This is a genomic window from Wolbachia endosymbiont of Laodelphax striatellus, assembly GCF_007115015.1.
Classification (GTDB): Bacteria; Pseudomonadota; Alphaproteobacteria; order Rickettsiales; family Anaplasmataceae; genus Wolbachia.
The window spans coordinates 1476290-1533960 of record NZ_MUIX01000001.1 but is presented as its reverse complement, the minus strand read 5'-3'; the positions used below and the strand labels follow the sequence as shown (position 1 = coordinate 1533960).

At 34.1% G+C, this 57671-nt stretch carries 48 protein-coding genes, 1 tRNA gene and 4 pseudogenes (1 of these 53 cut by a window edge); 30 read left to right on the top strand and 23 right to left on the bottom strand.

Features of this window, described 5'->3' with window-relative positions:
• Nucleotides 1-113, bottom strand: partial view of a co-chaperone GroES gene (locus BVG17_RS07435; protein ID WP_007302813.1) — the beginning only. 178 nt of this gene lie to the left of the window's left edge; 113 of the gene's 291 nt are visible here — the first part of the coding sequence; it begins with the start codon at nt 111-113; the stop codon falls past the left edge of the window.
• A gap of 113 nt (nt 114-226) precedes the next feature.
• Here BVG17_RS07435 and ygfZ point away from each other — a divergent pair, with 113 nt between their 5' ends.
• The 4 genes and pseudogenes from ygfZ to BVG17_RS07405 all read left to right on the top strand — a co-directional run bounded on the left by ygfZ (nt 227) and on the right by BVG17_RS07405 (nt 5139).
• Nucleotides 227-1024, top strand: a complete 798-nt coding sequence (ygfZ, locus tag BVG17_RS07430) for a CAF17-like 4Fe-4S cluster assembly/insertion protein YgfZ (protein ID WP_063630471.1) — start codon at nt 227-229, stop codon at nt 1022-1024.
• A 181-nt stretch (nt 1025-1205) separates the two neighbouring features.
• Entirely contained in the window at nt 1206-1628 is a 423-nt protein-coding gene (locus tag BVG17_RS07425) for a hypothetical protein (RefSeq protein WP_241654208.1), read from the top strand.
• A 29-nt stretch (nt 1629-1657) separates the two neighbouring features.
• Nucleotides 1658-2803: pseudogene (locus BVG17_RS07415) on the top strand (IS3 family transposase).
• A gap of 1559 nt (nt 2804-4362) precedes the next feature.
• Entirely contained in the window at nt 4363-5139 is a 777-nt protein-coding gene (locus BVG17_RS07405) for an enoyl-ACP reductase FabI (RefSeq protein WP_063630452.1), read from the top strand.
• A gap of 397 nt (nt 5140-5536) precedes the next feature.
• Here BVG17_RS07405 and BVG17_RS07400 read toward each other — a convergent pair whose 3' ends face one another.
• Nucleotides 5537-6691: a hypothetical protein gene (locus BVG17_RS07400; RefSeq protein ID WP_063630450.1), complete on the bottom strand. Its 1155-nt coding sequence runs from the start codon at nt 6689-6691 to the stop codon at nt 5537-5539.
• Nucleotides 6692-6783: 92 nt separating this feature from the next.
• Here BVG17_RS07400 and ychF point away from each other — a divergent pair, with 92 nt between their 5' ends.
• On the top strand, nt 6784-7878 hold the full coding sequence (ychF, locus tag BVG17_RS07395; RefSeq protein ID WP_063630449.1) for a redox-regulated ATPase YchF: 1095 nt from the start codon (nt 6784-6786) through the stop codon (nt 7876-7878).
• Nucleotides 7879-7885: 7 nt separating this feature from the next.
• Here ychF and BVG17_RS07390 read toward each other — a convergent pair whose 3' ends face one another.
• Together BVG17_RS07390 and glpX are read right to left on the bottom strand one after the other, a co-directional pair.
• Nucleotides 7886-9325 (bottom strand): hypothetical protein, encoded by a 1440-nt coding sequence (locus tag BVG17_RS07390; protein WP_063630447.1) that lies wholly within the window; start codon nt 9323-9325, stop codon nt 7886-7888.
• 145 nt (nt 9326-9470) lie between these two features.
• Entirely contained in the window at nt 9471-10394 is a 924-nt protein-coding gene (glpX, locus tag BVG17_RS07385; protein WP_063630454.1) for a class II fructose-bisphosphatase, read from the bottom strand.
• A gap of 119 nt (nt 10395-10513) precedes the next feature.
• On the opposite strand from glpX, the gene BVG17_RS07380 reads away from it, so the two are divergent.
• Entirely contained in the window at nt 10514-12340 is a 1827-nt protein-coding gene (locus tag BVG17_RS07380) for a hypothetical protein (RefSeq protein WP_063630446.1), read from the top strand.
• A gap of 66 nt (nt 12341-12406) precedes the next feature.
• On the opposite strand, the gene BVG17_RS07375 is transcribed toward BVG17_RS07380, so the two are convergent.
• A tRNA-Arg gene (locus BVG17_RS07375) sits at nt 12407-12480 on the bottom strand.
• Between the two features lie 151 nt (nt 12481-12631).
• Here BVG17_RS07375 and BVG17_RS07370 point away from each other — a divergent pair.
• The 6 genes and pseudogenes from BVG17_RS07370 (at nt 12632) to BVG17_RS10260 (ending at nt 16998) form a co-directional block, all read left to right on the top strand.
• Nucleotides 12632-13369, top strand: coding sequence for an ABC transporter ATP-binding protein (locus BVG17_RS07370; RefSeq protein ID WP_063630444.1), 738 nt, complete (start codon nt 12632-12634; stop codon nt 13367-13369).
• Nucleotides 13370-13509: 140 nt separating this feature from the next.
• Nucleotides 13510-13677: a twin-arginine translocase TatA gene (gene tatA, locus BVG17_RS07365; RefSeq protein ID WP_006013840.1), complete on the top strand. Its 168-nt coding sequence runs from the start codon at nt 13510-13512 to the stop codon at nt 13675-13677.
• Nucleotides 13678-13803: 126 nt separating this feature from the next.
• Nucleotides 13804-14458 (top strand): annotated as a pseudogene (locus BVG17_RS07360) (exopolysaccharide biosynthesis protein).
• A 114-nt stretch (nt 14459-14572) separates the two neighbouring features.
• The gene (locus BVG17_RS07355) at nt 14573-15229 is read left to right on the top strand and encodes an exopolysaccharide biosynthesis protein (protein WP_143688895.1); all 657 of its coding nucleotides are present in this window, start codon (nt 14573-14575) and stop codon (nt 15227-15229) included.
• Nucleotides 15222-16616, top strand: coding sequence for a cysteine--tRNA ligase (gene cysS, locus BVG17_RS07350; RefSeq protein ID WP_063630443.1), 1395 nt, complete (start codon nt 15222-15224; stop codon nt 16614-16616). The genes BVG17_RS07355 and cysS overlap by 8 nt, the downstream gene beginning before the upstream one ends.
• Nucleotides 16585-16998, top strand: a complete 414-nt coding sequence (locus BVG17_RS10260; protein WP_012481730.1) for a YqaA family protein — start codon at nt 16585-16587, stop codon at nt 16996-16998. The genes cysS and BVG17_RS10260 overlap by 32 nt, the downstream gene beginning before the upstream one ends.
• Nucleotides 16999-17028: 30 nt before the next feature.
• Here the strand turns inward: BVG17_RS10260 and BVG17_RS07340 are convergent, their stop codons facing one another.
• The 7 genes from BVG17_RS07340 to hemJ all read right to left on the bottom strand — a co-directional run bounded on the left by BVG17_RS07340 (nt 17029) and on the right by hemJ (nt 26404).
• Nucleotides 17029-19968, bottom strand: a complete 2940-nt coding sequence (locus BVG17_RS07340) for a YhdP family protein (protein WP_063630441.1) — start codon at nt 19966-19968, stop codon at nt 17029-17031.
• On the bottom strand, nt 19961-20398 hold the full coding sequence (rnhA, locus tag BVG17_RS07335; RefSeq protein ID WP_063630440.1) for a ribonuclease HI: 438 nt from the start codon (nt 20396-20398) through the stop codon (nt 19961-19963). Before rnhA ends, BVG17_RS07340 begins: the two co-directional genes overlap by 8 nt.
• Before the next feature lie 175 nt (nt 20399-20573).
• Nucleotides 20574-21461: a heme o synthase gene (locus BVG17_RS07330; protein ID WP_063630439.1), complete on the bottom strand. Its 888-nt coding sequence runs from the start codon at nt 21459-21461 to the stop codon at nt 20574-20576.
• A 1-nt stretch (nt 21462) separates the two neighbouring features.
• A complete protein-coding gene (gene ctaD, locus BVG17_RS07325) occupies nt 21463-23013 on the bottom strand; it encodes a cytochrome c oxidase subunit I (RefSeq protein WP_063630437.1) in 1551 nt (516 codons plus the stop codon).
• A gap of 15 nt (nt 23014-23028) precedes the next feature.
• Entirely contained in the window at nt 23029-23793 is a 765-nt protein-coding gene (gene coxB / locus BVG17_RS07320; RefSeq protein WP_017532270.1) for a cytochrome c oxidase subunit II, read from the bottom strand.
• A 516-nt stretch (nt 23794-24309) separates the two neighbouring features.
• The gene (locus BVG17_RS07315; RefSeq protein ID WP_017532271.1) at nt 24310-25821 is read right to left on the bottom strand and encodes an HlyD family type I secretion periplasmic adaptor subunit; all 1512 of its coding nucleotides are present in this window, start codon (nt 25819-25821) and stop codon (nt 24310-24312) included.
• Nucleotides 25822-25975: 154 nt separating this feature from the next.
• Nucleotides 25976-26404 (bottom strand): protoporphyrinogen oxidase HemJ, encoded by a 429-nt coding sequence (gene hemJ / locus BVG17_RS07310; RefSeq protein WP_026092662.1) that lies wholly within the window; start codon nt 26402-26404, stop codon nt 25976-25978.
• A gap of 65 nt (nt 26405-26469) precedes the next feature.
• Between hemJ and pdhA the strand changes: the two genes are divergently transcribed.
• Both pdhA and gatB read left to right on the top strand, forming a co-directional pair.
• Nucleotides 26470-27450, top strand: coding sequence for a pyruvate dehydrogenase (acetyl-transferring) E1 component subunit alpha (gene pdhA, locus BVG17_RS07305; protein WP_063630434.1), 981 nt, complete (start codon nt 26470-26472; stop codon nt 27448-27450).
• Between the two features lie 205 nt (nt 27451-27655).
• Complete coding sequence (gene gatB, locus BVG17_RS07300; protein WP_063630433.1) at nt 27656-29086, top strand: Asp-tRNA(Asn)/Glu-tRNA(Gln) amidotransferase subunit GatB; 1431 nt, start codon at nt 27656-27658, stop codon at nt 29084-29086.
• Between the two features lie 213 nt (nt 29087-29299).
• Here the strand turns inward: gatB and BVG17_RS07295 are convergent, their stop codons facing one another.
• The 3 genes from BVG17_RS07295 to BVG17_RS07285 are packed head-to-tail and all read right to left on the bottom strand — an operon-like array spanning nt 29300 to nt 32704.
• On the bottom strand, nt 29300-30220 hold the full coding sequence (locus BVG17_RS07295; protein WP_063630431.1) for a tyrosine recombinase XerC: 921 nt from the start codon (nt 30218-30220) through the stop codon (nt 29300-29302).
• Between the two features lie 2 nt (nt 30221-30222).
• Entirely contained in the window at nt 30223-31602 is a 1380-nt protein-coding gene (gene lpdA / locus BVG17_RS07290; protein WP_063630429.1) for a dihydrolipoyl dehydrogenase, read from the bottom strand.
• Nucleotides 31595-32704: an outer membrane protein assembly factor BamB family protein gene (locus tag BVG17_RS07285; protein WP_063630428.1), complete on the bottom strand. Its 1110-nt coding sequence runs from the start codon at nt 32702-32704 to the stop codon at nt 31595-31597. Before BVG17_RS07285 ends, lpdA begins: the two co-directional genes overlap by 8 nt.
• 330 nt (nt 32705-33034) lie before the next feature.
• Between BVG17_RS07285 and BVG17_RS07280 the strand changes: the two genes are divergently transcribed.
• Nucleotides 33035-34327, top strand: a complete 1293-nt coding sequence (locus tag BVG17_RS07280) for a cbb3-type cytochrome c oxidase subunit I (RefSeq protein WP_063630426.1) — start codon at nt 33035-33037, stop codon at nt 34325-34327.
• A gap of 117 nt (nt 34328-34444) precedes the next feature.
• Here BVG17_RS07280 and BVG17_RS07275 read toward each other — a convergent pair whose 3' ends face one another.
• On the bottom strand, nt 34445-35092 hold the full coding sequence (locus tag BVG17_RS07275; RefSeq protein ID WP_063630425.1) for a hypothetical protein: 648 nt from the start codon (nt 35090-35092) through the stop codon (nt 34445-34447).
• A 156-nt stretch (nt 35093-35248) separates the two neighbouring features.
• Here BVG17_RS07275 and BVG17_RS07270 point away from each other — a divergent pair, with 156 nt between their 5' ends.
• From BVG17_RS07270 to BVG17_RS10520, 3 genes are read left to right on the top strand one after another with little or no spacing between them, the layout of a single operon-like run.
• Entirely contained in the window at nt 35249-37813 is a 2565-nt protein-coding gene (locus tag BVG17_RS07270; RefSeq protein ID WP_063630423.1) for a valine--tRNA ligase, read from the top strand.
• Nucleotides 37814-37854: 41 nt separating this feature from the next.
• A complete protein-coding gene (locus BVG17_RS07265; protein ID WP_241654207.1) occupies nt 37855-39261 on the top strand; it encodes a hypothetical protein in 1407 nt (468 codons plus the stop codon).
• Nucleotides 39242-39466 (top strand): hypothetical protein, encoded by a 225-nt coding sequence (locus BVG17_RS10520; protein WP_241654206.1) that lies wholly within the window; start codon nt 39242-39244, stop codon nt 39464-39466. Before BVG17_RS07265 ends, BVG17_RS10520 begins: the two co-directional genes overlap by 20 nt.
• On the opposite strand, the gene tnpA is transcribed toward BVG17_RS10520, so the two are convergent.
• Nucleotides 39414-39848, bottom strand: coding sequence for an IS200/IS605 family transposase (tnpA, locus tag BVG17_RS07260; RefSeq protein WP_143688839.1), 435 nt, complete (start codon nt 39846-39848; stop codon nt 39414-39416). The genes BVG17_RS10520 and tnpA overlap by 53 nt on opposite strands.
• A 16-nt stretch (nt 39849-39864) precedes the next feature.
• On the opposite strand from tnpA, the gene BVG17_RS07255 reads away from it, so the two are divergent.
• The 4 genes and pseudogenes from BVG17_RS07255 to BVG17_RS07240 all read left to right on the top strand — a co-directional run.
• Nucleotides 39865-40461: a hypothetical protein gene (locus BVG17_RS07255; protein ID WP_063630421.1), complete on the top strand. Its 597-nt coding sequence runs from the start codon at nt 39865-39867 to the stop codon at nt 40459-40461.
• Between the two features lie 137 nt (nt 40462-40598).
• Complete coding sequence (locus BVG17_RS07250; protein WP_063630420.1) at nt 40599-41759, top strand: hypothetical protein; 1161 nt, start codon at nt 40599-40601, stop codon at nt 41757-41759.
• Between the two features lie 36 nt (nt 41760-41795).
• The gene (gene pyrF / locus BVG17_RS07245; RefSeq protein ID WP_063630418.1) at nt 41796-42476 is read left to right on the top strand and encodes an orotidine-5'-phosphate decarboxylase; all 681 of its coding nucleotides are present in this window, start codon (nt 41796-41798) and stop codon (nt 42474-42476) included.
• A 770-nt stretch (nt 42477-43246) separates the two neighbouring features.
• Nucleotides 43247-44173: pseudogene (locus BVG17_RS07240) on the top strand (phage major capsid protein); the annotation flags it as partial.
• Nucleotides 44174-44260: 87 nt separating this feature from the next.
• Here the strand turns inward: BVG17_RS07240 and ltrA (BVG17_RS07235) are convergent.
• Nucleotides 44261-45487: a group II intron reverse transcriptase/maturase gene (gene ltrA / locus BVG17_RS07235; RefSeq protein ID WP_143688717.1), complete on the bottom strand. Its 1227-nt coding sequence runs from the start codon at nt 45485-45487 to the stop codon at nt 44261-44263.
• Between the two features lie 43 nt (nt 45488-45530).
• Nucleotides 45531-45653 (bottom strand): hypothetical protein, encoded by a 123-nt coding sequence (locus BVG17_RS10040; RefSeq protein ID WP_255447004.1) that lies wholly within the window; start codon nt 45651-45653, stop codon nt 45531-45533.
• Nucleotides 45654-45935: 282 nt separating this feature from the next.
• Between BVG17_RS10040 and BVG17_RS10035 the strand changes: the two genes are divergently transcribed.
• The 5 genes from BVG17_RS10035 to BVG17_RS07210 all read left to right on the top strand — a co-directional run bounded on the left by BVG17_RS10035 (nt 45936) and on the right by BVG17_RS07210 (nt 48896).
• On the top strand, nt 45936-46148 hold the full coding sequence (locus BVG17_RS10035; protein WP_143688894.1) for a tail protein X: 213 nt from the start codon (nt 45936-45938) through the stop codon (nt 46146-46148).
• Complete coding sequence (locus tag BVG17_RS07225; protein WP_143688893.1) at nt 46145-47110, top strand: phage late control D family protein; 966 nt, start codon at nt 46145-46147, stop codon at nt 47108-47110. The genes BVG17_RS10035 and BVG17_RS07225 overlap by 4 nt, the downstream gene beginning before the upstream one ends.
• Before the next feature lie 48 nt (nt 47111-47158).
• Nucleotides 47159-47677 carry an ankyrin repeat domain-containing protein gene (locus BVG17_RS07220; RefSeq protein WP_143688892.1) on the top strand — a complete coding sequence of 173 codons (519 nt, stop codon included), beginning with the start codon at nt 47159-47161 and terminating at the stop codon, nt 47675-47677.
• Between the two features lie 67 nt (nt 47678-47744).
• Nucleotides 47745-47966 (top strand): hypothetical protein, encoded by a 222-nt coding sequence (locus BVG17_RS07215; protein WP_143688891.1) that lies wholly within the window; start codon nt 47745-47747, stop codon nt 47964-47966.
• A 15-nt stretch (nt 47967-47981) separates the two neighbouring features.
• Complete coding sequence (locus BVG17_RS07210; protein WP_143688890.1) at nt 47982-48896, top strand: patatin-like phospholipase family protein; 915 nt, start codon at nt 47982-47984, stop codon at nt 48894-48896.
• A 420-nt stretch (nt 48897-49316) separates the two neighbouring features.
• Here BVG17_RS07210 and BVG17_RS07205 read toward each other — a convergent pair whose 3' ends face one another.
• Together BVG17_RS07205 and wmk are read right to left on the bottom strand one after the other, a co-directional pair.
• Nucleotides 49317-50216, bottom strand: a complete 900-nt coding sequence (locus BVG17_RS07205) for a DMT family transporter (protein WP_143688889.1) — start codon at nt 50214-50216, stop codon at nt 49317-49319.
• A 485-nt stretch (nt 50217-50701) separates the two neighbouring features.
• The gene (wmk, locus tag BVG17_RS07200; RefSeq protein WP_143688888.1) at nt 50702-51631 is read right to left on the bottom strand and encodes a WO male-killing family protein Wmk; all 930 of its coding nucleotides are present in this window, start codon (nt 51629-51631) and stop codon (nt 50702-50704) included.
• A gap of 729 nt (nt 51632-52360) precedes the next feature.
• Between wmk and ltrA (BVG17_RS07195) the strand changes: the two genes are divergently transcribed.
• Together ltrA (BVG17_RS07195) and BVG17_RS07190 are read left to right on the top strand one after the other, a co-directional pair.
• Complete coding sequence (gene ltrA / locus BVG17_RS07195) at nt 52361-53842, top strand: group II intron reverse transcriptase/maturase (RefSeq protein WP_143688845.1); 1482 nt, start codon at nt 52361-52363, stop codon at nt 53840-53842.
• Nucleotides 53839-54918: an Rpn family recombination-promoting nuclease/putative transposase gene (locus BVG17_RS07190; protein ID WP_241654204.1), complete on the top strand. Its 1080-nt coding sequence runs from the start codon at nt 53839-53841 to the stop codon at nt 54916-54918. Before ltrA (BVG17_RS07195) ends, BVG17_RS07190 begins: the two co-directional genes overlap by 4 nt.
• A gap of 232 nt (nt 54919-55150) precedes the next feature.
• On the opposite strand, the pseudogene BVG17_RS07185 reads toward BVG17_RS07190, so the two are convergent.
• Together BVG17_RS07185 and BVG17_RS07180 are read right to left on the bottom strand one after the other, a co-directional pair.
• Nucleotides 55151-55928: pseudogene (locus BVG17_RS07185) on the bottom strand (IS5 family transposase).
• Nucleotides 55929-56001: 73 nt separating this feature from the next.
• A complete protein-coding gene (locus BVG17_RS07180) occupies nt 56002-56247 on the bottom strand; it encodes an ankyrin repeat domain-containing protein (RefSeq protein ID WP_158621805.1) in 246 nt (81 codons plus the stop codon).
• A gap of 243 nt (nt 56248-56490) precedes the next feature.
• On the opposite strand from BVG17_RS07180, the gene BVG17_RS07175 reads away from it, so the two are divergent.
• Complete coding sequence (locus BVG17_RS07175) at nt 56491-57438, top strand: IS110 family RNA-guided transposase (RefSeq protein ID WP_063630491.1); 948 nt, start codon at nt 56491-56493, stop codon at nt 57436-57438.
• Nucleotides 57439-57671: the final 233 nt, after the last annotated feature.

The following is a 57671-nucleotide window of genomic DNA, read 5'->3' as shown; positions in this document are numbered from 1 at the left end:
TTAGTAGGCTTCTTTTCAGCACTTGATGGTAGTACAATTCCACCTTGTTTTTCTTCAGTAATAGGCTTTATTAGCACATTATCATCTAGTACATTCAAATTTACACTTGACATTTATGTTTCCTCATTAATAGATTAACCTACAATTCTATGTAGTCATCTAAAGGTTACATTTCAAGGGCTGGAGTTAGTAAAAGTGTATAATTTAAGGTTTGAACAGAAGTTTTATGGGTTACATACCGCTAGCAAACCGTAGTGTAATATCTTTATACGGACCAGATACGAGAGATTTTCTTCAGGGTGTTATAACAAATGATATTAATAAACTAAGTAGCCAGCAGGCAATTTACTCTTTATTACTCAGTTCTCAGGGAAAATATCTGTACGATTTTTTCCTCATTGAATATGGTGGATATATTTTCTTAGAGTGCGAAAATGTGCACTTACAGCAAATTATCGAGAAACTAGATTTACTTAAAACTTATTTGAGAGTGAAAATTAAAGACATTAGTGCACTATATAAGGTTGGAGTTTTGTTTGATGCTAAGTTGGCGGAGTGTAGTAGTAAGTCACAAGTTATTTTTCAAGATCCAAGGCACAAGCTGCTAGGAATGAGGATCATACATAAAGATGAAATAAAAGAACCGGTTGGAGATTTTATTCAGTATGAAAAAGTTAGAATTAAAAACCTTGTCCCGGATGGAGCAAAAGATATGGTGCAAAATTCATCATTTCCGCTGCAATATTTAATCGATAAGATAAATGGTATAAGCTTTAATAAAGGGTGCTATATAGGTCAGGAAGTTGTAAATCGAATGAGCAGACAAGAAAAATTCAGAAGGAAACTTTACCTTGTTGAGGGAAAAAATGCACTTCCAAATATTGGCACTAAAGTAATCAGTGAACATAATGAAGAAGTAGGAGAACTACGCTCTAGTGTCGACAATATTGGACTTGCATTGCTTAATACTGGAAAAAGCCACGCAAATTTATATGTCGGTGGAGTTAGCATTAAGACGTTATAAAATATCTATTCGAGTAAAAGCCCCTTTTTCTTGTTTAAGTGTTTGTGATATTTAGTTAAATTATTGACTCTATTATTTAAATACATCATAATTAAAGTATATTATTATTTTTAGTAGGAGAGTTTGATATGGCGTTTTTGGTTTTGTAGAATCGGATAATGGTATTCACGAAGATTATAGAATGGTTGATATTATTGTGAAATCTTCAGTTAATATAACTGAATTTTTAGATTTAATCAAAGACAAATTTGGATTAAAAGAGTTTTGGAAAGCTTTACCTGAAGATTCAGATCGTAATATGATTAAAGGTGCTTTAGAAAGAAAGATGGGGAAACTGGAAGATGATCAAGAGAAAAGTAAATATAAAAATTTTCTAGAAGAAATCAGGATAATCGAATTGGTACAAGAGCTCAATACAACAATATTAAGGAGAAGGGCAAGGAACCTAGATTTTGGAGATAACCGTGAGTTAAGGAAAAATGCAGCTAAGGAAGGAATGAAATTTGGTGCTATTGGTGGTGCTATAACTGCATTAGCAGTTGGGTTAGGATTGTTGACCTTACCCAGAAAAAGTAGACAGAAAGTTAAGACGTTTTTGAAGTAAAATAAAACGTTTTTTCAAAGAGGTGTGGTATGACAAAAAGAAAAGAATATACAGCAGAATTCAAAATTGAAGCTATAAGACTAGTAAAAGAAACAGGTCAATCATCAGCAAAAATAGCAAGAGATTTGGGTATTAGCGGTAAGCAGATGGGTAAAAACATACAATGATAGAATGTCTGGAGTAGATGCGTTTCCAGGAAAGGGGAAAGTAGCTCATTGTGACAAAGAAAAGTTTGATTTAAAGAAAGAGCTGGCAAGAGTAACGAGGGAAAGAGACATTTTAAAAAAAGCCCTGGGATATTTTGCAAACCAAAAAGAGTAAAATATTCTTTTATAAAAGAACATGAAAACTGCTATAAAATACGGGAATTATGCAGATTTTTGAACGTATCTGCTTGTGGTTATTATAAATGGATTACTAAGGAAAAAAACAACAAAAAATCAATAAGAGAAGAGCTCATACAAGATATTCAGAAGGTATATCGATCATCACAATGCAGATACGGAGCTCCTAAAATTCACGCTGAATTAAAGGCTTTAGGTAAAAATTATAACATCAAAACAGTGCAAAATATTATGCAGAAAAATGGCATTCAAGCTAAGCTTAGACGAAAGTTTAAAAGTAAAAAACCACAAATAGACAATAGAGTTATAACTCCTAACATATTAAATCAGAATTTCATCGCTGATCAACCTAACAAGATATGGGTAACTGATATTACGTACATAAAAACTAATGAAGGATGGTTATATTTGGCAGCAATAATAGATTTATATTCACGCATGGTGATTGGGTGGTCAATGAGTAATGCAGTAAATAGGCAATTAGTTATAGATGCGTTATTCATGGCTATTGGTAGGCGCAAATCTCCTAAAAATCTACTATTTCATAGCGATCAAGGATCGCAATACACCTCTAAAAATTATCAATTTTTACTAAGTACAAAAAATATTACTTCTAGTATGAGTCACAAAGGTTGTTGTTATGATAATGCTGTTTCAGAGAGCTTTTTTAGTTCACTTAAGAGAGAGTTACTCATTGATACTTCACAACACTCTGTACAACAAGCTAAAACCGCAATATTTGAATATATAGAAATTTTTTATAATAAACAGCGTAGACATTCTACTATTAACTATTGCATTCCTGAGCTTTTTGATTCATCATTCTCATAGCAAAAACGTCTTAACTTTCTGTCTACTTTTTCTGGGTAAGGTCAAGCTAATACAGCGACAGGTATATCAGTTTAATTAAGTAGAGCGAAGAAGTTTCTTCTTCCCTTTTCTCGAAATTTTTTACTTCGTTAGGTACCCTTAATCCTATTCAGGGTACCTAGATCTGATAATAGGTGTAACCATTGCTCGAACAGAAACAATGTTTTTAGCGTCGTTTTTTAAAGAATGACACTATTTCCACTTGATTAGAAGCCCCTTTTTCTTGTTTTAGTTATTCACAGAATTGTTAATAACGCAGTTGATAACCCAGAGAAATACATATTTTCACATTATGAGTACTTCGGAGATCTATAATAAATATGATCTCCAAATACTAATATATATATAATTGAAAGCAAAAGAACTGTGGATAACTCTAAAAAGTTATATTTATTTTAATATTTTTTAAAAAAAAGAAACAACCATTAAGGGAGCCAAGCTAATACAATCATATAAAAGATTACATATTTGGTTATAATTTTAATATTTTTCTAACAAAAGCCAATAAGTGGGTATTCTTGGAAAATTTTTCCTAAAAGATAAAATTTTTAAGTGCTTTTGAAGTGATACTTTAGGTATTTTTAAAGTAATACTTTTAAAGTATCAATTGAACATTTTTGAGCATTAATCTGGAGGTTCAACAGGCACTTTTTTATGCTGTTTGAGAAGAGCAAAAATTGCATTTTCCCTTGCTGAAAGCTTGTGTCTCTTGTATTTTCCATAATATACATTATGTAATTTTTAATACTAATAAAACTATTTCCCAATCTTTTAAATAACAACCTGTTGAACCTCCGGATTAGTACGTAAAAGGAACTATTAAAGTACCTCTTTAAGATTAAATTGCTACTTTAAAAACACTTAAAATTTCAATTTTTAGTTCTAGCATAGTCCTTTATTTGTCTTTTTTTAAAAAGTATTAAGATATTTATCAGTTGAGTAGGTTTTTCTGTAAATATCTCAATCTAATCATACTCTTTTTGATGTCTTTTTTGATCTTTTTCAGAGTTATCCACAGTTTTTTTATTCTCAATTATATATATAAAATTTGGAGAAAAAAGGAAGAAGTCTTCTTCCTTTTTTTACTTAACTACACTACCATACTTGCCGCTGTACTAGCTTTTTGTTCTGCATCAACGCAGAATACTTAAAATAACCAGATAAGTTTTTCCCAGTTATTTTGCCAAAACCATAGGGTACTTTGTGCCCCACTTTTCTATTAGCTATAAATTAAAGGTCAAGTATCTGGAATTCTGGACATAAAATCCTCCTGTGTAAAAAAAGTTAGAAAAAAATGCAGTGCATATACGAAAGATATACACTGAAGAATATATTTTTTAATAAGTTTGATTAAAAAGTCTGCAGACTAAAGATAGATTTTGAGCTCTTAAAATATCTCTAATTGTAATTATAATGAGGTTGGAAATATGCGGAAGTAATTTTTATACGTTAGCTACAGTTAAAACATAATTGACTTTGCTTAGTTAATATTTCAAATTATAAAAAAGGCAAATAATTCTATGATATTGCAGGGCAAAAAAGGGTTAATAACCGGAATAATAAATAAGAGGTCAATAGCATATGGTATAGCAAAGACCCTCTCAGAGCACGGAGCTGAGCTTGCAATCACTTATCAAAATGAAACAATAAAAGAGAAATTATTACCAATAGCAAGTGAATTAAATGTAGAGTTAATATTGCACTGTAATGTTTCAAATGAGGAAACTATAGATAATGCTTTTAAGGAAATAAAGGAGAAGTGGGGTGCTATTGATTTTTTGGTACATGCAATAGCATTCTCCGATAAAAATGAGCTAAATGGTAAATATGTCAATACTTCACTAAACAACTTTATTAATGCAATGCATATATCATGCTATTCTTTTACTGCTTTAGCGCAAAGAGCGGAAAAAATGATGTTAAATGGCGGTAGTTTACTTACTTTATCTTACTATGGTGCTGAAAAAGTTATGCCAAATTATAATGTGATGGGTTTATGTAAAGCAGCACTTGAAGCAAGTGTAAAATATATAGCATGTGATCTCGGACCACAGAACATCAGAGTAAATGCAATTTCTGCTGGTCCAATCAGAACTTTGGCATCTTCTGGAATAAGTGACTTTCACTCCATATCGGAATGGAATAGAAGTAATTCTCCACTTAGACGCAATGTTACAATAGAAGATGTTGGTAAGGCAGCACTATACTTATTAAGCGACCTGAGTAGTGGTACAACTGGAGAAATTTTACATGTTGATTCAGGGTATAATGTTGTGGGAATGAAGATAGTAGACTAATACAGTACTGCAGATGCATGTGAAGCCTGTGTTTTTTTGTTATCCGACTAATTGACATTGGAGCCCAGTATCAGCTACTAGAATGACAACATTTTTTACTTAAATCTTCGCATATTAACCATAGAGTTATTATTTTACAAGTATTTGCTGCCGCTGATCTTCCATTTTTACTTCTTCCATTTGGGTTAAGAGATTGTGCGTGAGGATTGCTCTTGAAGTTGCCTTGCAAGGGAAAAAGTCTTGTTCCTCCCGATCTTGGAGTTGCTTTGCAAGCAAGAAATCCTATTGTTCTTGTGTTTGTTTTGCTAAGACTTTATTCTTATTAAGCAGTGGTTCAAAATGAGCATGGCTTTTATTATAGAATGCCCCCTATAGAAGTATGTAGGACTGTGAAAATTTACTGTGCAGATATTTGTTGCTGTTGATGAGATGTGACTCTTGGTTCTTCCATACTACACGATGGACTGAAAGACTTCTGCTGCTCAGAGCGCTCTATGTGTTGCTTTATATCACAAGCGCACTGCTCTACAACATCATCAATTTTTCCATCAGCATTTTTTGCCAATAACTCATCAAATCTCTTCTCAACTTTTTCTCTCTCAGAAATGTTTTTTGTAATATTACAATATTCTAAAATCTCATCTATCTGAAACCGTTTTGCTAATAGGAAGTCTTCTTGTTCTTGAATTTCCTTAGTCTTAGCTCTAGAGTAATGATTTCCTCCAAGATATATTGTTTCTCTCTCTTTACTACCCCATAACTCGTCATTTAATTTATAACTCTCACGATTCAAGAACTCATTTAGTTGATCATTGTTTATCATTTCAGGATTTGGTTCAAACTTTTGTTGTTCTTCTCTACCATCCACTTCACAATGGACATTAATTTCAATATTAGCTAAAGAAGCTAATACCTGAACTTCTTCAATGAAAATAAAATAATTTGGGCTTTCTATTGCCTTAAGGTAAGCTTGATAAAGTTTAGATTCATTAAGAAATGAGCGTGTAATAAATTCACTGTTATATTGGTCATCGTACTCATCTTCACTATGATTATTAAGAGCCTCTGCATATTCTCTTAAATTAAGCATAGCTTGATCACGCGGTATATTAAGTTTGCTAACAGCTTTATTCACTAACCTCTTCACATTATCTTCAACATTTTCAATTTTCCTTTTTGTTTGCTCAACCAACTCCTTTATTTTATCAGACTCGCCAGTTAAATCTCCTGGATTGTTTAAAAACATATTAAAAACTTTTTCTAGCTGAGTCCTTAAAGAATCTGGCATATTGTGATCATCTAAAGACGTAAATTGACTTAAGAATTTGTGCCATTCCATTCTCATATCTTGTGCTCTTTCAGCTTTATATGTACCAGAGCTGTTATCACCAAACACTGCATGGAAAAAGCAATTGCCATCACCTGTAGTATCATACTTAACTACTTGATTAGCAAAAAATTCTTGCTTCACATCATTGTCTGAAACCTTGAGTCTTTTTGCATCTACATCAAGAAAATCATTTGGTAGTTTTCGTTTTCTAAATTCAGCCATATTTTTACCTTCACTTAAGCTAAGCAAGCAGATAATTAAAGTATAGCAAAAATTTTTAAATTATGCAATAATTATAGCTTTAAATAGCAAATATGAGCTTTAATTGTGGCATAGTTGGATTGCCAAACATAGGAAAATCAACTTTATTTAATGCACTTACAGAGTCAAGTGCAGCCGAAGCTGCAAACTATCCTTTCTGTACAATCGAGCCAAATGTTGGCAAAGTGCCAATACGAGATCAGCGTTTGAAACAAATTGCCGCAATTGCCAGTTCAGAGAAGGTAATCTACAACCAATTAGAAATTGTAGATATTGCAGGCCTGGTTAAGGGTGCAAGCAAGGGTGAAGGACTAGGAAATAAATTTTTAAGTCATATCAGAGAAGTTGATGCCATTGTTCATCTGCTCAGATGCTTTACGGATGACGATATCAGTCACGTACACAGCACTGTAGATCCAATATCAGATGCTGAAGTAGTGGAAATGGAATTAATTCTAGCTGATATTGATAGCATAGAAAAAAGGCTTCCACAACTTGAAAAAAAAGCAAAGCAAGGTGATAAAGAGCTAAAGAGACAACTTGAATTAATGCAAGAGGTATTAGCTACTTTAAAACTTGGCAAGCCTGCAAGAAGTTTAGAGCATATTGATGAAGATGAAATGAAGTTGCTTCAATTGCTAACAACAAAGCCTGTTATGTACGTCTGCAATGTTGAGGATACAAATGTTATAACTGGTAATGAATTATCTAAAAAGGTAGAGAAAATGGCAGAGGAAAATAAAAGCAAATTTTATTGTATTTCAGCAAAACTCGAAGCAGATATTGCAAATCTTGATAGCGAAGAAGAAAAACAGAGTTTTTTATCAGAATTTGGCTTGCAAGAATCAGGACTTGATGGAGTAGCACGTATTATGTATGAAGTGCTAAGTATGATAACTTTTTTTACTGTAGGGCCAAAAGAAGCACGGGCATGGCCAATAAAGATAGGATCAACAGCTGACAAAGCAGCAGGTGTAATTCACACTGATTTTGAGAAAGGCTTTATAAAAGCAGAAACTATAAGCTTTGCAGATTATGTAAAATACAGAAGCGAATCAGCATGTAAAGATGCAGGCAAAATTCGCTTCGAAGGCAGAGACTATATAGTGCAAGATGGTGATATAATGCACTTTAGGTTTAATGTGTAGTATACATCTAACTACCAAAAAACCAGGGAATACGGCCTCTGTTTATTATATCTTTCTCTTCGCTGACCTCATCTAGTTCCACATCATGGAGAATGGAGCTAGGTGTTGTAACAACTTCTTTTTTCTGTGGTTGTACATTCTTCTTCTCCTCACATAGTACGTGCTCCAGACCTCTTTCTAAAAATTCGTACAAAGCTTCACCTTCTATAAGCATATCCTTATTTTGCTTAGCTAATTTCAAAATTTCGTCTAGCTCAACATCTTCATCATTAATAGTTGCCTTCTCAATCTCAAATTCACCAGAATTTACATTTAAACTAATAAAGCAGTTAACAGAATTACCTTTCTCATCTTCTGCACTCCACCTAACTTTGATGTTGCATATTGCATTTTCTTCAAAACAGTAATTTCTTTGTTGCTTATCATTCTTTTCAATCGTTACAATTAGTTTACCATCGCTGTATATTTTTGCTCTTTTTACCTCATTTTTATTTCTTTCCATCTCTTCAATTTTGTCAGTGAAAAGACGGCTGATTTCCAAGCTATACCTAGGCTTAAAAATATTAATATTAAGATGATCATAATGATTAAGAGAACGTTTTTCATATGCGCATGGCACATAACATCCATCAAAAAAGGCAACTGCACTATCAGTTTTGAGAAATTCCTGTCCGTTACTCATCCCTTCTTCGATTCGAAGAAGATATCTACCCAACCTCTTTTTAAAATTCTTTCGCTTGTCTTCAGGAATAGACTTTTCATTCAATATACTTATTATTTCTTTTTGCTTACTTAATACTACGTAATTAAAAAGGAAAATGTTCTTATTCCATCGATAATAATTCGCTATTTTGTCAAATGGATCTGCAGGCCAGCCTTTATTATAATTTACGTTATCCTTATCATCTTTACACAAATTATCCTTAAGGCCAAAATTCAATTTTCTAAAATCTGATAATACTTCTTCTACCCTATCTTCAAAAAATTGAAGTTTATTTTGAAATTCTTTCCCATAATTCATTTTCTCATTTATTTTAAGAAGATATTCACTAAATTTCTTCCTAAAATTTTCTTGATCTTTATGGGCAAGCCTCTGATCTAATATATCTGTTATGTATTTTCGCTTATTCAATATTACGTAGTTAAAAAGGTCACTTTTTTTCCTCCTTTCATAATCTTCTGCTATTTCGTTAAAACACTCATTACTGTTCTTAAAATCCAATTTTTCGAAGTCTTGGAGCACGTTTTTTACATCATCCTCACTAAATTGAAGATTTGTTTGAGGAGACGCGTCAGTTCTACTTTGATCATCAAGTTGAGGATTTTTTTTAGTAGATTGGACTAATAAACTTTCTGTGCTGTTAGAGAAAGAATGATTATTTTCTTCAGATTGAGAACTTTTCTTTTTAGACGTATTAGTAAAAAAATTAGTTAGTGAACTAAACATTAAGCACCTCTTAGTATTACTATTTAGCTATAACTTAATTCCAAATGTTGTAAAGCTAAAATTAACATGTAAATTCATTTTTTTTAAGATAATTATTAAGTATCTTCCTTCTATAAAAATTTCATAATCAGCATATGACAAATGTTTAAGATATTGATTTTGTTTGTATTTTTATTAGTTTACCAGGCAATATTATTAATGAATTAGTCAGACAAATATCTTGGCCAAACTTTACTCCATCCACAAACTCTCCATTTGTTACTCCAGTTGCAATGAACACTGATTCACTTTTTGCCATGTCTTTCACGGTGTAGATTTTTTCTGGGTCAGTGATATTCAAATTTTTTGCTCTTTCTTTTAATTGATCCGTGTCAAATATTAATCTTCCTTCTATCTGCCCACCGATTGAACTTAGCGCTGCTGCTGCAAGCACTCCTTCTGGAGCTCCTCCTGTGCCGATATACATATCGTGATTGCCATTTATTAGCGAAACTATGGCTGCAACATCACCATCATCTATTAATTTCACTTTTGCTCCTAGCTTCCTAATTTTTGCTATTAATTCATCATGTCTTTCACGTTTAAGTACAGTTACTATAAGATCACTTGCTTTACATCCTTTTGCCTTGGCTAAATTGTCCAGATTCTTCTCAATCCTATTTTTTAGTGAGACTACACCCTCTGGAAGATTTTTTCCTACTGCTATCTTTTCCATATAAACATCAGGTGCATGTAAAAAATTACCTTTTTTCGTTGCAGCAAGAACGGACATTGCCCCTGATTTGTAATGAGCACAAATCGTAGTGCCTTCAAGTGGGTCAACAGCAATGTCAATCTCAGGACCATTTCCAGTGCCAACATTCTCGCCAATATATAGCATCGGCGCTTCATCTCTCTCACCTTCACCAATTACGATAGTACCATTTATTTCCATTGAGTTTAGCACCGTACGCATTGCATCAACTGCAACCTGATCGGCCTTTTTTTCATTACCAAGGCCTGCCAATTTATATGCAGCAAGTGCTGCAGCTTCGGTTACTTTCACTAACTTATAGGCTAAACCTTCTATCATTTGCTCGAGAATCATAAATCAATATATATCATGCCATTTGATACTGCAAGATTACTTGACTGAATAATGAAAAAGTTGATATAATAAGCGTATAGCAATAATAGTAAGATTTGAATATGATCGGTAATTTAACTTATGAAGATGTAAAGAAATTTGTAACTGATAATCCTAATATAGCTGCTCAGGAATTTGGTGAGAAGCTAAAACAAAGTGGGCCAACAGATGCAAAGATTTGTGATTTGTTTATGGATATTCTCCGCTCAGGGAAAAGCAGTATTTTAAATGATTATGATACATTTCTAAAAATTGTTGAATTGCTCGCAAAGTCAAATATTAAAATTGATATTGGAGATACTACTTCTAAAACTGTATTAGATTACGCTGTGTCAGGTGAAAAACCTAACGTTATAAAGATATTTTTGGATAGCGATAAATTTGATCAAGAAAGAAAATCGAATGCTTTGTTGACCGCCGTTAATGAAGGTAAAGTTCAAGAGTTTGAGATATTTTTAGATTACATAGATCATACGAAAATACTAGAGGTTCTTAACACAGCTCCTCACAATGAGAGCACTGAAGTTATGAAGATACTCTTGAATAACAAAAGATTTACTGGAGAAGAGAAAGTTCAGGCTTTGAGTAATGCCTCTGTAGATAGCGACCTACCAAAAATTAAGTTACTTTTAAAGTATATGACAGGTATACCAGAAGATGGTATAAGAAATCTTCTAAAAATAATTGAAGAAGAGAAATTATCACTCAGAGAACAACTTCAAATAGATTCTGAGTTTAAAGTCGACTTCAGCAATTCTGATCACAATAAATATCTCTCAAGCTGTGTAATAATTGCACTGCTTAGATCAGCATTAAGTAACACGCCTAATTTGGGAGGGAATAGAGCGGAGTCCAGCAGTAGTGGAGAAACTGCTGTGCTAAATAGCAATGACGTTGGAAAGTGGTATCAACGTATAGCGAGAACAATAAACTCAATCAGTTTTGAAGACTTACAAAGGGATTTAAATAAGCAAAAAACTAGTTTTCAAAGCAAGTGTGGACAAGGTACTGTGTTAGGAAACGCATTGCTAGAGTGTGCAATTCAAAATGAGAATTTTAATGTAATAAAATTTCTCTTAGAAAATAGAGTGACCGTTATTAATGCAATCAGTCAAGAAGACAGTTATTACGTTAGCAAAATTGAAGGAGACAAACCTATATTATGCTTTGTTGTCTCTTACACTGATGATGACAATGCTGAGATTCTGAGCACGTTACTGCAAAGTGTTAATGCAGAGCAATCAAAACTAGATCCTGAAAGTGAATTGTACAGATTATATCAACAGTTGAAGGATGATGCATTCTGCACTGCTTCTTCAAAAAAGAATTCTGTAGCAGCAACAGCACTAATACAAAATGATCGAGAAATAATTGTGCCGCATGGATCAGCAACAAATAAGGAACAAGAAACATTCCACATAGAAACAAATAGTGTATCCAATAGTAATAGAAATGTTATTAGTAAACCTGTAGCAACAGTGCTCCCTGTTAGTACTAACGATGATAATCATAATAACAAAAATGAAGCACCTGTATCAACAAGGACTGGCCCAACCGTCACACCAAATAATGATAAGAAAGCTAACGGCTTTGTAGAGGCTCAATTTTCTCCACCACATGAAAAAGAAACTAAATACAAAAAAAGTAAGGAGAGTTTTTACGCCTCATTAAGGAGTGATGTTGTTGGAGTTGTTATTGCAGGATTGTTTGTTGCTGCTGCTGTGACGGTTCCATCTTTAGCTGGTGCATTAGTTTGCAGTGTCCTAGCTATTTTAGTTGTAATGGTAACTGGATTACATGTAAAAAATTTTACACTTCCAAGTTACAGCGAAATGAGAGAAAATAAGGTTGAACCTGTAAATTCAAGTTTGAGAAACCATGCAATCTAGCTCCTAGAATCACTTTTCAAACCAATTATAATTTCTTGATTGTTAAACCACTTTATCAAAATTAAGTGGGACTAGTGCGATTCGAACGCACGGCCTTCGGATTAGGAATCCAACGCTCTATCCTACTGAGCTATAGTCCCATGTCTTCTGCTATTTATGCAAAATTATAGCAAAAAGTCTCGCATTTTTCTAGGCACCCTGTATAATTAATTCACAATAATAAAAAATATTTCTGTATTTCTTGAATGTAATACTGTTATATTTAATAATACGATTCCAATTGAAAGATTAATGCTAGTTAACAATATTAGTTACTTTTATAGTAATCAAGATGGCTTTGCTTTAAGCAACATCAACATTCAAGTGAAGAAAGGAGGTGTTGCCTGTTTACTAGGTCATTCTGGCTGTGGCAAGTCAACAATTCTAAAATTAATTGCAGGAATAGAAAATCCAAAATCTGGAACCATTGTTATAAATGATAAATTAGTTGCAAGTAACAAAGTGTCAATTGCTATAGAGCGTAGAAATATCGGATTGATTTTTCAGCATTCTGCATTATTTCCTCATAAAACAGTAATAGAAAATATAACTTTTGCTATTTGCAGTACTTCTAAGAAAGAAAAATACCTTACTGCATTGGAAATCTTAAAGCTATTTAATATAGAAAAATATGAAAACATGTACCCTCATGCTTTATCAGGAGGACAGCAACAATTAGTTGCAATAGCAAGAGTAATGGCGCAAAATCCTGATGTTGTTTTGCTCGATGAACCATTTTCTAATTTAGATATACTGCTCAAATATCGAATAAGGCACCATATATTGTCACTTTTTAGAAGCAAAAATATTCCTGTACTCATGGTAACTCATGATCCGCAAGAAGCGTTGAAAGTTGCAGATTTTATTTACGTGATGAAAAATGGTAAAATTATTCAATCAGGAGTTCCTAGCTACATATACCACAGACCTAAAGATGATACGTTAGCAAAATTTTTTAGTGAGCTTCCTTTTACTCTACAGCTAAACTAAACTTAATGTTAGGCTAAAACTATTATAAGATAATTAAAAACTCTTGATTTATAATTCAATAAAAGTGATATAATTTATGTATCACTTGGCTTCAGTCAAGTTTTAATACCTAAAAGTTAATATTTTCAACGGAGGTACAAATGAGTTTAGGTCCATGGCAGCTGTTTCTAGTCTTAATAATAATCTTAGTTCTGTTTGGTGCAGGTAGGTTACCACAAGTTATGGGTGATTTAGGCAAAGGCATTAAAAACCTTAAACAAGAACTTAAGGATTCAGAGAAACTATCATCTAACGAACCAGATCGTTAGCGTCCTTATGTTTCGTGACACGCACTAGAGTGCGTGTCATTTATTTAAATAAGGCTAAAGAATTGAAGAGGTATAACTGAAATATATTAATAATTACGTTAGTTAGAATGTTATTAAAGGGCAATTATGCAAAAAAGTGCGAAACTAAGCGAAGATAAAAAATTGGCTTCTGATATTCTCAAAGAGGTTGCAGATACCAATAACAACGATAGTGATAAAGTAACATTGTTCGACATCAAAACAGCTTTACATGAGCGCGGTTTTGGTATTTTAATAATCATCTTCTCTTTACCGCTATCAGTACCTATACCTGTTCCACCTGGCTATACAACCATTCTTTCTATGCCTTTAATCTTATTTTCACTGCAGCTTCTATTTGGGTTTGATTCTCCTTGGATGCCTAATTGGCTAGAAAGGAAATCTTTTCAACGTTCAACACTAGCTCTTGTGGTAGAGAAAACTTCACCTACAATTAAAAAAAATAGAAAAGTTCATGAAACCAAGAATGTCTTTTATTTTTCTTGGTCCGGGTGAAAAGATTCTAGCTTTTATGATGTTGCTTTGTGCAATAATAATAGCTCTTCCATTACCTTTTACTCACTTCCTTCCTGCAATTGGTATAACTCTTATTTCACTCGGCATTATGGGTAAAGATGGATTTTTATCTACGTTGGGAGTGTTATTTTCATTCTGTGCGTTATTGGTTACCCTTATTGTAATAGTTAAAGGACCAAAACTTATAGCCGGAACACTTTCTCTTCTTAAAAGCCTTATAACTTAAAAGCTTTAAAACACTTTAATAAAAGAATGAAGTACAGCATGAAATGAATAATCTATATTGAAATATAGCAATAACTATGTTAGTTAGAAGTTAGAATGTTATTAAAGGGTAACTGTGGAAAAAAGTGAGAAATTGACTGAAGATAAAAAATTGGCCTCTGATATTCTCAAAGAGGTTGCAGATACCAATAACAACGATAGTGATAAAGTAACATTGTTCGACATCAAAACAGCTTTACATGAGCGCGGTTTTGGTATTTTAATAATCATCTTCTCTTTACCGCTATCAGTACCTATACCTGTTCCACCTGGCTATACAACCATTCTTTCTATGCCTTTAATCTTATTTTCACTGCAGCTTCTATTTGGGTTTGATTCTCCTTGGATGCCTAATTGGCTAGAAAGGAAATCTTTTCAACGTTCAACACTAGCTCTTGTGGTAGAGAAAACTTCACCTACATTAAAAAAAATAGAAAAGTTCATGAAACCAAGAATGTCTTTCATTTTTCGTGGTCCTGGTGAAAATATTTTAGCATTTATAATGCTGCTTTGTGCATTATCGATAGCAATCCCACTTCCTTTAACTAACTTCATTCCTGCAATTGGTACAACTCTCATTTCACTGGGTATCATGAGCAAAGATGGATTTCTCTCGATAATGGGAGTATTAGTATCATTGTGTGGGTTATTACTTACTCTTGTCGTAATAGTTAAAGGACCACAGCTTATATTTGGAGCATTTTCTTTTCTAAAAAGCTTTGTACATGGTTAAGCTTTACAACACTTTAACAAAAAAAAAAGAGCCCTTTACACCGATCGGTAAAGATCATATAAAAATGTACGTCTGCGGACCAACAGTATATGATACTGCACATATAGGAAATGCACGTTCTGTTGTTGTTTATGATGTATTATTTCGACTGCTGAAATTTTGTTATGGCAAAGTTACTTATGTGCGTAATATAACCGACATCGATGACAAGATAATCAATGCAGCAAATAAGAAAAGTAGTAATATAGAAAGTATCAGCGCATATTATACCAAAGCTTTTCATGAAGATATGAGAAGCATAAATTGCGTAGAACCAACACATGAACCAAAAGCAACAGAAAATATAGACCAAATTATTGAGTTAATTGAATCTTTGCTGCAGTCTGGTCATGCTTATGAATCAAATAAACATGTATATTTTAGTGTAGAATCTTACCCTGAGTACGGTGTTTTATCAGGGAAAAAAATTGATGAGTTGGATCATGGTAATAGAGTTGAAGTGGGTGAAAATAAAAAACACCCAGGAGACTTCGTACTTTGGAAACCTGCAAACGAAACTGACTATAAACTTTCAAGTCACTGGAATAGTCCATGGGGAGAGGGAAGACCAGGGTGGCATATAGAATGTTCAGCAATGTCATATGCTTACCTTGGCAAAGATTTTGACATTCACGGTGGGGGTATAGACTTGCAATTTCCTCATCATGAGAATGAAATTGCACAGAGTAAGTCTGCATTTGCTGAGTCAACGTTTGCAAAATATTGGGTACACAACGGGTTTCTTACAGTAAATGAAGAGAAAATGAGCAAATCCTTATTTAATATAGTCAAAGTAAGGGATTTGTTAGATAGTGGAATAAAGGGTGAAGTAATACGTTATGCGCTGCTTAAAACTCACTACAGAAAACCACTTGATTGGACAGAAAATGTTATCTCTGAGTCGCAAGAAACTTTAAACAAGTTTTATCGGTTATTACGTAGTACATGTATTGAGGAAAGTGATGCAGAAGTCTCTAAAGATTTTATAGAGGCTTTAAAAAACGATTTAAACATTCCTGAAGCTGTAGCCATATTGCATGAAATGGCTACAGAAATCAATAAGACAAGTAATGAATGTGAGAGGCTCAAATTAACTAAGAAGTTTGTTAAAAGCGCAAGGTTCATTGGTATTCTTGAGTCAAGTTATCAAGAGTGGTTTGCAAGTGGTGTGAATCATCAAGAAATAGAAAGGTTGATAGACTTAAGAAAAGTAGCAAAACAAAATAAAGATTATGATACTGCAGACAAAATAAGAGAGCAATTGAAACAAATGGGGGTTACAATTTCTGACAACGAAGATGGCACAACAACTTGGTATGGAAAATTATCTCCTATTGTTTATAGATAGCCTAGTATCATCGCTTATCTTACCCATACATCAAGGTTTTGTACTTTACACTATGTTATGCTTTAGGTCAAATTACGATCAACTACTTATATTACTTTTTGGAGTATTAGGATCCAGTCTTGGTGGAATAGCTAACTGGTATTTAGGTAGAATAACAATTTTTATCAGAAGATCACATCACAAATTAGAGAATGAAGACAAAACACCAAAAATCGTAAGGCACCTACTGATTTGTGCAGTTGCATTGCTTTCGTGGGTACCAGCACTTGGAAGTGTGACTCAGATTTTATCCGGTTACTTCAAGTTAAACCTTTATATTCTTGTTCCCTTAATTATTTTATCTAACTTCCTCTGTTTGTTGTATCTAACGTTTACCATCTAACTAAACATCAATAAACAACTTTTCTTCTGGTCATATTGAGCTAAATTTCTTCTTCAAACTACCTTTTAAAATGCTTTTATTAGTTTTTGTCATAATACGATCAAATACTCCTAATAACCTCTTAAGTAAGCTTGGGGTTAGCGAAGAGATAGGATTAACAGATACGTTGTTGTTTTTATCATCACCATTTGCTTTGTAGTCTATTGAAATAATCCCCCTACTCTTCCCACCAGTTAGAAGTTTTCCGATTATAGGGATTTTCAACAAAGATTTGTTAATTGAATATGCTGGTATTACTTGTCCTTCAACCTGGAATTTATAACCCTTAATATCGAGTGTACCACTAGTGCTAATGCCTAGTTCCGCTCCTTCAAGCCAAGATTCTTCAATTTCAACAGTGCCATCTTTATATGAAAAAGGTGCATTACACTTATAAAAATGTACACCTTCGTTCTTTATAGCATTTACAATACCAGGCAGTGAAGACATTGATAATAAAGTGGTAAGCAGTGGAGCATCTTTGATATAGAAATTGCTGATAGATAACATACCATAATGTCCTCCATTTTCTCTCTTAGAAGATAGATAAAGAGAGAATTTGCCGTTTTTAACTGATTTACTAATCCCTAAAGAACGCAAAAGCATACCTGAATTATCCGCGTATATTTCAAGCCCTATTTCACTGTATTCTGCTAATATATTACTATTATCCTCTGAAAACTTTCCTGTAAATTGACTTCCACTGCAATCACCTTTAGCGCAAGTTACGTTCAGCTTGGCATCTTCTATGGTAATGCCTTCTTTCATAATTATATTGTCAACATTCATAGTAACTTCTATTTTGTTACTTAATCGATTACTATCTTTGCCAAGTAAACCTAACACATCACTTAAGTTGATTTTCTCACCGTGAATAGTTATGGCATCTTTCTCCTTACCTGATTCAATTTCTATACTAAAATTATTATCAGGTAATTTAAAATTGCTAGAATTTAAATATAAATTTCCATTTTCTACTCTTCCGCTGAACTTTATATCTAAGTCGTTTCCCATAATGTCTAGTTTGTCTATTAATAACTCACTTACTCCTTTTAACTTTACAGAGAACAAAACTTTATTGTGATCTTCAAAGCGATTTTTCCACCCTAAATAACTTGAACGTAATTCAAGCTCTGATAAATCTATACTACCATTAATATATCCCGTTTTATCTTGATTTACCACTGATTCTATATTTACATTGATGTAGCCACTATCGAAATTAAGTATTTGAGCAGGTAAATCTCCGATTAAATTCCAGGCGAAACTTTCATTTTTGTTGCTACTTTTCAGGTCAAATAATAGCTGTGTGTTATTCACCATGCCGCTACCATTTAAATCTATAAAGTCACTACCAAAATCGAGCTTAATATCATATTTACCAAGACTTTCATTATAAGTGACCAAATTGTCAATTTCAGAATGAAATTTAGCTAAAAAATCTACCTTTTTGTCACTAGAGTTTAGATTAAAGATGCGAAAATTAAATACAGATTTTGCTATTCCACCTACTTTATCTCTTTCAACTTTCATCACATCATCCAGCTTGAATTTTATAGGCTCATATAACCCATAGGCATCACTTACAGCCTGACCATTAATTGTGAGAACAGAATCTTCTTTATTGAGAGAGTTCATTTCAATATCACCACTATCGATAGTGAAATTCTGGAACTTAGCGCTATTTACAGTAATTTTTAGATTGTTATTCTTGAAAGTGAGATCACCGCTTAATTCTTTTACTTGTTCAAAATCCTCATCAAATTGAACGCTACCATTTTCTATATCAGCAACAATTACAATACCTGATAGATCATCATTTATTAAGCTATCGATTTTACCGTTAAAACTTATAATTGTATTTATGATATTTCCATCAATATTACCGCAATACCACTTTCTAAATTGATCGTTTACTATACCATCTGGTACATAAGTACATAAATCCTTTGCAACAAGTTTACTAATGTTAACTCTAAGCAAAGCATGACTTGTACTAAAGTTCATTTTACCAATCAAAGAAAGGTACATACCATTTAACTTAAAATGAAAGTTTTTTACGCTGATGGTTTCATCACTATATGTCAAATTTACATTTACATTAGTTAAGGCTAAGTTTTTGTCCGAATGATTCTCTGTATTTAATATGTATATGTTTCCGTCCACAACTTCATCCTTTCCATTAATTCTAATTGAAAAGTTTCCTTTGAATCCTATTTCTTTGTCAAAATTGTAACTTTTAACTAGTGTGGAAAACTCGTTAAATAGGCCCAACTTTAGATTATAGAATGTTCCATACAAATTTAGTAAATTATTGCGGTTTTTTATCGTAATGGATAAATCATCATCTAGAAACCCTTTACCTTCTTTTGTATGGACACGAATATCCAAAACATTGAAATCTTCCCCCTTCCCTGCAGATACTTTATCAATGAAAAATTCACCTTCCGTGTTTTTATTGATAGCAATGTTAGTAATTTCAACCCTTGAGTCTACATTGAAGTAGAAAAAAAACTTTCTTATTGCCTTTAGAAGATTTTTTGTACTACTCATCTTGTCTGTCATTACAGATGTTGTTATCCCTTTGGTCTCCTCTTTCTTTATATATATGTGTACATTATCAGCTAAAATCTGAGAGAACTTTTTGGAACTTAATTTAAAGTGTACGAAAAGCTCAGGGACTTCTATGGTAAAATCAGGATTTGTTATTTTTAAATCTGTAATGACTAGCTTGCCATCTTTATGCAAAATAACCGAGGTACTCTCCATGCTGACATCCGAATTGGCAAATATCTTTGATATTTTTTTCTTTATATAGAAATTAATATAACTAATATTGATTTCTAGAGGTCCCTCACCTTTAAAAAAGATAAAGAAGCAGAATATAAATAATAAAATTATAAAAAATGATATAGTGATTTTTTTAAGCATCGATTATTGCTTTTCTTGCTAAACTGTCAGCTTCCTCATTGTATTTATCACCATTATGCGCTTTTACCCACTTCCAATTAATTTCGTGTTGCAAAGCAACATTATCCAATTCCTTCCATAATTCTATATTTTTTACTGACTTCTTATTACTTGTCTTCCAACCATTCATTTTCCACTTATTTATCCATTCTGTTATACCATACTTAACATAAAGACTATCCGTATATAAATTGACATTACAAGGAAATTTTAGTGCTTTCAGCCCATTGATCACTGCTTTTAACTCCATTTTATTATTTGTAGTATTTTCTTCTCTACCAAAAATATTCTTTCTATGATTTTGAAATAATATGATCGCTGCCCACCCTCCTAAACCAGGGTTACCAAGGCATGCTCCATCTGTGTATATTGTCACTTCCTTTTTATTCATCTTTACTGTAGTGAATGAATTAAAGTATACCGTTACTTCTATGAAAATACTATTTTTATAGATATAGAGGCAATTTAAGCCACACCTTTAAATTTTATTATGGAAACAAAAAAAAGTGCTACAACGAGTATTATTAGAAGAGAAAGTAAAAGATAGTTTTTATGTTCTTTCATAGTCAAAACAAGTCAATAGAACAAAAAATAATACTAGCAAACAGAGAAAATAGATAAGAAATTGAGTAAGAAAACATTTTTTTTTGTGAGCTATGACTCTTAAGCCTTATAACGGATATGGCAAACCAAATAAAAACACAACCTTCAATAATTGCCATACTGAGGTAAAATAGAGCCTTTTTCAAAAATAGTGCTGGAAGTAAGCTAGTTAATACGAGTAACACGCTATAGATTAATATATATTTCCTCGTTTTTTCTGGACCATAAACGATATTGAACATTGGAATCGATGCTTTTGTATAATCTTCAGATCTATTTAAGGATAGAGCCCAAAAATGTGGTGGAGTCCACATAAAAATTATTAAAAATAGAATACAACTTTCCCAGCTTACAGAGTCAGTTACAACCGCCCAGCCAATCATTGGAGGAAAAGCACCTGCTGCACCACCAATAACAACATTCTGCGGAGTACGCCTTTTGAGCCAAATTGTATACACAAAAACATAAAATAATATGCTAATTGCAAGCAAAGCAGCAGAAACATAGTTCACTGCTATTGCCATGATAAATACTGACAATATTCCAAGAGTTATGCCAAATTCAAGAGCGCTTTCTGCAGAAACTCTACCTGAAGGTATAGGGCGGTTTTTTGTTCTCTCCATAAGCAAGTCTATATCTCTGTCATACCACATATTTATTGCACCTGCAGATCCTGAACCAAGAGCAATGCACATAAGAGATATTAGTGCAAGGAAAGGATGAATACTACCTGGTGCAGCAACCATTCCAGCAATTGCAGTAAACACTACAAGGTACATTATCCTTGGCTTCAGCAAATGCCAAAAATCCAGTATTGTTGATTCAACATTTAGCAAAACACTTGTGTACATTCTATTTTATCACTGGTGGTTTTTCAAAAGTATGAAAAGGCGGTGGTGAAGATACCGTCCATTCTAAAGTGTCACCTTCCCAAGGATTATCTCCAGTTTTTTTGCCCCACTTAAAGAGATGTATAACTATAAATACAAAAAACATAACTGAAAGAAAGGACATATATGAACCAATTGAGGATATATAATTCCAAGGGATAAACGCGTCAGGATAATCAGGTATACGCCTTGGCATACCTGCTAATCCCAGGAAATGCTGGGGTAAGAAAGTGACATTGGTGCTAATAAAAGTGAGCCAAAAGTGTATCTTTCCTAAACACTCGTTATATTGCTTACCTGACATTTTGCCTATCCAATAATAAAAACCGGCGAAAGCTCCAAATAATGCAGCAAGCGACATGACATAGTGAAAGTGAGCAACGACATAATAGGTATCATGCAAAAGCCTATCTATTCCACCGTGAGAAAGAATTATTCCTGTTATACCTCCACCAACAAACATGAAAATAAAACCTAGTGCAAATAGCATGGGAGTTTTAAATTCAATCGCCCCACCCCACATAGTTGCAATCCAACTAAAGACTTTTACACCAGTTATAACGCCAATAAAAATTGTTGTAGTGCTAAAAAATACAGCAGCATCTTCGCTAAGCCCAACAGTAAACATATGATGAGCCCAAACCATAAAGCCAAATGCTGCTATACCTATCATAGCATAAACCATCCCTTTATAGCCAAATACTGGCCTATGGGAAAAAGTTGATACGACTTGGCTTATGATGCCAAATGCAGGAAAAATAATTATGTAAACTTCTGGATGACCAAAAAACCAAAACAGGTGTTGAAATAACACAGGATCACCGCCACCAGCAGGATCAAAAAAGGAAGTACCAATATTGCGATCAGTTAGCAGCATAGTTATAGCACCAGCAAGTACCGGTAAGGCAACAATTAACATAAATGACGTTAGTAAAACAGACCAAACAAATAGTGGCATTTTAGTGAGTGACATGCCTTTTGCACGCATATTGAATATAGTGACTATAAAGTTGATCGCCCCAACAATTGATGACATACCAGCAACATGAAGTGCAAGTATAGCAAGATCAACTCCTGCACTTGGGTGAGACATGATTTGCGATAGAGGTGGGTATAAAGTCCATCCTGTCCCAGGACCTTCGCCAGCAAACACCGAGAGAATAAGCAGAATAAAAGATGACACTAACAACCAAAAACTTAAATTATTCATACGAGGAAATGCCATATCTGGTGCACCAATCATGAGAGGTACGAACCAATTACCAAATCCTCCCATTAAGGCTGGCATTATCATAAAAAACACCATTATTACCGCATGCCCTGTAATCATTACGTTATATAGCTGGTAATTATTGTTAAGTATATTAATGTGCATTAGCTGAGTACGAATAATTACCGATAATAATCCACCAATAATTCCAGCTAATATGGAAAAAATAATGTATAGTGTCCCTATATCTTTGTGATTAGTAGAAAACAGCCAACGTCTTATACCTTTTGGTACATCACTCATATCTATACTCCAAATTTAACTTACTAATTTTTTATCTTCAATCCACTTATTAAAATCTTCTTTACTCACTGCTTCAACAACAATTGGCATAAATCCATGACCTTGACCACAGAGTTCATAACATTGCCCATAATAAATACCGGGCTTTGTAACGTTAAACCATGCTTCATTTAGTCTACCTGGTATTGCATCAACTTTTATACCAAAAGCAGGTACTCCCCAGCTGTGTATTACATCTCCTGCTGTCACTTGTAAACGAATATTAGTATTGATAGGTAAAATAACGTTATTATCAACAGAGAATAGTTTTAAATCTCCTTCGCTAAAGTCTTCTTTTCCTTTTATATAGCTGTCAAATGAAATACCTTGATATTCTGGGTACTGGTAACTCCAATACCATTGATGACCAATAACTTTTAGTGTTATGTCAGCTTTTGGCACTTTCTCCTGTAGTTTGATTAATTCAGCATTTTTAAAAGCCAATATTCCAACAATAATCGTTGGTATAACAAACCAGATAATTTCTAAAAAGATATTATGAGTTATTTTACTGACATTTTTCACTTTGCCCTTACGAAAGCGAAATACTATATAAGCAAGCAGGGCCCATACAAAAAGCATAATTGCAATCATTACACTCATCACAAACGAATGTGACTTAACTACAACCTCCATTATCTCAGTTGCAGGTGCAGGAAATCCAAATTGCCAAGAAGTAGGAGCAGAAGCAATTGATATGTTTGAGTAAAACATTATCAATAATGCAAATAACTTCACCATATTTTTTGCTGTAAAACTACTGTAAAACTAACTGTATAATAGTATATATAAACTTACTATGCAAACAGAGATTATAGAATGTACACAAGTGTTTTGCTAAATATTGAATCAACAGTAAATGATGATTAATGTTTTTTTAGTATTTAATAAATATAATAATACGATACTAACTTGAGGAAAAAAGCATTTACATGAATCTATTTTAAGTTAAAATATTATAATATTTTAAGTTAAATATTTACTTTAAGGAAATTCTATAATAAGTTTAATAGTGTCTGTTATTGCTAATAACCCTCTAGCCTCACACCTAAAAGCAGTAACAGACACTATTAAACTTTAGGTAGTTTTACCTATTTATAATTCATTAAGGTAAAAATCCTACTAATTCCTTTGATTTTATTATACAGATGAGTTTACTAATTAACCTTTAATGTTTACGTTAGCATTTGCATCTTGTGTGTAAATTTTTTTGCATATCAAACTCTTTAAACAAATTTTTTAGAAAAGCCAAATAAATTATCTCTCTATGAAAGATCTATCGAATGTTGCAATTATAGGTGTAAACAAGAACGATAAAAGAGTGCGGGATTGAGTAACTATATATACTTCTGCTGGCATACCAGGATATAGGTATACGTTTTTAAACTGAGCAAGTTCTGATTTTGGTATCACTACTCGCACTGAATAATAACGCCCCATCCTTGGATCATCAAGAGCATCAGGAGAAATATGGTTTACTATACCGTTAATTAAACTTAAGCGACGTGCACTATAAGCGCTCAGCCTTACTTTAACTTTCAGCCCTTCTAGTCCGTCAATAGAGACTATATTGCTATCTTTCTTTTTTGCTGACAGTATCTCTTCTATGTTTCTGGTTAGAACTTTAGCATCTATTATTAGATCATCATCTGATGGTACTATACTCATGATTGGAACTCCAGATTGTATAACACCACCTTCAGTGTGGTATCTTATATCTGTAACTATACCATCTTGAGGTGATTTAATTATTGTACGTGCTAACGAATCTTCAGCAACCATCAGCCTCTCTTTTAAGTCTGCAATAGATGTATTAACTTCCTTAAGCTCAGCATTTGCTCTTTCTTGAGCATCATTCTTCACATTTATAATCTCTAACTCATTTTCTCCAATTTTTTGCTGCACTTGAGATATTGCAGAACGATAATGCCCAACTCTGCCCTCAATGTCAGCAAACTGTTTTTCTAAAGCTAAAATGTGTGGTTTGCTTATATGGCCACTATCAAGTAATTGTCTTTTTGTTTCTAACTCCTCAGTTATCAAGTCATATTGCTTATGAGCTGCATTTAGTTGAAAGTTTAGCCCCGCTAATTCATCATTTAACTGCTTTATACGTTGTTGCAGTATGTCTGTTTTTCCCAATATGCTCTTTCTCTGAGAGTTGAATAACTTTACTTGATTATTTATCGCTTTACTTACAAGTTCATCGTCCGACAATTTTTTAACCTCGTCAGAAAATTCTAGCGTGTCTAAATCTCCTCTGATTGCAATAAGTCTTGCTTCAGTTGCCAAAAGTGATAAGAGTTTTTCTTTAATTATACTCAAATTTGCCTTTTCGTTAACATCACTTAATAAAACTAAAGGCTCATCTTTTTTAACTGTTTGACCTTCTTTTACTAAAATTTTGCTTATTATTCCCCCACCCAAGTGTTGCACTATTTTTCTATTTGAAGAGACAATAACTTCTCCACTTGCATGCACTGCTCCGTCAATTGGAGCTATAGCCGACCAAATACCACCTATTCCAAAAAAGATGAATATCACCACTAAACCAAAAAATAGTGGTCCCCATGTGACTTTTAGGACTTCATTTATGTTATTACTCTCACGTTTAAAAATAAAATTTATCATCGCATCAATCCATGCGAACGTCTTATCCAAAAATTGATATTTCTTCTTTCTATTTCCTGCCCCTTGCATATCTATATCATCACTGCCAATCAGGCCTTTCAAAGAAAGTCCAGCACTAAGCTTTTTTAACTTACTCATTATAATACTACTGCGAATTTTTGTTAATCAGGATAACACACAAAAACAAATAATCTATACCTTAAGTACTTTACTTAGACTATGGAACATCAGAATAAACTATTTAGTAACAATTCTTATACTCTATTGAATGGTTCAGCATTAGGCTAGAAAATCAAAAAGGTTTTACAATAACCATAATAACTATAATTATTATTAACGCTGTTACTGTTTCGTTTAAAACACGAAAATAAACGTGAGTTTTCTTATTCAAGCCCACTGCAAAATTTTTCCTATGTTTTGCAAGTAGACCATGAATAGCAAACATTAAGAATAATGCTAGCGCTTTTACATGAAACCACCCTTCGCGGTATGCTTCCCTAATAATCATTAGCATAATTCCAAAACTAAGGGAGAAAAGCATTGCAGGGTTTATGATATATCTAAGGAGTCTCTTCTCCATTATTTGAAGTAAGCTGTCATTTTCTGACCCTGGTTTTACAGATGCATGGTAAACATAAAGCCTTGGCAAATAGAGCATACCTGCCACCCACATAATTACAGAGATAACGTGAAAAGCTTCAAGCCAGTGATAGTAGTCCATATAGATAGTATTATAAAATGTTAAAAATTTCTGGTATGATCTCAATTTAATAAAAGAAAGTCAATATGAAAGCAGAAAATTTCACTAAAGAACAGGTGATTGGATTCTACAGAAAAATGCTTCTCATACGCAGATTTGAGGAAAAAGCAGGACAATTATACGGAATGGGATTAATAGGCGGATTCTGTCACTTATCAATAGGGCAAGAAGCAGTTGCAGTTGGGACTCAAGCTGCATCAAAATCTGGTGATGCTTTTATCACAAGCTATAGAGACCATGGCTTAATGCTTGCATGTAATTCTGATCCGAATATTGTGATGGCAGAACTAACCGGCAAAAAAACAGGGTGTTCAAAAGGAAAAGGTGGCTCCATGCACATATTTGATGTTGAAAAAAATTTCTTTGGTGGACATGGAATAGTAGGTGCACAAGTCCCAATTGGTACAGGAATAGCATTTGCTAATAAATACAAGAAAAAAGACAACGTTGTATTCACATATTTTGGTGACGGTGCTACAAATCAAGGACAAGTATATGAATCATTTAATATGGCATCTTTGTGGAAGTTACCTGTGGTTTATATCATAGAAAATAACGGATACGCAATGGGAACTTCTGTGCAAAGATCAACTTTAGTAACTGAACTATATAAAAGAGGAGAGAGTTTTGGTATTTCTGGAAAACAAGTTGATGGAATGGATTTTTTCTCTGTCTATGAGTTAACAAGTGAAATAGCTGAGCACGTACGTGGGGGAAAAGGACCTCTCTTGCTTGAAATGAAGACATATCGATATCGTGGCCATTCAATGTCAGATCCTGCTACTTATCGCTCAAAAGAAGAAGTTGAAGATATGAAGCAAAATCATGATCCTATAATCACCCTAAAGCAGTATATAACAGACAATAAAATCGCTTCTGATGAAGAATGCAAAGCTATTGATAAGGAAATACGAGATTTAGTAAAAAAGTCAGAAGATTTTGCTAAAAATAGTAAAGAGCCAGACATTGATGAACTATATACTGATGTTTATAAATTTGTTAGCTAATCAGTTTCCATCAAAATTATGTTTTGGCCTACTATAGATATTTTTTGGCAGCACTTAACTTTATTATATAACAGCCTAGTCAATAGAAACTGTAGTAACTCTTATATTATTGATATACACCGCTCTTGGATCATAGGTTAAATGAGTTTTATTTGACTTTTTGCGCTAGTTTGCAGAATATAAAGTTGTTAATTGAATAAAATACATGACAAAAGAAAACTGGGAGACAGTAATTGGACTTGAGGTACACGCTCAGGTTTCTTCTAAGACAAAGCTATTTTCTAGTTCACTAACGGAATTTGGCACTGAGCACAATACTCAAGTTTCTCTAGTTGATGCAGCAATGCCAGGTACATTGCCAATATTAAATTATTTCTGCATAGAGCAAGCAATATGTACCGGTTTTGCACTTTCTGCAGAAATTAATAAATGCTCTTACTTTGATCGTAAAAATTATTTTTATCCCGATTTACCACAAGGTTACCAAATAACCCAGTTCTTTGAGCCAATAGTTAAAAATGGTAAAGTGTTTATCAATAATAATGAAAAAGAAATAAGAATTGCAAGAATTCACTTAGAGCAAGATGCAGGAAAGAGTATTCATGAAGAAAGCAAAACTTACGTAGATTTAAATCGTGCAGGTGTTGCTTTAATGGAAATTGTTTCAGAGCCAGATCTTCGTTCATCTGCAGAAGCTGCAGAATTCATGAAAAAATTGAGGCAGATTTTGCGTTACATCGGTTCATGTGATGGTGATATGGAAAAGGGGTCACTTCGCTGTGATGCAAATGTTTCCGTTCGCCCAAAGGGTAGTAGCACATTTGGCACTCGTTGTGAAATAAAAAACTTAAATTCAATACGTTATATTGTACAAGCTATAGATTATGAAGCACAAAGGCAGATCAAAATTTTGGAAAGCGGAGGAGAAATAAGTCAAGATACCTTATTATTTGATGTCACTTTAGGAAAAACAAAAGTGATGAGAAGCAAAGAAGATTCAAGTGACTATAGATATTTCCCTGAACCTGATTTGCTACCTGTTGAAATAAGCCAAGACAAAATTGATTCTATTAAATCATCTTTACCCGAGTTGCCAGATCAAAAAAAACTTCGATACATAGAGGAATTAGGTATCAATGAATATGATGCAGACGTTATCACTTCTGATAAAGAAATTGCCGATTATTTTGAAAAATTAGCAAAAAAGCATGATTCAAAGATTGCAGTTACCTGGTTAACCGTCGAGCTTTTCGGTCGTTTAAATAAAACAAATATTGATATTGTTAGCTCTCCAATTAAAGCAGATGCTTTATCCGAACTCCTCGACTTTATCGTCGATGGAACGATCTCTGCTAAACTTGGTAAACAAGTTTTTGATATTATGTTTGAAACTGGAAAGCCTGCATCCCTTATTATAGAAGAGCAGAATCTCAAGCAAATAACTGACACATGTCAAATCTCAGAGGTAATAGATAAAATCATCAATGACAACCAAGATAAAGTTCAAGAATATAAGGGTGGTAAAACAAGATTGTATGGGTTCTTTGTTGGTGAAGTCATGAAATCCACCAAAGGAAAAGCCAGCCCTGATGTCGTAAACTTGGTTTTGAGTGAAAAATTAAAATTGAGTGCCTAGGTGTACGGTCCCAGATCTTTTGCTATTTGCTTGACTTGTTTCTTTACATAGCTTCTAATTTAAATTCTGCTGTCTATTCTCTCTCATTCATAACCTTTTGCAAAACGTTTTTGCTTTCTTCTCTGCTGGTCACTATTGCTTATATAAAGCAAGTATAGTACTGAATGATGTTGCAAGCACTCAGTTCGGCAATATTATCGATTTAAGACGAAGTTAAGATTTCGATTTTTTATTCAAACTCTTCTGAAAGTTTTTATACATATTGAAGACATCTTGATAATTTAGGTGAGTGTAAACTTGAGTAGTTTCAAGGCTTGAGTGGCCAAGCAGCTGTTGTATTGATCTTATGTCAATATCTTCCTGAAGCAAATGAGTAGCAAAACTATGGCGAAATGCATGTGGAGATAAAATTTCTGGTAAGTTTAAAAATCTTCTTATTTTTTGCAAACGATTAGCAACATAAGTTCTTCCCAATTTTTTTCCTCTTACCCCGACAAAAAGATGTCCCGCTTCGTCAGAGTGGGGACAAGCTTTTATATATTTTTGTATACACTTTTTTACTACTGGAAGAATAAATACCTGCCTTTGTTTATCTCCCTTACCTGTTACTATTAAACTTTCATTGCTAATATCACTAACCTTAAGATTCAGTGCTTCAGTGATTCTTAAGCCCGTACCATATAGCAGAACGACAATTGCAATTTCTCTTTTTACCACCCAAGGCTCGCCTAGATCAGGCAATTTCATTTCTTTCAATAGAGTTTCTATGTTAGATATTGAAAGTGCTTTAGGTAGAGTTCTTCTCTGAATTGGCCTTGATAAAGAAAATACCGCTTCATTATTTATTTCATAATTGTTTTTTATATATTTGAAAAAATTTCTGATTACTGACAATGCGCGAGTGTTAGATCTCGCATTTACACCTCTTGCATAACGAGAGGTAAACCAACTTCTCAGTTCAGGTATGCTTAATTTTTCTAAAGAGCCAACATTTACTTCTTCACCAATGTGAGTATTTAGGAAATTTATAAGATCTTTGAGGTCCCTCATGTATGACTCCAAAGTGTTTGGTGAGTAAGACCTGTTGTACTTTAGCCAATCATACCATTTTTCAATGATTGAACCGAGGTCCACAGTTACTTTTTAAAGAAAGCATCGATGCACGCATCCCTAAAGGCTTCATTTATATCAGGATGAGAGTGACAAATTCTGTATATATCCTCTGCTGCTGCACCATATGCCATTGCAACCGCTGCTTCATTGATTAGCGTATCAGCGTATGCTCCTATGATATGTACACCGAGTATTGTATCTGCTTTGCTACAAGTCAGAACTTTCACGAATCCCTCAGCATCATCAGTGACTTTTGCTCTACCGTTTGCAGCAAATTGACATTTACCAACTTTATACTTTCGACCAGCACTTTTTAGTTCTTCTTCGGTTTTACCGATTGAAGAAACCTCAGGATGAGTGTAAATGACTGACGGTATGATTTCATAATCAACGTGAGGCAATTGCCTTGCTAGTATCTCTGCAACTGCCACCCCTTCTTCCTCAGCTTTGTGAGCAAGCATTGCTCCGCCAATGACGTCACCAATAGCAAATATTCCTTTTACATTGGTTTCATACCTACTATTGACTTGAATAAAGCCACGACTGTCTTTTTCTATTTTTTCAAGACCATCAGAGCATGGCTTACGCCCTACTGAAATCAGTACCTTATTCGCCTCTATAGTACTTGTTTGGTTATCTTTTACAGAACAAACTTTCACATTCAAAAAGTTACTACTTTGTTTTATCTCTTCAACTTTAGTACCAAGTAAAAATTTTATTCCCTGCTTTTGTAGACTAGAAAGCAGAGACTTACTTAATTCTCCATCCATTGCTGCAGCGATTCTATCAAGAAACTCTACTACGGTAACTTCAGATCCTAACCTACTCCATACAGAAGACATTTCAAGCCCTATTGCCCCAGCTCCAATCACAACAAGCTTTTTTGGCACTTCAGTGAGAGATAGTGCACCTGTTGATGAAATGATATTTTCCTCATCAATATCAATTCCTGGAAGAGAACTAACATCAGAACCAGTTGCAATTACTATATTTTTTGTCTTTAGTACCTTACCTTCAACTGAAACTTCAAGGTTGCCTTGATCAAAAGAAGTAATTTTTCCAAGTCCATTGATCTTAGTAATTTTGTAAAGGTTGAATAGATATTCTATGCCTTTTCCAAGCTCCTGAACTCTAGCATCTTTATAGCCTAGCATTTCTTTCAAATCAAGACTTACATCCTTAACCTTTATACCAAGTTTTGATAGATTATTTTTCGCGCTAGCATACTGATAAGAGGAATGTAGTAATGCTTTTGATGGTATACACCCAACTCGCAAACACGTGCCACCAAAAATGCTATTTTTGTCTATACAAGCAACTTTGAGTCCAAGTTTTGCAGCAGCAATAGCGCATTTGTAACCACCTGGGCCACCACCTATAACAATCAAATCATAATCAGTCATAAAGAACAAACCTATTTTCTAAAGAATAAACACCATTTCCTTCAGTCGTTATATACATCTTACCATGAGTAAATACTGGAGCATGAAACACATTACCAGGTATTTTAATTACCCTTCCTGTACTTTCAGATCCAGGAAAAGCAAACATTGAACCTTTATTGCTTGTCACCCACAGTGTATGGGCATACATAATTGGAGCAAACAATTGCACATTTTCTATTAAATCAGACGTCCAGACTGTTTTTCCACTTTGTATGTCAATGCCAATTATTTTATTATCTTTAGTCACCATGAAAATTCTTCCGCCTTCTTTTTGTTTCTCTGCAGGAATAAGAGGGCTATAATATGACTCTATGTCTGATACACTTTTTACTTGTAGTGGTTTTGACCATAAGATATTTCCTGATTTTACATCAATACCGTAAATATAAGAATTACTCGTAGCTATTAAGATGTTATCGTGTACTTTAGGTGTAGTAGTTACATCTGTAAGCTGTGTATCTAAAAGATTTGTAGCTAATTTTTGGCTCCACAATTTTTTACCTTCTTCATTAAAAGCTATTAACTCACCATTTGAAAATGGTGCTATTATTTTATCATTAGAGATTGTTGGTGAGATGGAATATAAACCTCGAACCTCATTTATACCATTTTGATAAGCCCAAATGGGGCTGCCATCTTTTATATCAAATACATGTAGATAGTTATCAATAGTCAATACTACCAACTTATTGTTTATTACTATTGCTTTCCCTCTTGCCGGAGCTCTTAATTCTTTTTCCCATTGAATCTCCCCTGTTTTCGCATCTATTGCGTGTAGAATGTTATCCACTACAAAGAAAACATTTTCTTTGTAGCTCGATAAACTCATATTACCAATTTTTTTCCTACTTGAGAGGTATAATTTCCAATTTATAACTCTTGGATTATCGACATCAAAGGAATATAAGGTACCGTGCTTGTCTGGTAAAATAATGCTATTTTCTGTAAGTATTGGAGCTACATATCCTTGAGATAACTTTTTATCTACTAGACTTATTCGTTCGTTTGCCATTGTATAGTTACTATACAATAACATCATCATGACAATTATTATTTTCATTATTTATTGAAAACAAGATTTATTAATATACATACTAGAAACCTCAATCACAACGAAAATATTCTTATTGTACATTAAAAGCATTGATCTACGAATGTAATGTTATACCATTATGTAAAAATGTTCTTACTACAATAACTTTTACCAAGTATGGATTAAAGTACATTTCGATAGCCCAGACTAACGCTGTCAGTAATACTACCATAATATGAAATGGAAATGGATTCAGCATTTTCAGGATGAAAGATATTGTTGTAATGTCATTCATTTAAACTATGCATATCAATTTGAAAAATGTACACTGTCTTATGCTATAGTACCTAAAAGTAAATGCTCAACATACAAGATAACACTCCACTTTGTAGGCAATGGGTATTCTTGGCAGTATGTGCCCTTGCTTGCTCTGGACTGCTGTCAATAATTGTTATCTTTCTACGATTGCCTTTCATTTCCTCTCTCATTCCCTCCGCACAATATATTTTTGATAATGCACTGGTGATACACGTAAATTTGTCAATTTTGGTATGGATGTGCTCTATAATATCTCTGCTCTTCATCATAAACTTAAAAAACACCAATCATTGGTTTAACTTCTCATGGATTCTCTCAATCCTTTCCATGCTGCTAATGTTTATATCTGCATTTGTTCCAAATACTGAAGTTATCAAAAGTAACTATATACCTGTATTACAAAACAAATTATTTTTACTTGGACTCAGTCTTTTCATTACCAGCATATTGATAAATACAGCTCTAGCCTACATATCAAATAAACAAGACTCATATCTTTCAATCGGACAAATTGGCCTGGTCATTATACTTGTGTCATCATTTCTTTGTGTTGTTTTAGCACATAAAAATATGCCTCCAGGTCTATATCACTCAGACAAGAATTTATTTTATGAATATCTCTTTTGGGGAGGCGGACATTTACTGCAGTTTGCCTTTGCTCAAGCAATGTTTTTAGTTTATTTGATCATACTGAATGCTCGCTATATTAGTCTAAATAAAATTACCATTTTACCACTATTTATAAACACAGTTTTGACCGTAGGTGCGCCGTTTATATATTTTATTTATTCGGCGGATAGTGCTGAATTGATACAGTTTTTTACCTGGCATATGAGAATTGCTGGAGCAGTTCTGCCGTGCTTTTTAACAATATTAGTGTCTTGCAACATAAAAACTCTGCTCAATGATAAGGGCAATTATCTTCTCCACTCGTTTGTATTGTTCATTTATGGAGGTGTGCTTGGAGTACTAACTATTGAAGGAAATGTCACTATCCCTGCTCATTATCACGGTTCTGTGGTTGGTATTACTATAGCTTTTATGAATTTTGTCTACTGGCTGTTACCAAAATTGGGCTGTAAAGAAATAAAAAGCTCCATAGTAAGATTACAGATTTATGCATATAGCTTGGGACATTTTCTCCACATTACTGGACTTGTTTGGCTTGGTGGATATGGTGCATTAAGAAAAGTTGCAGATCTGCCAAGTATTTCATCAATGTTGGCACGTGCTTGTTTTATTACGGGTGGAGCTATATCAGTTATTGGTGGAATGTTATTCGTAATAATTGTGATTTTACATCTTCTTAAAGGCAAGGCTCGTACCAACTAACCCACAGAAACAAAACTAAAAATTTTAGTGTAAAATTACTATATTTACTTTGTACTATGGCTCAAATAACCTGCTTCAAATTTGGAAAGGCAGTGAAATGAAAAAAACTATATCAAGCTACACTGAATTCTTATTTGCTACTCCTTGTGGTTCTTGTGTTCCATTTACTTGAGAGCTAGGTTTCATTATTAAATCACCAGCTAAGAATGCAGATACTGTTGCTATAACAACGATTAACCACATGTCCAATTTAGTTGTATGTTCAAGTGTAATATACACTACTAACCCAACAGCAAGACCAGTACTAGCAGTAGCGATGTATGTTGCTTTTTCTTTTAGTTGTTTATTTGGTTCATTTTCGACTTCTAATATTTTCTCTTCTTGCTGTAAATACTGGATTTGAATATCTAGTTTATTTTTTTCATCTTTTAATTCTATATTTTTGTTCCGAGCTGTATTACTTGCATATTCTAAGGCTTTATTTAACCGTTCAGCCTGATCATTTTTAGTTCGTAAGTCTTTATTTTCCTTCTCTAGCTGCTCAAGTTTATTTATTTTTTGCTTCATTTCACTTTTCATTTCATTTTTTAGTTCATTTCTTATTTTATCTTTTAATGTAGCTACTGCTTCTTCTGGGCTTTTTTTACCTTTTAACTCCAGCACGTCTCCAAGCAATTCTACTAAGTCTATTTTTGCTGGGTGAGGTACATAGTATGGATGACTTAGAATATCTCTAATCTCTTTTAAGTCATGAAAGTTAAGCATAATAAACCTCAATATTAAAAATTATTATGTAATACATTTAAAATTATAAGGTCAAGAAAATTTTGTATTGTAACGAGGCTAAATTAAATGATAGACATTAAAATTGCTGTATTTGCTCAATTGTGCTAACTTAAAGCTTAAAACTGAGAAATATTTATGTTGGAAGAAAAATACAGCTTTAGAGAAGTTGAAGACAAATACAATGTATTATGGGAAGGAAGTAAAGTTTATAAATGGAGTAGTGAAAAGGGTAACACTTTCACTATAGATACGCCCCCACCAACGATATCAGGAAAGTTGCATATTGGCCATATATTCAGCTATTGCCACACAGACTTTATTGCAAGGTTTCAGCGTATGCTGGGAAAAGATGTATTTTATCCAATTGGGTTTGATGATAATGGCCTTCCGACTGAAAGGTTAGTTGAGCAGACCTATAAAATTCGTGCAAAAGAAGTTGGCAGAGAAAAATTTATAGAGATGTGCCATGAGGTTATTGAAAAATCAAAGCAAGAATTCAAGGAATTGTTTAAATCAGTTGGCATTAGCTATGACTGGGATTTGGAATACCACACGATCAGCAAGGAAGCTGTGGCACTTTCTCAAATGTCATTTGTTGATTTATATAATAAGGGATATGCATACAGGAAAATGCAACCTATTCTTTGGGACCCAGTTGATAAAACCGCAATTGCACAAGCGGAAATAGAAGATAAAATTTTTGAGTCATCTTTAAATACAATAGTTTTTTCCACTGAAGAAAATGAGCAGATTCACATCGCAACTACACGACCTGAGTTGCTTCCAGCATGCGTTGCAGTTTTTTGTCACCCAGAGGATGAACGCTATACTCAGCTGATTGGTAAGATAGCCATAGTGCCAATGACAGGGGCAAAAGTTCCAATAATAGCTGATGATAAGGTTAAAATAGATAAAGGCACTGGACTTGTTATGTGCTGTACGTTCGGTGATGAGCTCGATGTATATTGGCAGCAAAAGCATAATCTGCCGGTGACAATTATAATTGATCAGGATGGAAGGATAAATCTGCATGCAGCGTGTGATCAAAAATGGATCCCAGTGTCACGCACTGGGATGACAGGGGAGAAAGATGCACAGTATCAAGCTACTCAGGTGACAGAGGAGACACATGCCGGTGTCATCCAAGTAGCTGACACTGGAATCCATGGACTAAAAGTTAAAGAAGCAAGAAAGAGGATCATTGAAATCCTCAGTGGAAAAGGACTTTTAATAGAAAGCACTAGCATTTCTCATTCTGTTAAATGTGCTGAAAGATCTGGTGCGCCACTCGAAATATTATCTACTTATCAGTGGTTTATCAAGACTTTAGAACAAAAAGCTCAACTGTTAGATAAAGTGAGTAAATGTAATTGGCATCCAGAATCTATGCGTAAACGTATGGAGGTGTGGATAGAAGGGCTAAGTTGGGATTGGTGCATCTCAAGACAGCGTTATTTTGGTGTACCATTTCCAGTTTGGTATTCAAAACGTAAGGGAGAAGAAGGCAAAATCATTCTAGCTGAAGTAAAGGATTTACCTGTAGATCCACTCAAAGATTTGCCGAAAGGGTATATTAAAGAAGAAGTTACTCCAGATCAAGATGTGATGGATACTTGGGCAACAAGTGCGATCACTCCTCAATTAAGTGCACTGGCAGTAAACAGTGAGCTCGGTTTACCAAGCCATCGGTATGATAAGATATTTCCTGCAGATCTGCGCAGCCAAAGCCATGAGATAATAAGAACTTGGGCTTTTTATACGATTTTGAAGGCGCATTATCATGCAGATTCACTGCCGTGGAAAAATATCATGATTAGCGGTTGGTGTTTAGCTGATGATAAAAAAAAGATGAGTAAATCAAAAGGTAATATCATCACTCCTCATGTAATGATTGAAACCTATGGAGCTGATGTAGTACGCTATTGGGCAGCAAACTCAAGACTTGGGGTTGACACAGTCTACTCTGAAAATATCTTCAAAATTGGCAAACGACTCGTTACAAAACTTTGGAATGCTAGCAAATTTGTTTCCATGTTCATGGAAACACATCAAGCATTGAGCATAAATTCTGTTCATGAGACGATGGATAAGTGGATATTGTCTAAGTTATATAAAGTGATAGAAAAAGCGACGAACAATCTATTACAGTTTGAATATTGCGAAGCTTTGAGCGCAATAGAAGAATTTTTTTGGAAAGATTTTTGTGATAATTACTTAGAGTTAGTTAAAAAACGTGCATATGGAGATGCATTGGACAGCGAGGCAAACATGAGTGCGAAACAGAGTTTGGCATATGTACTCAATATTATTTTGCGGTTATTTGCACCATTTTTGCCATACATTACAGAGGAAATATATCATCAGTTGTATAGTTATAACTCCGTTCACAATAAAAGTAATTGGCCTAACAAGGAAGAACTTACCTATGATAAGTATTCTGAGGAAATGGGAGATAATTTCGTGCAGATATTAAACCTTGTGAGAAAAATAAAAGCAGATAATAACGTATCAGTTAAGCATCTTATACAAAAGTTGATGATAAAAGCGAGTGTAAAAGAGGATGAGTTAAATTATTCTGCTCAGCATGATTTGCAGTCAGTTTGCAATGCTGAAGTGATAGAATGGGTTGAGAGTACAGAAGCAGAGCTTATAACTGAGAATGGAAAATTTACTGTAAGTCTATTGATTGATGTAACTTAGCATTCGTATTACTATACTAATTATTTAGTTGTGAGGTAATAATGATTGGTAATTCATATAATAATAAAATTGAAGAACAAAAAGACGATTATCATGACTTCATTCAAAGGTTTTTGTTTTTGCTCGGTAAGATAAAAGAAAAGAATAAATCAATTCACACTGCTGTAGCTAGTTTTCACATATTATCTTTTTTAATAAAATACAATGCCAATTTTAATGAAGATGAAGTGTATAAAGCCGTTATCCAAGATTTCAATAATATAAAAGAAGCTAGACCAGAGCTTCAAGATGAGGCTAAAAAAGTATTGAATGGGTATATTGCAAATGGTGTTGAAACAGTGTCAATATATGGTAGTTGTGCAGAAGTTAAATTGGGAGCTAATAAAAACAAATTCAAAGTCAGTGAGTTTTTGAATAGTAATTTCTGTCAAGATAATGGAATTTCAGGATTTTCAACTCTGCATAGCAATGGAAAAAATGGAATGCACGGTTTTGTTTCTGAAGAAGGAATAAGGCACTATGTTGTAACTGATGGTGCATACGAAATGACTCTGAATTGGTGTGATGAGGACGGAAAAAAGTGCACTATTATAATTAATATTGATGCTAATGGTATAGAACTTATCGAGCGTAATCGTGTTACTGATGATCAATTGAAAGCAAATAAAGATGTAAAAATAGGTAACTTATTCTTGTATCAAATAAAATTTAGAAATAAGGAGAAAGGCAATCATAAATCATCTGAGATTGTGATAGAAAATGGTAATAGAAATATTAACATTAAAACAACTCAAGAAATTGAGCGTGGCAGCAAAGAAGCTCAAATAGGCAGTACTAAAATGCAAGACAAAAGTGCACAAGTTGTAGATGAAAGCTTAAACGAAAGAATTAATAAATTGGAAAAAGAAAATACAAGATTGACTGAAGATAAAGAAACTATGTCAGAACAATTGCAGCAGAAAGTAAGAGAGATAGAGGAGTTAAATGGAAAGGTAAGTCAATTAAATGAGGTTTTGGCTGAAATAACACAAAAATTCGGGCAGCTAAGTGATTCGGTAGAGAGTGAATTTGAGGAGAAAAGAATAGAGAAGGAAAAGTTAGATAAGAAGTTAAGGGAAATGCAAGAAAAGATACAACAGTTAAGTAAAGAAAAGCAAAATTTGGAAGAATATGCTGAAGGTCGAGATGTCAGAGTAAAAAGACTAAAGGATCAAATAAGGAAATCAGAGTACGGACTGGCTGAATCAATGAATGAAAATAAAAGGTTAGAACAAGAACTGAATGATGCTCAAAAAAAGTTAAGTAATAAGGACAATGAAATCCAGAGATTAAAAAATCAATCACATGAATTAGAATCTAAAAAAGTAACAGAATTGAGGACATGTTTAGAAAAGAAAGAGAAAAAAAATAGCAGAGTTAGAAGCGCAGTTGCAAAAAGAAAGTTCTGAAACTTATGATTTAATACTTAAATCATCGGATTTAGAAGAAGAAAAAAAACGATTACAAAAAAAGTTAAATGAAAAAACTCAAGAAGTGATTAAACTAACTGTAGATTTAGAAGAACTCAACAACCATCACCTACAAGGTGAAGGGTTAAATTTCAATCAATTTGAAATTGATCATTGTCATGAAGTGGCTCGCCTTCCTGGGTAGATATGTACTCTTGTATAACCTCGTCTGTGATTGTACCAGAACTTACGGCTAAATATCCACGTGCCCAAAGGTGCCTGCCCCAAAAGTGCTTTCTTAGACTTGCAAAATCTTGCATCAGCAACCTTGAACTTGTTCCTTTCAAAAGTTGTACAATTTTACTAACACTTTGCTGTGGTTTATATGATATAAACATATGAATATGATCTACTGCAACTTTGCCTGAGATAATTTGGATCTCATTTTCCATAGTAACCTGCCTTAGCAGCTCCCTAACTCTAACACCAATTTGGCCTATTAGCACCCTTTTGCGATATTTGGGAATCCATACCAAGTGTACTTTCATATCGTACTTAGAGTGTGCATTATACCCATAACGTCGCATACGCGACTATTATAACTTGTCCTTCGCCTCAAGGCGAGACAATCCCCGAAGGGGGACACTAAGTAAGCAATCGGAAGAGAAAGAAACTAAATATTTCAGTAGGATTAAAGAGTTAGAAAAAATTCTTAATAAAGAAAGAAAAAACAGTGAAGAGTTGGAAAATTATATCATCAATCTGGAGGAAGAAAGTCAAATTCAACATGAAAAGTACAAAGAGTTACTATTTGAGAAGCATTCTATAAAAGAAGAAATTTCAGATTTGAATGATCAATCTTCATTAGTTCATCAGAATCGTGTGAGCTTAGCACAAGATTTGGCAAAAAACATGATATATTTGTTCAAAGAGAATGTAAGAGAAGGAGATAAAGTGATTATATCGCAGGAAACTGTATTAGAGATTTTGAATAGATTGGAGGAATTAATCAAGAATGTTGGAGTCAGTGATCAAGAAATAAAAGGAGTAATTGAAGAAATATCTGTACAAACTAATGATAGCCTTGCTCCTTCAGATATAAGTAATGGAGATTTATCAGCACTACCAAATAAAGAGCTGGATGAAGCTTCATATTCAGAAGATTTTGGATATTCTAGTAGATGTTCTACTCCTGTCTGATGCCACCTTGCATTTTGAGTTTAGTTAGAATATCAACTAAAGTTTATCACTGGTAAAATTGTGATAAGTGTTCTCCTCTACAGGTAAGACAATTTTAATCAATATATACAAGACTGCTGAAGTTTTGTATATGGGTGATGAGCAATTTACTTAATAAATATAATACATTTTATTTTATAGCTAGTTCTCTTGCTACTCTTACATTACTTACATCTTTAGCGCTTATTAATGCACCTAGTTCTTTAATTCTCGCTTTAGCTGTATTATCTGTTTTGGCTTTTATGATTTTGTATAAAATAATTATTGACACTAGGAAAGTGGGAAAGGAATTTGCTCACAAAGAGCGTGAGTTGACTCAAGAAAAGCACAATTTATACGAGGAAGGAAGAAAATTTGGTCAAAAAATAGAAGCTGAGAGGAAATCTTTTCTTAAAGAAAAAAAATCTTTGGAGGAGAAATTAGAAGCAAAAATGATCCATATAATTGGAATAACAGAAGAATTAGAAAAAGTAACGAAGGAGAAAGATGAGCTTGTTGCACAAGAAAAAGAACTACTCCATAAAATCTCATATTTGTGTAAACAGTTACAGGAAAAAGAAGCTAATCTAACTGAGAGGAAAAAACTCATAATCGAATTGAAAAGAAAAATAGACAATGATAAATATGAAGAATTATATAAGGAAGTAGAGAAATTATTCAAAGAAAAAGAGGAGTTATCTAAGGAAATAGACAAATTACGTAAAGAGAAACATATACTATATATGAAAAAAGAAGAATTACATAAAAGACAAGAAGAACTTTGTGTGGAATTAGATGAATTACAATGTAAATTTAAAGAAATTGATCAGAAAAATAAAAACTTATCTCAAGAATTAAAAAGGAAATTTGAAGAGCTAGATAAAGCAGATGGTTTAATTAAAAATCAATCTTTGGAGTTAGACAGAATAAGACAAGATTGTAATAACGAAGTAAAAAATTTAAGAAATTCACTTTTAGAGCGAGACAGTCAAATAAAACAACTTCAATATGTGATAGAAAAGGTAGAAGAATCAATAAGAGAAAATAGAGCAATTAAAGGTTATAGCACAAAAATAATATTAGGGGAGACTCAGAAAATAAAATTTATATTAGGGCAACTTGTTCAATTCACGCCAGGTGAAGATTATAGACCATTAGAAGAAACTTTACCGGGAGATCTTGGATATGAATCACTACCTGCCACCCCAACCAAATCGCCAAATTCACTATTAACAGAATCTTATGAACTTAATCAGAGTGAAGGTATTTGCAAAACATAATAACTAGCTTTATTATAAAAAAAATTATACAAGATAATGAACCCAATAATATGCGCACTGGATACACAAGATTTGAATAAAGCTATATCTTTAGCTAATGCTCTGCGTGATAAGGTTGGCATGGTAAAGCTTGGGTTAGAATTTTTTGCTGCACATGGCCCTTCTGGAGTGAGAGAAGTTGCAAAATGCAATATACCAATTTTTTTAGATCTGAAATTGCATGATATTCCAAACACTGTCGCTAGAACGATTGAAGCAATCAAGATTCTAGATGTTGAAATGCTAACATTGCATATCAGTGGTGGAACAAAAATGCTTCAAGAAGCGCTAAGTATAGTGCAAGGCACTAAAATAAAGCTAATTGGAGTAACAGTATTAACTAGCATGAGTAATAAAGATCTAAGTGAGCTTGGAGTGGCAAGAGAAACAAAATCACAGGTAATTTTGCTGGCAAAGCTTGCAAAAAAGATTGGTCTACATGGAATAGTTTGCTCTGCACTAGAGGCTCAAGAGGTGCACCAAGAATGTGGTAAAGACTTTAAAATTATTACTCCAGGAATCCGTATGAATCGAGGTCATGATGATCAAAAAAGGACAGCAACACCAAAAGAAGCAATAAATTCAGGAGCTGATTATATCGTAATTGGCAGACCCATTACAGAGAGTAGCAATCCCGCAAGTAGTGCAGAGTTAATATTGAAATCCCTTACTGATTGAAGCAGGGCAGATAAGGTACCATAGAATAAAAGCAACAAACGGTATGTATCCGTTCAGCAGGGTGGCAAAACAAGGTAGACGAGAAAAGATAACTAAATGGGTCAGTGCTTGACCATTTTTCTTTTTTTTCTGGATTCCAGCGTCACGCGCTGGAATGACAGGGCTGTGAGTGTCATCGAAGTAGCCGATACAGGCCTTTTTCTTCTGTCATCCCAGTGCCCTGACACTGGGATCCAGTTAAATTTACAGGTATAAAAGTAATCAACGTTTCTGGTGATGATAGAAAAATGGATCCCAGCTTTATACGGCTACGTACTTTATTTGCACATTCTCCTACTCAGTGAAAAAAAGTGCTTGACACAAAAAAATGGATGCTGTATAGTGCTAACAAATTAGGTATAATACTTAGCGTGGTGTAACACTACACTACTTTTTTTTTACTTCAATAAGTAATCAGTATCATCTTTCTCTTGTTACCAAGTAGCTTGCGTTCATTTGTATCTACCATGAAGCCAATGCTAGAATCCAGAAAAAAGACCGGTGAATGGCAGGCACGAGCATTATATGTATACAGTTGTATGAACGTTGTTTACCATGAGGGCGCCTCCCAGCACTGGTTGTAAACAAGCGTTTGAGTTATACTAAGCTGCCATTCACCGGTCTTTTTTCTGAATGCAGTTTGCATGACAACAAAAAGGTACTGAGATTACTGATAAAGATTACCTTCAAACTACAATACTATTCTAATTTTATTTTTAAAGGAGGCTATTATGTCACTTACTGATATCGCTCACCGTGTTAATGAACTCGCTTCATCATGGGAGCAATTTAAATTAATAAATGATCGCAAACTAAAAGAAATCGAAAGCAAAGGACCTGAGCAGCTATGCAAGATAAATAGTAATATTGATAATTGCAAAGAGCGCTTAGATTTTATTGAAACTTCAGCTCAACGCCCAGAGATGAGCACAGATTTTAATACAGGTGATAAATATTTTTCTGATTATATTCGCAAAGGAATGGAAAGTAGGTTATCACACAAAACCCTAAGTGGAGATGACAATGATATTGGAGGGTATTTAGTTACTCCTCACATTGGAAAACGGATAAACAAGCGTATAGCTGATTCATCTCCAATGCGGCAAATATGTTCCAATCAAAGAATCTCTACTGAAACGCTGGATTATATTATAGAAGATTGTGACCGTGCTGGTGCAGGTTGGAGTGGTGAAACAGTAGAAGATGAAGATGGTGGCTATAAATCCAAGTATGATTTTGCAAAAGACACAAGTACACCTAAAATTCAAAAGATTTCCATCACAACTTACGAGCTCTATGCTCAGCCGCAAATATCACAAAAATTGCTCGATGATGCATTTGTCAATGTTGAAAATTGGCTTGTAGAAAAGGTTGCCGAAACTTTCAGTAAGAAGGAGAATGAAGCCTTTATTAAAGGTGATGGCACTTTTCAACCTAAAGGAATTTTAACTTACGAAAATGGAAATGGTCATAATAAGATAGAGCAAATTAAAGCTGATAAGCTAGACAGCGACGCCATAATGATATTGTACTACTCTCTAAATGAACATTACTCTAAAAATGCATCATTTTTAATGAACAGGAGTACGTTAAAGGACGTGAGGCTACTAAAATCTGAAACAGGTCAGTATCTCTGGCAGCCGAGTTTATCGGTCGAGTAGACCAGTGGAACTTCCCCACCAGCCCCTCACAGAACTGTGCATGAACCTCTCGATTCACACAGCTCCCATTATTCAGTACTTTGATTACCATACCAACCTCCAGTGGTAAAAAGTATTCGGATTTTCTGTTCTCATTTTTCCTAGAAGTTTCCTTGCTAGTCTTTTTCCAATCAGATATTTCTTACTTACCCACTTTTCTAGATGCCGCTCTACATTATTAAGAAGTTTATACATCTCCGTTTGGTAAAACCTGCCATAATACTGACACCAGCCTCTGACTATTGGATTTACTTCCTTTGATATTTCCTCCAACTTCTTTCCTGTAAATCTATGTATTTTCCATGACCTTATGGTTTGAGTGATCTTTTTCTTGGCCTTATTGCTAATTGCAGGTAGAAATCCAACAAAATATTCCCCTATTTTGCTCTTTGCTCCTCTAGGTCTAAAGGTATATCCTAGAAAATCAAAGCTTTGTATAGGAAATGTATTCTTCCTGTTGCTATTCTTACAGTACACTATCCGTGTCTTTTCAGGATGCAACTTTAGCTTATACTCAGCCAATCTTTCTTCAATCTTTACTCTCATAAAGTCTGCCTGTCTCTTAGTTTTGCAGTGCAGTATTGCATCATCAACATACCTTTCAAATGGTATTGTGGGGTAGTTTTGCCTCATCCACATATCAAACGCATGATGCATAAATATGTTAGAAATGATTGGGCTTACAGAACCTCCTTGCGGAACTCCCTTATTCCTCACTTCCCTAGTGCCATCTGCTTGTTGAATAGGGGCTTTCATCCACCTCTCAACATACAGTATGACCCATTTGCAGTTTGTATGTTTCTTGATAGCTTGTAAAACTAATTCGTGATCCAGATTGTCGAAAAATCCGGTTATATCAAGATCTATCGTCCAATCGTACCTCCAGCATCTCTTGCGTGCTGTATCTACCGCATCCAGTGCAGATTTATTCGGTCTATAACCATATGAATCCTCGTGGAATTTTGGCTCTACTAGCGGCTCAAGATACATAGAAGCTGCCGTTTGCCCTATCCTGTCGAATACTGAAGGAACACCTAAAATTCTTTGTCCTCCTCCCGTATCCTTCGGTATTGCCACAGCTTTTACTGGCTCTGGAAAATAACTTCCGGATGACATCCGATTCCATAGTTTGTACAGATTATCTTTTAGATTTTCCTCAAACTTTGTTATCGAAACCTCATCTACACCTGCAGCACCTTTATTTTTCGATACTTGTTTATAAGCTCTCCAAATAAGTTGCTTCGGTATATCAAAAGACTTTGTTTTATTCATTAACTCCTCCCTTTCGGTTGATAAATAATTAAAACTAAATAACTCAGCCCCTTCGCTCCATTTCCATTACAGAAACTTCTTCACTACTACGAGCCGATCCGCCCCTGTTTTCCGCATCGGTACTCTCATCCTTAGAGTTTAGCTCCTCGAATTTCTCCCTTATCATCGAAACGACAGGTTCCCGCAGTTCCACACAATAGCCTAAAATAGATTCACGCCACCTCTATGCCGGACGCCACCTATCCAGTAAACAAGTTCCTGATAGGTTTATCCCAAGAGATTCAAGAGCCCATGGTTTTGACGTCGTCTTTGGAATTTCGACACTTCATCAGTGGTTCATTTTCATTCGCCTCTCTATTTTACACATGATGCATAATTGCACCTTTTCCATAACGCTCACTACCATAGCTCTTTACCACAGCAGCTTATGGCTGTTTGAAGCCTATTCTTGCAAACCGACTTCGAGGGGCCCACCCTCATCTATTGTGCAGCTTTGCACTTAGTTTGCTCATTTTTAAGCATTCTTTGTGTCTCTACGGCACACCTTGAAAATCCAGGCCTTGCAGAACATGGAAGTTTTTTGCCTGCTGGATTAAGGATTAAGCTTCCTAAAATTCAGAAAATATCGAAAGAATCTGTTATAAATATTTTAGATGAATGACACCAGACTTTGATATAGTAGCAAAAAATAACCCAGTAACAGAGGTTTTAAAAAAGAGTTTAATATTATTACGTGTTACTGATGGATCCGGTACTACAAGTGACGAAGCTGAGATATATATTAGTTATAACTCTAGCGCTTTAGAACTTAAGGGTAATTTACAAATTTTTCTCGGGTACAAAGAAACAGGTTTACTACCTATGGGGGTATATAAGGCAAATCAAATTACAATACAAAGTCCACCGCAAACTTTAAGAATAAAATGTGATGCTGCAAGTTTAAGAGGATCATTAAAGGAAAGAAAATCAAAGGAATGGAAGGACATTACTTTAGGAGATTTAATTAAAGAAATAGCACAAAAGCATGGGTATGAAGGTAAAGTCGCTGAAAGATTTGAAAATATATTTATACCACATACCATTCAAGCAGATGAAAGCGACATGAATTTTTTGGAAGGGTTAGGCAAAAAATATGATGCACTAGTAAAACCAGCAGGAGGATATATAATTTTTATTCCAAAGGGAGAAGCAAGATCAGCGACTGGAAAGATGTTAGGTACAACAGTACTTACACCTAAAGATATTATAAATTGGGAGGTAAATTTTAATGTGCGTAACAAATATGGATCTGTTATTGCAAAATGGCACAGTTATGAAAGGGGAGAAACTATAGAAGAGAAAGTGGGAAATGAGGGTCCAAGTTATACTCTGCAAACGCTTTATTCTACTGCAGAATCAGCAATTAGTGCAGCAGCAGCTAAGTTAAAACAACTAAAACGTAGTACATCAAATTTAAATGTAACTGTTCCTGGTAATCCAGAATTATTTGCAGAAGCTAAGATCAGCCTTTCAGGATTTTGTCAGGAAATTGAAGGTGAATGGGTAATTAGCAAGGCAGAACATATTCTGAATAATAGAGGATATCAAACTATAGTAGAGGCGACAGTGAGCAAAGCTGTTTAAGTGAAACTTAAGCAAATGATTATTTAATTCCAAATAAATGTATAATACATGAGCATAAATTCGATCATACATAAAAATAGACTAGTTTTATTAATAGCACTGGCAGTATGTATTGTAATCGTATGTATTTCATTATCTAAAAAGAGAGACAAAGATAGCATTACTAAATTAGAAATTGCATCTGAAACTTGTGACCTAGAAAATATCGAGCTCTTGATGCAAAATGATGCAAATATTGCCGAAAAAGCACTGCATTATACTGCAGAAAAAGGATGTTTAGGAATCATAAAATTTTTAGTAGAAAAGGGTGTTGATGTAAATACTGCCAATAAATTTAAGCGAACAGCACTACATTATGCTGCAGATAATGGACATTTAGAAATTGTCAAGTTCTTATTAGATAAAGGATCAAATCCTACAGCTACAGATCGAGATGGAAGAAGACCAAGAGATATGGCTGTAGTGGAATTGCGATATGATAAAAACAAAGGCAAACCATATAGAGAAATAATAAAGCTACTTGCTAAAGCAGAGGATCAATACGAATCAACAAAAAGTAATCACTAAAGCTGTAAGTTTTCTATAATCTATACATAAATTTCCAAAACTATCCATAACAAGTTAATACCTTCACATGAAAAAGCAAAAAATCCCAATAGCGGTAATAATAACAATAGTTGTACAGACTGTAGGGTTCATATGGTGGTTGGCCAAACTCGACTTACGTGTACAAATCAATGATAAATTTATAGAAAAAAACCAAGGACTAATAGAAATAGTCTATCGACTTGAAGAGAGAGTGAAAAACCTCACTGAAGAAGTCAACGAACTTGAAGCTATTCACAAACACAAATAACGACTGAATTTTACAATGACTAGATATATCTTGTCTGTTGATGGCGGAGGCATAAGGGGCATAATACCAGCCATTATTCTTGCAGAAATAGAAAAGATGGCAAAGAAACCGATAGCTGAAATCTTTGATCTGATTGCAGGAACCTCAACTGGTGGAATTGTTGTAGCAGGATTATGTAAAAAAGATAAACCTCAATATTCAGCCAATGATTTAGTTGAGCTTTACCGAGAATACGGTTCATATATTTTTAAATCTTCATTCTTTAGGCGATCAATATTATCTTGGTTTAACTGTGCACAATACCCCAGTAAAAATATTGAGTATGTACTTCATAAATATTTTAGCGATGATATCCTTAAAAACACTTTAAGTAATATGTTGATTACGAGTTACGATATTCAGAATAACTGCCCATTTTTCTTCAAAAGCTGGAAAGAAGGTAATATTAAGCTGAAAGATGCACTCAGAGCTGCAACGGCTGCACCTACTTATTTCATACCAAAACATCTAAAAATTGACCAGATAAACAGAGTATTAGTGGATGGCGGGGTGTTTGCCAATAATCCAGCGGCTTGTGCATATGCAAGTGGTAAGAGGTTATTTCCAAATGATGATATTCTACTGTTATCGATAGGTACTGGCAGAACAGATAGAAGCATAGAGTATGCCAATTCAAAGAGATTTGGAAAAATAGGCTGGATAAAACCTTTGTTAAATGTGATGTTTGCCTCTGGACCGGACTGCGTAAATTATCAGATGAATCAAGTAATAGGCAATAGATACGTAAGAATACAATCGCAATTGAAGCTAGCGTCGGCTGACATGGATAACATTACATCAAAAAATATCAAATTTCTTCAACAGGAGGCAAAGGCAATGATAGAGGACAATCAGAAAGTGATAGAAAAATTCTGTGATATTTTATCTTGATACGTAGAAATGCCAAAAAAGTTCTGTAACAAGGGATATCTCTTCTCCAAAAAAATGTTTTAAAAAGCTAAGCCAAAAACACTACTTAGAAAAAATGATTTACTGATATTTGCCATACTCGTTAAGTTAAGAAGTGGCATAAAAAAAAGAGAAACGGTAAAAATTATTTTAGATATTAAATGATAAAATTAGTAATTTATAGACTATTTAAAAAAAATTATCTCATTTCAGATCAAAACTTCTCAAAAAAATAAATAAGATACCTACTTAAAATGGTTGCTATATTGGGTTTATTCTTTTAACTTAACCCGTATGCTTTTTTGGACATTTCTGAAATATTCAAAAATTTCAAATTCAAGTTTATATGATAGCGATAGTTCAAAACTTTAAACGGATAATTAAAATTACCTTCTTATATCTTTATTTGTTACTACCCAAAAGTATTACACTATTTTTCTTAATTGCCTTACCTTCCGAATAAGCTATAAATAAGGTTGATGGTATTAATATCAAAGTACCATATAAAGCACTTTTATCAGGTAATTCATTAAATATAACGTATGCTACTATTGCAGAAATTATTAGCTCTATGTATCTATACGGTGCAAGTGCAGTAGCATCAGTAAGAGCAAAAGCTTTTAACATGAAGAACAGAATTAGGTTTGAACTTATTCCTAAAATCAGCAGTAATATTAATTCTGACAAGGAAGGCATATGCCAATAAAATAACAAAGATGGAGTGGAAAAAACTGTTGTTGTTAGAGCTGAGTAAAATAATATACTTATTATTGACTCCTTCATTACAAGCTTCTTATTAAGTACATCCAGTGTAGCGAAGATTAATGCGGATACAATAAAAATAAGAATTTTAGGATTAAAATCCTCACTATAAGCTTTAGTAGTAATAGCAATACCAATAAAACCAATGACAGCTACTACCCATCTTTGCCAAATTATATTTTCTTCCAGCAAAGGAATTGCAAGAAGCATAACAAATAATGGTATTGAGAAACCTATAATTGTTGCAGTTACTATTGGGCAAATAGTCAACCCATAGGTCCATAAGGTCATTCCACAAAACAACAATGCACCTCTAGTTATTTGAATAGATATTCGGCTTGTTTTACAAACTCCTATTCCATAGTAAAATATAAAAGGTATAAGAGTAATAGTGCTAAATAAAAAACGGAAAAAGATTATCTCAAAACTTTGAAGGTGTAAACCGAGACACTTTGATATAGTATCATTAACTACACTACTAAGTAAACTGAGTATAAACCAGGTAACTCCAAGCAAATAAGCTCTTAGTCTGTGATCCATAAAACTCCCAATTTAATATTTTATGAGATAACTTTACTGTACAAAAGATCAATAATAGAAAAGGTTTCTTCTATCTACTGTTTAACCATATTCATAAATATTTAGTAGAAATAATTTGAGAAGTGTTATATAAAATGCAGCTTTATTGCATAATTTTAATAAACAGAAATGCTAACTGATTTTTTTGTAATATATGATAATACTTGCGAATACTATCACATTATCAGGAAAAGTAATCGGGAGTACTGACGGCTGTGCCAACTAGCTCCTCTGCTAGCATTAGCAATATGTGTTTTCAGCATCAATTTTAAAAGCATTAAATTTGAAGTTTATCAAACAACACGAATTAGCAGCAAAACTTTATGAAAATGCTTCAGTTGAGTCAGCTAAACAAGGATTTAGAATGGTTAATATATTGACTATTTTTACTTATATCTTAATATAATATTTCTAAATCAGCAACCTATCGCTGTTTTTAACCCAGGCTAAGTTTTGAAAGCATAATTTTCAAGCTCCTCAATAGATAAATCTGTTATTTTAGAAATAGCATCAATAGAAACGTCCAACATACGTAAATTATTCGCAACCTTTCTTGCCTCTGCTTTGTAAATCTTTTCTTTGTAAATTTGCTTTCTTTGCGATAAAAATTCTACCCATATGTCCAGTTCATCTCGTGATTCTTGATTGTCAATTTTTTTAGACTCTCTCACCCAACTTAATAGCTCTTTTTCTGCTTTATAATTATCTTCTTCATATTTCTTCATCAGATCTTCAGCATTCACTGATAACTTTTCTGCTATTTCCCATAACCTTTCACTTAAAATAGTAACACTACCTTGTTCATAGTGATGTATCTGTGAGGAACCTATATTAAGCTTTTTTGCTAATTCTTCTTGTGTATATCCTCTAATTATTCTCCACTTTTTTATCTCTTGTCCTCCGTTTGGTTCGTATCTCTCTTTATCAGCATATTCTTCAATTGATAAGCCCGTTGCTCGATAGATAATGTCATTATCAAACCCTGCTTTAACTAGATTCTTTGCAATTTTTATTCTTGCTGCTTTTATATTACTTTCTTCCTCAGCTCGGACAGATTTGGTTAATGCATAAATTGCTTTGTGTCCTCCTGTTTTTTCTATAAAATTATACATTTCCTGGGTCTTAGCTTTGTCAAAACAACTGTTTTCTTTGAGTACTTTTTGTCTTGGAAAAAGATTTTTAATAGAAATTGATAATGCGTCCGCTATCACTTTTAGCCTTTCAGTTGGAATGCCACATGTTCCTTGTTCATATCTTAGCAGTGTATGATAGTTTATGCCTGTTTTGCCTACTAAATCTTTCAGAGTATATTTTCTTTTTAACCTCCAGCTTCTTACTTTTTGTGCTATTTGATACCTTATCGAGATATTTGCCATAAATGTTATACAGGTTAATACTACCAAATAAAGATATACAAAAACTTCTACGTTTCAATTTTAGTTGAATATTTCTTCACAATTGTGTATAATTATTAATGCTTTTCACGTACTCTTGCTATGGCTTTTTCTAAATTTCTTGATGCACGCAATGATTATGCCTTTGTGCGACGTGAAAGTCGTCTATTGAACTGTTTAGCTCTGACTAAACCGAGTGTTTTGCCACTCGTACCCTACTAAACTGTATAAGTACAGTAATGTCTTATGCAAAGCGTTTAGGACAATGAACCCGCCTGAAAAGGAGAAGTTCGGTCTGTGAAGAAGGACGATGCTATTAGTGTCAAGTTGGCACGGGGGCTAGGGTGAACGGTATGGATAACAGAAGTGAATGATCGTAAGCATCGTTAAGTCGAACAAGCCAAAGACACTGACAGGCTTGGACCAAAAGGTATGTGGTAGGTTATCGGAGTGAACGCATCTGATACGCAAACATAAACACCACCGGTGTATAGATCAATCCTAACCCGCTCGTTGTTTGATAGGTGGAACACGGAAATCCCATATATCCCTAGGAATTCAGTGTGGGTTTGGGAGTGTGGAAAAAGTGAACGCTCATCTGTAACGGATGAGATACAGGTTTAAACGTTACCTGGCTCGAAAGAGAACTGACGTCCACTACGGTCATCTTGAACAAGATTGTTTGTAAAACCTTTTAAGTGAGGAAAGCAGATGGTTACAGGTAAAATTGTAAGTGCACCTTCCGGTACGGCAGAACACTGGAATCAAATTAGCTGGTTTCAGTGCAGAAAAAATACTAGAAGGCTACAAGCTCGTATTGTTCAGGCAACAAAAGCTAGGAGATGGAATAAAGTGAAAACTTTACAACGCCTCCTAACACGTAGTTTTAGTGCTAAAGCATTAGCAGTCAAACGCGTAACTTCAAATAAAGGAAAATGCACAGCAGGTGTTGATAACCAGTTGTGGCAAAGCCCTTCAGCAAAATCTCAAGGAATTGCAAGCCTGAGGCAACGAGGATACCGCTCTCAACCTTTGAGGCGAATCTATATTCCTAAACCTACAGGCAGCAAGCGACCTCTTAGTATTCCCACTATGAAAGATCGAGCGATGCAAGCATTATATCTTATGGGACTTGACCCTATTGCAGAAACAATGGGAGACATTCACTCATATGGATTCAGAAAGTATCGCTCAGCGGCTGATGCAGTAAGTCAAATACACACAACTTTGGCAGGACGTAGCAGACCGCAATGGATCCTAGAGGCGGATATTAAGAAGTGTTTTGATGAAATAGACCACTGCTGGTTAGAAAACTCAATCCCAATGGAAAAGAGTATTCTCAGCAAGTGGTTAAAATCTGGATTCGTAGAAAAGCAAATGTTCCGTTCTACAATAGCAGGAACTCCACAAGGGGGAATTATCTCTCCTGTACTTGCCAACTTGACCCTTGATGGTCTCGAAAATGTTATCAGTAAACATTTCGGGAAGAAGGGTACAAGAAAACGCAAGAAATATGGTGTGCACGTGATCCGCTACGCGGACGACCTTATAGTAACTGGAAAATCAAAAGAAATCCTAGAGACTAAAGTCAAGCAGCTAGTAGAGGATTTCCTCAGCGACAGAGGGTTAACTCTATCCACAGGAAAAACCAAGATCACACACGTAGAACAGGGATTTGATTTTCTAGGTCAGACAGTACGTAAGTACAAAAAGAAGATAATCATCAAACCTTCAGCAGAAAGTACAAACCGACTTCTGAAGCGCATCCGGTGCTTGATTCGTAAGAACTGCGCAGCAACCCAAGAAAAAGTAATAGAACTGCTCACACCTCAAATTCGAGGTTGGGTATATTACCACAGGGGAATATGCGCAAGAAAAGCTTATGAGAAAGTGGATTCTGAGATTTTTAGAGCCTTATGGCAATGGTCAAAACGCAGACACCCTAACAAAGGCTTACGTTGGATTAAAGAGAAATACTTTAAAACCAAAGAAGCCAGAAGATGGTGCTTTGCAACATTAACTAATAAGGAAGGTACAGTTGAGTGGAAGGAACTCTTTCAAGCAACAAGCGTACCAATTCGTCGCCATAAGAAAATTCAAGCTGAGGCAAATCCCTACGATAAAGAATGGTATGCCTACTTTGAAAAACGTAGATCAAATAATCCTTCTCTTCATGAGGATGATAAGATATGATTAACGTTAATCCTAGTAAGGAATTTGAAATGCCAGAATATTTGAAGGAAAATGTTGCCGGTTCTCAAGAAAAGGACTTAAGATGGCTCGAGCCGTATGAAGGGAAACTTTCAAGTACGGTTCCTAGAGGAGGGTTTAGTGGAAGATATCTTAGTCCACTAAACTCTTACTCGTTCAAAAGAATATTTGGCACCGAGAAGAATAAAGATATTCTCATTCATTTCTTGAACGATATTTTAGGCTTCACTGGCTTAGCTGCTATTCACGATGTTGAATTCTTAGCTACCATTTTAGACCCTGAAATTGCCGCTAAAAAGCAGAGTATTGTCGATGTTCTTTGTAAAGACTCTCAAGGTTCAAGATACATTATAGAGATGCAGTTCACTAAGACCAAGGGCTTCGAAAAACGTGCTCAATATTATGCTGCTAAAGCCTACTCAAGTCAAGCTGATCAAGGTGATGATTATCATAACCTCAAAGAAATTATCTTTATTGCTGTTGCTGATTGTATTATTTTTCCAGATAAGGCTGAGTACAAATCTAATCATGTCATTTTAGATCAAAATAGCTTTGAACATGACTTAAAGGATTTTCACTTCGTATTCATAGAACTACCAAAATTTACAAAGACAAAAGAAGATCAACTAGAAAATATAGTAGAAAAATGGTGTTATTTTTTCCGATATGCAGCAGAAACAAACGAAGAAGACCTAGATAAAATAGTTGGTAGTGACGTAATAATAAAACGAGCTTATGAAGAGATGAATAAGTTTAATTGGTCAGAAGAAGAGTTACTAGCATATGAACAAATGAAAAAACGCATAATGGATGAGGTAGCTGCTTTCGCTCAAAAATTTGATGAGGGTCTTAAAGTTGGTCAAGAAAGAGGTAGACAAGAAGGTAGACAAGAAGGCATCCAAATCGGCCATGAAAAAGGCAGAGTGGAAGGTCGTAAAGAAAGGGATATTGAAGTAGCCAAAAACTCACTCAAGGCCGGTGTCTCTATTGATGTTATAGCTGAAATTACCGGCCTTTCGGTAGACGAAATTGTACAACTAAAAGAAGAAACTTTTTAGTCCACTACCTTCTTCCAGCTACTAATTCTCTGCCTGCAATTAATACGTCATCTAGCCCTTCATTTTTACAGATTTTGCTAACCTACTATTTTTCTCCTACTGTGCTAGCTATCAACAGTCACTTCTCTCCCCAAAACAACCATATATACCTGATTGTAGAAAATTTAAGTATGATTTTGTTTGTTTCTAATACTTTTAAGAAAAGGAAAAAATAAGTTATCTAAGAACCTGTTCATAATCTTTTAAGGAGTAAAACAGCAAAAGCTAGAACAACCATTTGTAAGCTAGTGTTGAGCTTTCGCTCGCAGTTTTTCCACAAACGCCTACACTTTTCCAACCAAGCAAAAGAACGTTCAACGACCCATCTCTTTGGCAATACAACAAAGGTATGTAATTCACTGCGTTTTATTACCTCAACAGTTGCACCAATAGTTGCTTTTATCTGAGCTGCAAAATTTTCTCCTGTATACCCAGCATCAACCAGTATATTTTTAACTTCAGAGAGATTTTCTTGTGCTCTTTTAACCATTCTCACAGCACTACTTCTGCCGTTGTCACATAAATTGCGTGCGGCAAACCTTGTGTATCTACTGCAATATGACGCTTTATTCCTGAGATTTTTTTACCAGCATCATAGCCCTTCTCTTTGGCAGTATCTGCATTCTTTACACTCTGTGCATCAATTATGCAAAAGCTGGTTTTTTCTTTCCGACCATTGTTTTGTCGGACCACGCCAACTATTTTTTTTAACACACGCTCTAGAATGCTTTCTTTAGCTGTATCTGGCTTTTCACTCCATTTTTTGAAATAATCGTAACAATTGCGCCATTTTGGAAATTCTGTTGGTAACATTCTCCACTGGCAACTGCTTTTTAAGACGTACAATACTCCACAAAATACCTCATACAAATCAAGTTTTCTTGGTTTTGTTTTTTTTCTGCAAGACTCTAGATCTTTTACAATAATCTCAAATTTTTCCGACTTATGTCGCTTGGGTATGAGCTTCTCATATCCTTCACTATCTATATTATCCTCTCATTTTATTTCTTTTTTGAGATCATGTACAGGCTCTTAACTTCCTCTCTACTTCTTCTGGGTAAGGTCAGCTATATGTAAAGGAGTGATCCCTTTATTATCTTTGACATTAATATCGATTCCCTCCTTTTCTAATAGAGCATCTACTATTTCTTTGTAACTCTTTTCAGCAGCTATATGTAAAGGAGCATCACCATCATCGTTTTTTGCATTAACATCTACTCCTCGAGGTATTAAATCTTTTACTATCTGAGCATTACCATCTTTTAAAGCATTAGACCTGATGCGAATCAAGGGATGAAAATTTAGAATATTGTAAGTTAAAAATATGATATAAAGGAGATAAGAGGGAAGATAACTCCACTCACTATAGGAATGGAGTTATCACGGGCGTGTGCGACCGCTAGAATAATGGCTATACAACCGTGCTCATCAAGGTACACTAGCCCTATCTCTCGATACGTTTGAATAGTTGTGTGGGACATACATATGCACCCGTTTACAATCTTAAATTAACTAAAACTAATCGAGGTTATTATGATTACATCTTATCAAAATTTTATTGGCATTGATATCGGAAAATTTAAAAATGTTGCTGCAGTTCACAACCAAAAGAACACTATCAAGTTTGATAATAATGCTGCTGGTTGGCAACAATTGTTTCAAAATTTTTCAAATATTCTACCTAATTCTTTTGTAACTTTGGAAAATACAGGAAAATATGAGCTTGGCTTAGCACACTTTCTGGTTGATAAGAATGTTGCTGTACATCGAGCTAATACTCGCAAAGTAAAAAGCTTTACCTTATCTCATGGAATTTTAGCAAAGTCTGATCAATCAGATGCAAGAGCCCTTGCTCAATATGGATTTGAGCGTTATAGTACTCTATCTCTATTTGTGCCTATGTCAAAAGAACAAACAGCCTTAGCTGCACTTTGTCAACGTCGTGATGACCTTACACAAATAAGAGCTCAAGAGAAATGTAGACTGAAAGCACCTGAAAACGACTATATAAAAGAAAGTTGCCAAAAAACTATTGACTTTTTTAACAGTCAAATAGATGAGCTTAATGATGCCATACAAAAAATTATCGATGAGAATCCAGAGTTAAAAAAGCGCCAAAAAATCATAAGAACAGTACCAGGAATAGGTAAAAAGTTATCACAAGATTTTGTATGCTTGATGCCAGAACTTGGCTACTTAAGCAGGCAAGAAGTTGCTAGTCTTGCTGGAGTTGCCCCGCATCCAAAAGAAAGTGGTAAAGCTATTGGTTATCGCAGAATAAGTGGTGGCAGAAGGAACGTTCGTGAAAAGCTTTTTACATCTGCGATGGCTGCTTCAAGGACTAAATCTGCACTTGGTGCTTTTTATTCTGCTCTCATTGGTAGAGGTAAAAAGAAGATGGTAGTCATAACAGCTCTAATGCGCAAAATTATAGTGATTGCTAATGCAAGGCTTAAAGAAGCAATTAACGCAAATTTTTAAAATCTGCATAAGAAAATAGGTTAATGAATATGCGCGCCACACAAATTTAAAGCACATATTCATTAATCATAAGATCTAAGCAGTGGTAGTTGTTTGATATAAATTTCTTTCTGTAATGAACTAGGGTTTTTATTGCCAAAAATACGTTTTTCAATTGAATAAGAATACAAAACTATAAATAAGAGTTGTAATAAGACTAAATTCAAAAAATTTTAAAAAACATAGTTGATGAG

What these genes read in the sequence shown, in the direction of transcription:
- ctaD (WP_063630437.1), bottom strand. Translation starts at nt 23,013, where the DNA reads ATGAGTGATGTACCAAAAGGTATAAGACGTTGGCTGTTTTCTACTAAT.
- BVG17_RS10040 (WP_255447004.1), bottom strand. Translation starts at nt 45,653, where the DNA reads ATGATAAGGGAGAAATTCGAGGAGCTAAACTCTAAGGATGAGAGTACC.
- BVG17_RS07380 (WP_063630446.1), top strand. Translation starts at nt 10,514, where the DNA reads ATGATCGGTAATTTAACTTATGAAGATGTAAAGAAATTTGTAACTGAT.
- ygfZ (WP_063630471.1), top strand. Translation starts at nt 227, where the DNA reads ATGGGTTACATACCGCTAGCAAACCGTAGTGTAATATCTTTATACGGA.
- BVG17_RS07175 (WP_063630491.1), top strand. Translation starts at nt 56,491, where the DNA reads ATGATTACATCTTATCAAAATTTTATTGGCATTGATATCGGAAAATTT.
- gatB (WP_063630433.1), top strand. Translation starts at nt 27,656, where the DNA reads ATGACAAAAGAAAACTGGGAGACAGTAATTGGACTTGAGGTACACGCT.
- BVG17_RS07275 (WP_063630425.1), bottom strand. Translation starts at nt 35,092, where the DNA reads ATGCTTAACTTTCATGACTTAAAAGAGATTAGAGATATTCTAAGTCAT.
- tatA (WP_006013840.1), top strand. Translation starts at nt 13,510, where the DNA reads ATGAGTTTAGGTCCATGGCAGCTGTTTCTAGTCTTAATAATAATCTTA.
- pdhA (WP_063630434.1), top strand. Translation starts at nt 26,470, where the DNA reads ATGAAAGCAGAAAATTTCACTAAAGAACAGGTGATTGGATTCTACAGA.
- ltrA (WP_143688845.1), top strand. Translation starts at nt 52,361, where the DNA reads ATGGTTACAGGTAAAATTGTAAGTGCACCTTCCGGTACGGCAGAACAC.
- BVG17_RS07265 (WP_241654207.1), top strand. Translation starts at nt 37,855, where the DNA reads ATGATTGGTAATTCATATAATAATAAAATTGAAGAACAAAAAGACGAT.
- BVG17_RS07205 (WP_143688889.1), bottom strand. Translation starts at nt 50,216, where the DNA reads ATGGATCACAGACTAAGAGCTTATTTGCTTGGAGTTACCTGGTTTATA.
- BVG17_RS07190 (WP_241654204.1), top strand. Translation starts at nt 53,839, where the DNA reads ATGATTAACGTTAATCCTAGTAAGGAATTTGAAATGCCAGAATATTTG.
- BVG17_RS07225 (WP_143688893.1), top strand. Translation starts at nt 46,145, where the DNA reads ATGACACCAGACTTTGATATAGTAGCAAAAAATAACCCAGTAACAGAG.
- BVG17_RS07220 (WP_143688892.1), top strand. Translation starts at nt 47,159, where the DNA reads ATGAGCATAAATTCGATCATACATAAAAATAGACTAGTTTTATTAATA.
- BVG17_RS07370 (WP_063630444.1), top strand. Translation starts at nt 12,632, where the DNA reads ATGCTAGTTAACAATATTAGTTACTTTTATAGTAATCAAGATGGCTTT.
- lpdA (WP_063630429.1), bottom strand. Translation starts at nt 31,602, where the DNA reads ATGACTGATTATGATTTGATTGTTATAGGTGGTGGCCCAGGTGGTTAC.
- BVG17_RS10260 (WP_012481730.1), top strand. Translation starts at nt 16,585, where the DNA reads ATGGAAAATTATCTCCTATTGTTTATAGATAGCCTAGTATCATCGCTT.
- ltrA (WP_143688717.1), bottom strand. Translation starts at nt 45,487, where the DNA reads ATGAATAAAACAAAGTCTTTTGATATACCGAAGCAACTTATTTGGAGA.
- pyrF (WP_063630418.1), top strand. Translation starts at nt 41,796, where the DNA reads ATGAACCCAATAATATGCGCACTGGATACACAAGATTTGAATAAAGCT.
- coxB (WP_017532270.1), bottom strand. Translation starts at nt 23,793, where the DNA reads ATGGTGAAGTTATTTGCATTATTGATAATGTTTTACTCAAACATATCA.
- BVG17_RS07285 (WP_063630428.1), bottom strand. Translation starts at nt 32,704, where the DNA reads ATGAAAATAATAATTGTCATGATGATGTTATTGTATAGTAACTATACA.
- BVG17_RS07280 (WP_063630426.1), top strand. Translation starts at nt 33,035, where the DNA reads ATGCTCAACATACAAGATAACACTCCACTTTGTAGGCAATGGGTATTC.
- hemJ (WP_026092662.1), bottom strand. Translation starts at nt 26,404, where the DNA reads ATGGACTACTATCACTGGCTTGAAGCTTTTCACGTTATCTCTGTAATT.
- BVG17_RS07400 (WP_063630450.1), bottom strand. Translation starts at nt 6,691, where the DNA reads ATGGCTGAATTTAGAAAACGAAAACTACCAAATGATTTTCTTGATGTA.
- BVG17_RS07215 (WP_143688891.1), top strand. Translation starts at nt 47,745, where the DNA reads ATGAAAAAGCAAAAAATCCCAATAGCGGTAATAATAACAATAGTTGTA.
- BVG17_RS07405 (WP_063630452.1), top strand. Translation starts at nt 4,363, where the DNA reads ATGATATTGCAGGGCAAAAAAGGGTTAATAACCGGAATAATAAATAAG.
- BVG17_RS07315 (WP_017532271.1), bottom strand. Translation starts at nt 25,821, where the DNA reads ATGAGTAAGTTAAAAAAGCTTAGTGCTGGACTTTCTTTGAAAGGCCTG.
- BVG17_RS07390 (WP_063630447.1), bottom strand. Translation starts at nt 9,325, where the DNA reads ATGTTTAGTTCACTAACTAATTTTTTTACTAATACGTCTAAAAAGAAA.
- wmk (WP_143688888.1), bottom strand. Translation starts at nt 51,631, where the DNA reads ATGGCAAATATCTCGATAAGGTATCAAATAGCACAAAAAGTAAGAAGC.
- BVG17_RS07340 (WP_063630441.1), bottom strand. Translation starts at nt 19,968, where the DNA reads ATGCTTAAAAAAATCACTATATCATTTTTTATAATTTTATTATTTATA.
- BVG17_RS07250 (WP_063630420.1), top strand. Translation starts at nt 40,599, where the DNA reads ATGAGCAATTTACTTAATAAATATAATACATTTTATTTTATAGCTAGT.
- rnhA (WP_063630440.1), bottom strand. Translation starts at nt 20,398, where the DNA reads ATGAATAAAAAGGAAGTGACAATATACACAGATGGAGCATGCCTTGGT.
- BVG17_RS07270 (WP_063630423.1), top strand. Translation starts at nt 35,249, where the DNA reads ATGTTGGAAGAAAAATACAGCTTTAGAGAAGTTGAAGACAAATACAAT.
- cysS (WP_063630443.1), top strand. Translation starts at nt 15,222, where the DNA reads ATGGTTAAGCTTTACAACACTTTAACAAAAAAAAAAGAGCCCTTTACA.
- BVG17_RS07330 (WP_063630439.1), bottom strand. Translation starts at nt 21,461, where the DNA reads ATGTACACAAGTGTTTTGCTAAATGTTGAATCAACAATACTGGATTTT.
- tnpA (WP_143688839.1), bottom strand. Translation starts at nt 39,848, where the DNA reads ATGCGACGTTATGGGTATAATGCACACTCTAAGTACGATATGAAAGTA.
- ychF (WP_063630449.1), top strand. Translation starts at nt 6,784, where the DNA reads ATGAGCTTTAATTGTGGCATAGTTGGATTGCCAAACATAGGAAAATCA.
- BVG17_RS07425 (WP_241654208.1), top strand. Translation starts at nt 1,206, where the DNA reads ATGGTTGATATTATTGTGAAATCTTCAGTTAATATAACTGAATTTTTA.
- BVG17_RS07210 (WP_143688890.1), top strand. Translation starts at nt 47,982, where the DNA reads ATGACTAGATATATCTTGTCTGTTGATGGCGGAGGCATAAGGGGCATA.